This is a genomic window from Kitasatospora sp. NEAU-CNBT7 (genome assembly GCF_057220535.1).
Genome location: NZ_JBXQQB010000010.1, coordinates 55,739 through 110,695, shown reverse-complemented (window position 1 = coordinate 110,695; position 54,957 = coordinate 55,739). Strand labels below are relative to the sequence as shown.

Below are 54,957 nucleotides of genomic sequence, written 5' to 3'. Positions count from 1 at the left end.
CGGCCGCGGTGAAGTCCTTGAACACCACCGTGCCCAGCCGCTCGCGCCGCGCCAGGTCGAGGACGCCCGCCACCAGCAGCCGCCAGACCTCGGGCGGTTGACGGCCGTCCGCCAGGACGTGCCCCTGCCCGAGCAGGTTCCCGCAGAAGAGCATCGGCACCCGCAGCAGCCGCGGGAACAGGCGCCGGACCGGTGCGAGCAGCCGCCGCTCGCGCGGACCCACCACGTCGTCCAGCCGCACGTCCCGGAACAGGCACAGCGGCAGCACCGCGGCCACCCCGGCGTCCTCCCGCACGACCAGGTAGGCGTACGAGTCGGGCCCGATCCGGGAGCACTCCATCGCGGTGAACAGCGACCGGGACCACATCGGGTCGTCGCCGGGCGCCAGCCGCTCCCAGAGCCCCGGCGGCAGCGCATCGACACCGGACACCACCTCGACCCGGTACCCCGGACGGGGGACCTCCGGTGCTGCCGGTGCTGCCGGGGTTTCTCGCCGCACTGCGGTCACCTGCTCACGGTCGTCGGCGGCGGACTGCCCGCCACCCGGTACGGACGGCGTCACCCGATGCGCAGCGGACGGCCGTCGAGGAACTCGCGCAGCGGCCCCGCCATCCGGGCGCGGGACGGCGGGTGAAAGGCCAGTCCGCCGGCGGCCGCGGCGAGGTACGCGCCCTCCGGCGACCCGATGAACGCCATGCCGCCCAGCGCCGCCAGGCAGGCCGCCGTGGTGCGGGCGATCGCGTCCTGGGCCGCGTACCTGGCGTGCAGCGCCTGGACCAGCAGCGCGTCCGTCCACGGCTCGCTCTCCATCGCTCGCGCGACCGCCTCCACCGCGAGCATCGCGGCGCCGACGTCCACCGTGTACGCGGCGGGATCGTCCGGCCCGCCGCCGGGGCGGTCGAGCACCCGCTCGACCAGCCCGCCGGCCACGCCCAGGTACCCGGCCGTCAGCAGCAGCTCGAACCAGAGGAACCCGGCCACGTTCAGCGCGTCGGGCACGGCGTCGGCGGTGACATCCGTGAGCACCACCTGCTCCGGGTCCACCTCCACGTCGGTCAGCACCACCTGCTCGCTCTCCGCGCCGGCCAGCACCGGCGTACGCCAGAACGGCCGCACCTCGAGACCGGGCGAGGTGGCCGGGACGAGCGCGATGGCGAGCCGCTCGACCCCGTCCTCGTCCGCGAGCAGCACCGACGCGGTCAGCAGGTCCATCGAACGGGCCAGGCTGCACGGCATCTTGCGGCCGTTCAGCACGATCCGGCCGCCTCGCCGCCGCGCGGTGATGTGCGGGCGCAGGATGTTCTGCCCGGAGTTGCCCTCGGCGAAGGCGGAGGCCAGCAGCAGCCGCTCCCCGGCCACGGACTCCAGCAGCACGCCCTCGAGACCGGAGCCGTACTTGGCCGCCTCGGCGAGGCCGGCGACGGAGAAGTGGTGCATGGTGGTGGCCACCGCCAGCGACGGGCAGCGCGCCCCGATCGCCCGCTGCACCCGGACGGCCTGCAGCGCGCTCGCGCCGGCGCCGTTGTGCTGCGCGGGCACCAGCAGCGCCGGACCGCCGGCCTCCCGGAACGCGCGGACGGCCGGACTGGGGGCGCGTTCCAGCTCCGCCAGCGGGAGACGGGCGAGCTGCCCGTCCAGCCCCGGCATGAAGGTCTCCAGGGTGGCGCGTTCGAGCTGCAGGTAGTTCATCACGGACCTTCTCGGGAAGCGGCCGGGGACGGATGGACAGGACGGTGGTGGCGGCCCGGGGACGGGGTGGCAGGCCGGGGACGGGGTGGGTGGCGGTTCCGGGGAGCGGCCTCGCCGTCAGCCGGTGGTGGTCAGCGGGAGGTCGTCGAACGACCGGAGGGTGAGCGCGGACCGCCGCACGGGCGGGCCGGCCAGGGCGAGGTCCGGGAACCGGAGCAGCAGCCGGCCGAGCAGCGCCTCGGCCTCCGTCCGGGCGAGCGTCGCACCGGGGCAGTGGTGCCGGCCCGCGCTGAAACTGAGCGCCTTGCTGTCGGTCCGGCGGACGGAGAACCGGTCCGGCTCCGGGTGCCGGGCGGGGTCGCGGTTGGCGGCGGCGAGCACCGTGGTCACCGAACCGCCGCGGGGGACCGGCACCCCGGCCACCTCCACCGGCCGGGCGGCGATCCGCTCCGTCAGCAGCACCGGGGAGTCCCACCGCAGTGACTCCTCCACGGCGGCCGGGACCAGCGCGGGATCGTCCCGGACCAGGGCGGCCTCGCCGGGGTGGCTGAGCAGGGTGTGGACCATCGTGCCGAGCAGGGCTGTGGTGGTCTCGAAGCCGGCCACGAACAGCAGCACGAGCAGGTCGGCCAGTTCCCGGTCGGTCGGCGGCGGATCGACGGCGTGGCGCTGCTCGATCAGGGCCGAGGCGAAGTCCTCGGCCGGGCGGGTCCGGCGCTCGCGCAGCAGCGTGCCGAAGAACTCCCGCAGCTCCACCACGGCCCGGTCGGCGCGCGCCCAGTCCTCCGGGGTGCGCACCGGCTCCAGCAGCCGGCTCGCACCCCGGCCGAGGCGTTCGAACCGGCCCTGCTCCGCCCGGGGCACGCCGATCAGGGCGCCGATCAGGGTGACCGGCAGCGGACGGCCCACCAGTTCCTGGAAGTCGGCCGTGCCGCCCGAGGAGGTCGCGTCCGCGAAGGCGTCCAGCAGCTCCTCGGTGATCTTCTCGGCGGTCGCCCGCAGGACGGCGATCTGCCGGGCCCCGAGCGCGCCCGCGACCAGGCCGCGCAGCCGGCTGTGGTCGGGGCCGTTGGTACCCAGCAGCGAGGAGTAGAAGAACTCCGCGGCCGGCCGGTCCCGCTGGTCGGGAAACGCCTCCGCGCACCACTGCCGGTCGGGTACCAGGAATTCGGGCCCGGTGAGCACCTGCTGGCAGTCGGCGAAGCGGGTCAGGACGTGCGAGCCGAGCGTCTCGCTCAGGTGGACCGGACGGGTCCGGCGCAGTTCGGCCAGCGCGGGATAGGGGTCGTGGCTGCCTTCCGGCGTGAAAATCGACAGAAGGTTCGACTCTGCGTCCATCGATCTCCAGGTCGGCTCGGGTCAATTCGCACCAGGCAGGATGGAGAGTACACGAAATGCTCCGGTGGATCCGGATCTCAAAGTGCGTGTACGGTGCGGGAATTCACGCTATTCCATATGAAGATCTGAGAGATCCGACCATGTGATGCGGCGCGGGCGCGGGGCCGGTGCCAGGGACATTCCCGGAGCCCCCGGTGCGCCGACTTCGAGCCCGGCCGCGATAGGCAGGAACCCGACCAGGTCGGGACGCGCTTCGATCTCCGGCCCGCCGGGGAGACCGTCGCGGACGTCGGACTGCTGCTCCCGCCGGGTCGTGGCCGCCGCCCGGACTCTCAGCCGAGCCGGGTGGTGTCATGGGCGGCCAGGGCGGCGCGCAGGGTGAGCTGGTCGGCGCCGCGGGCGGCGTCCAGGCCGGTGAGGTCGGTGACCTTGCGCAGGCGGTAGTCGACGGTGTTGGGGTGCACCTGGAGCCGGGCGGCCGTACGGCGGCGGTCGAGACCGCAGGCGAGGAAGGCGCGCAGGGTGCCGAGCAGTTCGGCCCGCCCGGCCAGGGGTGCCAGCAGCGCCGCGAGGCTGTCCCTGGCCGGGCTCGGGCGGCTCAGCTGGTACTCCAGCAGCACGTCCTCGAGGAGGTACAGCCCCGGTCCGCGGCCGGAGGCCTGCGCCACCTCCCGTACCTCGCCCACCAGCCGGGCGGCGTCCGCGACGCCCTCGGGTGCGGCGGTGGCCGCCGCCACCACCAGTTCCGCGCCGCACACCCGGCCGAGGTGCTCCACCAGCGCGGCGAGCCGGTCCCGTTCCGGGCCGGCCAGGGCGGCGGTCGGCGACCCGGCGGTGGGCCGGTCGGCGTGCGGGGTGTCGCAGGGCAGCAGCACCAGCCCGCCGTTCCCGGACAGCGCGGACAGCGGGACGCCGGTGGTGCGGCGCTGCAGTTCGTTACGCAGCCGCCGTAGTTTGCGGCGGGCGGCGACGGCGTGGTTCACGCCGGGCAGCAGTTCGTCGGGGTGCGGTCCGAGGGTGATGGCCAGCACCAGGTAGCAGGCGGGCAGCGGGAGCCCGGCACGGTCGGCCACGGCCCGGGCGTCGCCGCCCTCCAGCAGCCGGGACAGCAGGGACTGCCGGGCGACCTGCTCGTCGCCCAGCGCCGCCTGGCGCTCCTGGACGTACCCCGCCGCGACCGCGCAGCTCACCAGCCGGAGGTAGTCGAGCAGCCGCTGCTGGACCAGCAGGACGTCCGGCAGGTCGCCGGGCCCGGCGGCCGCGAGGACCCGCTCCGCGCACTCCTGCGCGCCGAAGTGGTAGGCCCCGACCACGGCCTCCAGTGGCACGCCCTCGTCCGCGCGTCTGGCCGAGGACTCGCTGATCCGGGCCAGTTCGGCGTCCGCGGGCAGGTCGCCGGTGCGCAGCACGTCGGTGAAGGCGCGGATCCCGCGGTCCACCTCCCGGGTGATCTCGCCGCGCAGCTGCTCGGAGGGGAGCGCGCCGTAGGCGGGGAGCCGTTCGACGAGCCGGGCCATCACCGCGGGTGCCAGGGCCGGCGCGGCGGCGCGGAGCCGTTCGTGGACGGGGAGTCCGCCGATCCGCGGTGCCGGGTCGCGTCCCGCCGCGTTGGATGCGGTCACAATCCACCTCGCGAATCTCTGTTGTCCGGCCCGGGGACACGGCGCCGTAACGTCGTCATCATGTTCTCCAGGACGTTACTTACCAGTTGGTAACACGCCTGCCGGTTGGACCACCAGAGGTGCGCACACCCCGACCGCACCATCCACCGGCCCCCCACACCCCCACGTACCGGAGGACCGCCTTGCCCGCGCGAACAGCCGCCGCGCCCCCACCCCCACCCCACCGCCTCCGCCGGCCACGGCCCGCCCGGCACACCTGCCGCCCCGAGGCCGAAACGGCGTGACTCCCCGGCACTTCTGACGCCGTGATGCCCTGGCGCCCTGCAGTCCTGCCGCCGTGACGCTCTGACGTTCCGACGTCCCGGTGCCGTCGTCACCTGCCCGGGGCGCGTTCCCGTGCGGCGCTCTCCGCGCCCGCCACGTCACCCCTTCGTGCCTCCGTACGGCCGCGCCACCCGCGGCACCCCGCACCGCCACCAGATCCTGATGATCCCATCCCACGAACCGGGGGAGTCATGCGCAAGAACACGTCCCGGCTGCTGTCCGCGGCCGTCACCGCCGTCCTGGCCGCGACGGCCGTCGCCGCCACCGCAGGGCCGGCCGCAGCCGTCGCCGGATCCGCCGCACCGCGGGCCACGGCGGCGAGCGACCCGTTCTACACCTACGACGGCAGCACGCCGCTGGCGTCGCTCGAACCGGGCACCGTGCTCAAGACCCGGACCCTGCCGTACCACGTCCTGGGGCTGCCCACCCCGGTGCGGGCGATCCAACTGCTGTACCGCACCACCGACGCCCAGGGCCGCCCCGCCGCCAACGTGACCACCGTGGTGAGAAGCCTGACCGGGGACGGCAGCAAGGCCGTCTCGTACCAGTCGTTCTACGACTCCCTCGACCCGCAGGACAGCCCGTCCCGGGCCGTCGCCGGCGACCTCAGCCTCGGCGGCCTCATCCCGAACGCCGAGGCGCTCTTCCTGGTGCCGCTGCTCCTGCAGGGCTACAACCTCGTCATCCCGGACACCGAGGGGCAGTCGGCGGACTTCGCGGCCGGCCCGGAGTACGCGACCACCACCCTCGACTCGATCCGCGCCGCCACCAGGTCCGCGGCCACCGGTCTGGGCTCCGACACCGCCTTCGGCCTGATGGGCTACTCCGGCGGTGCGATCGCGACCGGCTGGGCGGCCGCACTCGCGCCCGCCTACGCCCCCGACGTCAACCGCAAGCTGGTCGGCTTCACCGAGGGCGGCCTGCTCGTGGACCCGGCCCACAACCTCAAGTACGTGGACGGCTCGCTGGCGTGGAGCGGTGTCATCCCGATGGCGGTCATCGGGGTCTCCCGCTCCTTCGGCATCGACCTCAAGCCGTACCTGAGCGACTACGGCCTGACGGTCTACCAGCAGCTGGAACACGGGTCGATCGTCGACGCCGTCGGCCACTACCCCGGGCTGACCTGGAAGAAGATGGCGAAGCCGCAGTACGCCGACCCGAACTCGGTGCCGGCCTTCCTCGACGCGGTCAACCGGATCAACCTCGGTTCCGCCGCCACCCCGACCGTCCCCGGCTACATCGCCCAGGGCAACGGCGGTGTCCTGGAAGGAACCCTCGGCAGCCCGGCGGGCATCGGCACCGGCGACGGCGTGATGGTCGCCGGCGACGTCCGGGCCCTCGCCCGGCAGTACTGCGCGACCGGCAACGGTGCGATCGAGTACCAGCAGTTCGACCTGCTCAGCCACGTCGGCGTGCCCGTCGTCTGGGCGCCCCTCGCCCTGGGCTGGCTGAACGACCGGTTCGCCGGCCGCACCGCCCCCTCCGACTGCGGCCACATCCCCGCGGGCAACTCCCTGGCCCCGGAACAGCCGGCACCCGCCTCCTGATCCCCGGCCGTGACGCCCGAGGCCCCGCCGCACCCTGACCCGCGCGGCGGGGCCGCACCACCACGTGCCTGGCCCGCATGGCCCGCATGTCCGTCGCGTTCAGGGAGCCGGTCGGACGTCGACCTGCGCGGGTCGGGCCGGTACGGGTCGGGCGCCCGCCTGGTCGGGATAGTTGCAGGTGAGCAACTCGGTGTCCCAGTCCAGGCCGGCAGGGCAGTCGAAGCGGTAGGCGGTGCCGTTGCTGCACTCCCAGAACTTCGTGGGATCGGGGTCCGGGTAGTACTGCTGGTCGCCGGGGCAGGGCTTGGTCTCGTACTTCGGCTGCCCACCGCCGGCGGCTGCCGCTACGCCCGACGGTACAGCCGACATCCCCATGGCCAGGCCACACAGGACCGCTGCCACCAGAGTGCGCCTGGCACTCAGTTTCGTCACGTCATGTCCTTCCGGCTGGGCCCGAGTCGGACGCCCTGGGCCAGGGTGCCTCTCCCGGCAAGATCGATCATTCGGTCCAACGATGCCCCGGCCGTCCGGACACGGCTCCGGCCGGCGGCCGGTGCCTGGTTCTCGGTGACGGAGTCCGCCCCGACCGGTTCCGGTTCCGCCTGGCCTGCGGCGACGCGTGGGCATGGCTTCGTGGTGGTGCCGCCTCTGCGGCTGCGGCGGCCTCGGATTGACACGAGATTAGTAAGTAGTTACTAATAACCCATGACCGAGAACAGAGGCGCCCGTGCCAGCGCCGCCGACCGGCGTGCGGAGATCGTGGACGCCGCGATCGAGGAGTTCGCCGCCTGGGGCCTGGCCGGAGCGTCGATCGAACGGGTCGCCGCCCGCGTCGGCATCTCCCAGCCGTACGTCTACCGGCTCTTCAGCAGCAAGAAGGAGCTATTCCTCGCCGCACTCGGCGAGATCACGGCGAGGATCTCGGCGGCCTTCGCCGACGCCGTCGGCACCCGCCCGGCCGATGAGGCGCTCGCCGCGATGGGCGAGGCCTACCTGGGGCTGCTGGCCGCCCGGTCCGAACCGCTGATGCTGCTCCAAGGGATCGCCACCGGAGCCGACGAGGAGATCCGCGGCCGAGCGCGGGACAACTTCCGGCTGCTGGTCGAGCAGGCCCGCGCCGCCTCCGGAGCGAGCCACGCCGAGGTCCAGCAGTTCTTCGCCTTCGGCATGCTCGCCACGGTCGCCGCGGCCATCGACATGCCGGAACTCACCGCCCCGGCGGAAGCGGCGCGTCCCGACACCGACTCCGACACCGACTCCGACCAGAGAGAGAACTGAACCGATGGAGCGCATCCTTGTCATCGGCGCCACCGGCCGCAGCGGGGGACCCGTCGCCCGCCACCTGCACCGCGACGGCGTCACCGTCCGCATCCTGGCCCGCGACCCCGAGCGCGCCCGGGCCCGGTTCGGCCCCGGCTACGAGATCGTGGCCGGCGATGTCGAGTCACCCGACAGCGTGCGCAGAGCGCTGCAGGACTGCACGGGGGTGCACGTCAGCATCGCAGGCGGCCCCCGGCCCCAGGACTTCGACCGGATCGAGCACCTGGGCACCGCCACCGTGGCCCGCCTGGCTGCGGAAGCGGGCGTTCGGCTGCTGACCTACGTCTCCGGGTCGACCGTCCGGCCCGAGAGGGCCGACTTCCCCGCCACTGCGGCCAAGCTCGCCGCCGAGCAGGCGATCCAGGCCGGGGGCGTCCCCTTCACCATCTTCCGGCCGAGCTGGTTCATGGAGTCGCTGCCGTCCTTCGTGCGCGGCGCCCGGGCCACCGTCCCGGGGCGCCAGCGGCTGCCCTTCCACTTCCTCGCCGCCGACGACTTCGCCCGGATGGTCGGCGCGGCCCACCGGACCGGCGCGGCCGTCGGCCGGACCCTCACGGTGTTCGGCCCCCACGCCGTGTCCATCCCCGAAGCGCTGGCTGAGTACTGTGCCATCGCCCACCCCGGCAGCAAGGTCGCCGCCGCTCCGCTCGGCCTGCTGCGCGTGATCGCCGCGCTGGGCCGCGACGCCGCCTTGGCCGGCGCGGTCGACAGCATGGCGTACTTCCGCAACGCCTCCGAGTCCGGTGACCCGGCCGAGGCGAACGACCTGTTCGGATCGCCCACCACCACCATCGCCGAGTGGAGCCGACGCGCCGACGGGCGGTCGGCTGCGCCGAAGGCGGCGTGACGGTCCGCCACCGAAACGGCCCGACCCCGGCCGCACAGGACCGCACCCGGCGGGGCGGCGGACGCCGGGCCCGGAACTCCGGCCGATCCCGCGGCGTGGCGGCCGGACGGCTGCGGGGCCGGTCCGGTCCGAGGGCGGGGGTGCGGCGGTGGGTCCTCGGAGGTGACTCCGGAGGACCCACCGTCACGCGGGTGTCAGCACCATGCGTCCTGGGACGCCCACAGCGTGCCGCCGTTGGCGTAGTCGTGCATCGTGCCGGTGGCCATGCAGCCGTTGACCGTTGCGTAGGTCCCCCACTGGTCCGGGGAGGCCGAGTGGATGTCCACGTACGCGTCCACGTTCTTGGAGGAGGTCGGGCCGCTCACGGTCACCCTGCCGTTGCCCCAGGGCCCTTCGAGGTCGACGTACACCAGTGTGGTGTGGGTCTGGCGGTACGTCTCGTCCCACTGGAAGTGGGCCTCGGCGGTGCCGCAGTTGTTGTAGAGCTGGACGACCTGGCCGACGTACTGGCCGCCGATGTGGATGCTCGCCCCGGTGCCGATGTAGATCCAGTTGCAGGAGCGGGTGTTGGCCGGTGCGGCCGGGGCCGCGGCAGCGGCGGTGGTGGTCATCGTGAGCGCCGAGGTCGCCGCGGCGACGAAGGCATGGCGAAGGCGCATGAGCGCTACCCCCCGTAGATGTTCCCGGCCGGGTGGCCGGGGCTCAGCAGGAGCGTAAGGAGCGGACACGGAGGACCGGCAGACGCGTTCAAGCCAACTCTCTTGTGATGCAAGGTGGTTGACCTGTAGCCAGGAAGCGGGTGCGTTCCGGTGATCGGTGGGCCGGAGGCCGGGGTGAGTGGACCGGGTCGGCGGCCACCCGGTGTTTCGGGTCGCCCGCGCGCCGGCTCCCCGCGTCGACCGGCGAGGAGTGCCACGGGTCACGCGTGGACGGGTCAGTGCCAGGGGTCTGCCGGACGGCTTCCTTGGGCTGCTGCGAGGCGCCCGGCGGCGGCTCGCATCCGGTTCTCCCAGGAGGCGAAGGCCGCAGGCCGGTGGACCCGGAGGCTGTCCAGGTGGTCCTCCTCGGTTGCGGTCCGGAGGAAGTGCAGCTCCGGCTCTGTCGCCGTGTCCGCCATGCCGTGCCAGAGCGTGCCGGCGACCGCTTCGGGGGTGATGTCGCCGCTGGTCAGGCGGGCCGCCAGGTGGTGCAGCAGGTAGCGCTCCGCCGTGTCGCTGTCGGGTGTCCGGACGCCGAGTTCCTTCATAGCTCGAGCGAGGACGCCTTCGAGTTCGGATGCGCGGTCCTTGCGGGATCGTCCGGCGAGATCCCGCAGAGCGGGCGAGTCGTACCCGCAGGCAAGGAGTCCGGCCGCGGCCATCGGAAGGTCCTCCGGGAGCACGAGTCCGACGGCGTGCTGCCAGGCCAGGGTGAAGGCGGTGTCCATGCTGCCATGGTGCCGGGCTGCGATGGGCGATGACCAGCAGTTTTCGGCTCAGCTCCGCTGTGCCTGCCTGTCCTTGACGGGCCGGGTCGAGCGGTGCCGCCCGGGTCGGTCGCGCCCCTCATCCGTGGTGCCGGTGCGGCGGGGTGCGCAGGTGGCTCGGTGAGTCGCGCCCGTCAGTCGTCTTCCTCTTCCCGCGCGGGACTTCGATGCGCCGGGCAGGTTCGACGGTGGGTTGTGAGTGCGCCGCCCGGCGGGGGCGCCTTGTTAAGTGGACTGGCGGTCCGTATGCTTCAGGTAATACGGACTGCCGGTCCGTTTGTGCGTCGGTATCCCGGCCGGACGGGCCGGGACCGCCGTGATGTCGAGCAGAACGGAACCCCTGACCATGACCATCCCCCTGACACCCGCGGAGCTCTACCGGCACGGCCTGCAGCTGCTGCTGGACAAGGACGTCCCCGCCTGGGTGGAGCTGTGGCACGAGGACGGCGTCCTCGAATTCCCCTTCGCGCCCCAGGGCTGGCCCCGGCGTCTCGAAGGGAAGGCCGCGGTCGGCGCCTACATGCGCGACTACCCCGACCACATCGACCTGCACGACTTCCCCGAGGTGACGATCCACCGGACCACGGCCGCCGGGACGATCGTGGTGGAGATGCGCGGGGTCGGCCGGCTGGTGAAGACCGACAGCCCGTTCGAGATGACCTACATCGCCGTCGTCACGGTCGAGGACGGCCTCATCACCTCCTGCCGCGACTACTGGAACCCCCTCGCCGTGTCCCTGCCCGGCGCCGACTTCGCAGGAACGAACCGATGACCACCACCCGCGCCGCCCTGGTCACCGGGGCCACCGGCACCACCGGCCGCCGCGTCACCGCCGCCCTGACCGCCGAGGGCCACCGCGTCCGCGCCACCAGCCGTACGGCCACCCCGGTCGAGGGGGCGCAGAGCGTCCGGTTCGACTGGAACGAGCCCGCGACCTGGGACGCGGCCCTCGACGGTATCGACCGCGCCTACCTCGTCCCGCCCGTCGGCTCCTCCGACCCGGCCGCCGTCATGGTGCCGTTCCTGCGCCGGGCCCGCGCGGCAGGGATACGCCGCGCGGTGCTGCTCAGCTCCTCCGCGATCCCCGCCGGCGGCCCGGCGGTCGGCCAGGTCCACCAGGTGCTGCCGGAGCTGTTCGAGGAGTGGGCGGTGCTGCGGCCCTCCTGGTTCATGCAGAACTTCACCGGTGACACCCCGCACGCCCGTTCCATCCGCGCGGACGGCGCCATCCTGACGGCCTGCGGGCAGGGGCGCGTCGGGTTCGTCGACGCCGCGGACATCGCCGCCGTCGCCGTCCGCGCCCTCACCGACCGGCAGGCGCCCAACACCGACCTGGTCCTCACCGGCCCGCAGGCGCTGAGCTACGACGAGGCCGCCGCGACCATCGCCGAGGTCACCGGCCGGCCCGTCGTGCACCGGCAGCTGACCTTCGAGCAGCTGCGCGACCGCTGGGCGGCCGAGATCCCGCTCGAGTTCGCCACCATGCTGGCCGGAATGGACCGGGCCATCGCCGACGGCGCCGAGGACCGCACCTCGGACACGGTCGAGCGCCTCACCGGCCGGCCCCCGGGGACGTTCCGGGACTTCGTCGCGCGGGAGGTCCGGTGAACGGCTGAGCGAGGGCGCCGCCGCCCCGGCGCGACCGTCACCCGCGCCGACCGGCGGCATATCATGCCCGGGGGCCGGGACGGCCCGACGACCTAGGAGGACCTGTGGCCCAGCGCACCGGCCGCACCAGCAGCACCGGCAGCACCGGCCGCACCAGCAGCACCAGCGCCACCGGCAGCGCCGAGCGCCCCGAGCGGGCGGACGCACTCCGCAACCGGGAGGCCGTCCTGGCCGCCGCCGACGCCCTGTTCGCCGCCAGCAGCAGCCCGCAGGCGGTGTCGATGGACGAGATCGCCGCGGCCGCGGGCGTGGGCAAGGGCACCCTGTTCCGCCGCTTCGGCGACCGCGCCGGCCTGATCGCCGCCGTGATCACCTCGCGCATGGAGCCCCTGCACCGGGCCGTTCAGCAGGCGCAGGAGAAGGCGCAGGAGCCGGACGCGGCCGGGGGCGGGCCGCGGCAGCAGGTGCTGGACCTCCTCGACGCCGCGCTCAGCTTCAAGATCGAGAACCGGAACCTGATGTCGGCCGCCGAGGACGCCGGGCTCAGCAGCCCGTACCGGGCGGAGCACTACGGCTGGTGGCACGGGACGCTGCGCGGGGCGCTGGAGCGGGTGCCCGGGGTCGGCAACCCGGACTTCACCGCCCACGCCCTGCTGGCCGCCGTCCGCGCCGACCTGGTGGCCCACCTGATCGACGATCAGAAGATGACGCCCGCGGACCTGCGGTCCTCGCTCGCCGCCCATGTGGAGAACGTCCTGGGCCGCCCCGGCCCCACCCCGTAGCGCACGGGATCCGGGCTCACAGCGGGGTGAGGACGTCCGGGTGGGTGCCGTCGAGGACGAAACCGTTGTCCCAGCGGACGCGGACCGTCGCCAGGTTCCCCCGTTCCCGGTGTGCGGCCCACTGCGGCTCCAGCGCGGCGATCTGTGCCTCCAGGCGGTCGCGGCTCGCCTCGGGCATGGTGTGGCCGTAGTCCGCGAACAGTGCGGTGAGCCGCTGGTACTCGCGGACGTCCTCGCTCTCGGGGAGCTCCCCGTCCACCCGCTCGACCGTGCCCTCCAGCCCGGCGCCCAGCGACAGGAAGCCGACGGCCGCGGCGGGCTCCCCGGCGACCGCCGCCTCACCGATGCCGAGGTCCTCCGCCAGCCTCACGCGCCGGCCTTCCTCCAGGGTCATCCGTCCTCCACCTCTCGCTCGATCGGGGCCGCGGGTGCAGCAGGGCCGGCCGGTGCCGGCTGGCGTCCCGTTCACCGGCCATTATCCGGCCGGGCGGGCCCCGCTACGGCCGCGGGTGGACGGTGCGGCGGCCGCCGCCGCGGGACGGTCCGAAGCCGGCCAGGATCCGGGCGGTCTGCTCCTCGTCGGCGCCCTCGACGTCGATGCTGCCGCGCACGTGCAGGGCGCAGTGCGCGAACCGCGGCGCCAGGGCCGCGAGGGCGGCCGACGGTTCGCCGTCGCAGTGGTGGCGGCGGATCCGCAGGTCCCCGATGGTCAGGGACTCGAGCTGGGGAAGGACGGGGGAGTCGGCGAGCGCGGAGAGTACCTCGAGCGGTTCCGCGTCGAACTCGGCGCTGCCGAGATCGAGTCGGCGCAGCGCCGGGTGGGAGGCGGGCGTGAGTTCGCCGAGCTGCTCGGCCGGGCAGGCGGCACCGAAGACATCGACGCCGATCTCCGCGGTCAGGGACGCCAGCGCGGGGGTCCGCCCGACCGCGAAGACCGAGCCGTCCGAGATGACCGGGCCGCGGACGCGAAGGCTGGTCAGGTGCTCGTGGTCCACGGAGTGGAACAGGAACGCGCCCTCGAGTTCCAGGGTGCGCAGGGCGGGCACGGCGTCCCAGACACCGGTCCGGACGAGACCCTCGCCGTGGAAGTCCAGGGGATCGATCCGGCGGCCGGCCGAGCTCACCCCGTCCTCGTACAGGTCCTCGAACTCGTACCCGAAGGAGAGCCGTTCCAGCCGGGGGCGCGGGTGGGCGGCGAGCGACGCGGCGGTCTGCTCGGCGGAGTGGTGGTAGTCGGTGAGGCGCAGGTCCAGCGCGCGCAGCCGGTGGGCGGCGGGGTGGGAGAGCAGCGCGTCGATCAGGGCGCCCTCCCACTGCTCGGGGTCGGCCGGGTCGACGGCGGCGGCGTGCGGCAGGCCCGCCCGAAGCCGCGCCACCAGGTCGTGGCGGCGCGCTCGGGGGTCCGCGGCCAGCCGGAAGCGGGCCTCGTCGATGAAGCCGAGGCGCCAGGTGAACACCCAGGAGCCGTCCGCGCGCAGCTCCTCCAGCCCCAGCTGCCGCTCCACGTCCCGATAGCGCGCGGCCAGGCCGGCCGGATCCGGGCCCGGCGCCCCGCCGTCGAGCTCCAGCCGGATCGCCGCTCCCCGCAGGTCACCCGCCCCGGTCAGCAGATCCGCGTGAGCGAGCCAGGCGTGGGGGTCCTCCGTCTGCGGGGCGGCGAGCGCCGCGCCGGGGTTGTGCATGCCGTCGTCTCCACGGGTCTCGGGGCCGCGCCCGGACGCGGCGGGCTGTGCGCGGACGAGTCCGGCCGCGCCCGGACGCGGCGGGCTGTCACCGAACGATAGGGCCCGGTACCGACAGTTCCAGCGCCGGGCCGGGCGGCGGGTTCCGTCCCCGCGCCGGGCGGGGCAAGTCGGCTGCAAGTGCGCTGCAACAGCGCCGCGAAGACTGGGTGTCATGACTTCGAACAACCCTTCCGACCCCACCGTCCACCCCTACACCCGCGAGATGGCGATGATCCACCAGGTGTTCCGCCGTGAGACGCGCCTGCTGGCCGAACTCGTCCAGGACGTCCGTCCCGACGACACCGTACGGGCCGGGGTCCTGGCCGAGCACTGGCGGCAGTACGCGGTCGGCCTGCACGCCCACCACACCGGCGAGGACGAGATGCTCTGGCCGGTACTGCTGCCGCACCTCGACCTCGACGCCGAGCAGGTCCTCGCGATGGAGGCGCAGCACCGCGGCCTCGACGACGGGATCACCGAGGTCCACGTACTGGTGGAGCGGTGGCAGGCGGGTGCCCGGGCGGAGGACCGGGACGAACTCGCCGAGGCGCTGCGCAGGCACCACCGGCAGCTGTGCGCCCACCTGGACGAGGAGGAACGGCAGGTGATGCCGCTGGTCGCGCTGCACGTCAACGAGGAGCAGTGGCGTGCGGTGGGGGAGCGGGGGCTCGCCGAGACACCCCGCAACCGGCTGATGATCGCCTTGGGCGCGATCCTGGAGGACACCTCGCCCGAGGAGCGCCGCGAGTTCATGGCCAGGCTGCCCGCCCCGGCCCGGGTGCTGTGGAGGTTCGTCGGGCAGCGGCAGTACCGCCGGGAGACCGACCGGATCCGGGGGCGGGCCCGCGGCCGCCGTACCACCGCCTGACGCACCGTCGCCGGAGCCGCCAGTCCTGGAGCCTCCGGCCCCGGAGCCGCCAGTCCCGAAGCCCGCCGCCCGGTGCCCGCCGGGCACCCCGACCGACCGAGGAACCCCCACCGATGCGCATCGGATTCTCCGTCCCCCAGTTCGGCCCGTTCGCCGACCCCGACCGCAGCGCCGCGATGTGCGCGGTGCTCGAGGCGATGGGCTGCCACAGCCTCTGGGTGGCCGACCGCCTGCTCGCCCCGCTCACCTCCCCCGACGGCTACCCGGGCGGGAAGGAGATGCCCCACCGGTACGCCACCCACCTCGACCCGCTGCTCGCGCTGGGGGCGGCGGCCGCGGCGACCGAACGGGTCCGGCTGGGCAGCAGCACCCTCAACGCCCTCTGGCAGCCGCCGCTCGTCCTGGCCCGGGCGCTGACCACCCTCGACCTGATCAGCCACGGACGCCTGGACGTGGGGATCGGGCTGGGCTGGATGCGTGAGGAGTACCAGGCCGCCGGGGTGCCCTGGCAGGGCCGTGGCGCACGGCTGGAGGAGACCCTCGACGTCCTGGACGCCGTCTGGCGTTCGGACCAGGTCGTCCACACCGGCCCGCTGTGGACGGTCCCGGCCTCGACCGTCCTGCCCAAACCCTGCCAGCGGCCCGGACCGCCGGTCCTGCTGGGCGGGTTCTCCGCGCCCGCACTGGAGCGGGTGGGCCGGCGGGCGGACGGCTGGCTCGCGGCCTCGATGCCGCTGCCGTTCCTCCACGGCCTGTGGGCGGTGGCCGTCGAGGCCGCCGAGAAGGCGGGCCGGGACCCGGCGGGGCTGCGGCGGGTGTTCCGGGTGAACCCCGAGGTCGGCAATGTCGAGGCCGCCCCCGAGGAGACCCACTTCCGCGGCACCGTCCGGCAGATCTGCGACCACCTGCGGGTGATGTGCCAGGCGGAGACCGACGAGGTGCTGGTGGACCTCCAGCTGACCACGGACTCGCCGCAGGAGTTCCTCGACCTGGCCGCCGCGTTCCTGGCCGAACTGGCCGGGCCCGCCCTCCCCGCCGGGAGGCGCTGATCAGGCGTTAGGCCGGCGCGGGCGGCAGGGCGGCCAGCGCGGTGCGGGCGGCGTCCGCCCAGTGCGGGGAGTCCCAGGCGGACGCCACCCGCTCGGCCTCCAGGTAGTGCAGCCGGGCCTGGTGCGGCCGGTCCAGGAACCCCGCCAGGTCGCCCAGGGTCTGCGCGACGGGCCGGAAGACGATGCTGAGACTGCCGGCGCCGCCCGCCAGCCCCTGAAGGGGCAGCAGGTCCCGGTAGACCTCGTCGGCCGCCGCCCGGTCGCCGAAGGCGACGGCGGCCGCGCCGCGCAGCCCGGCCAGCACGGAGAAGGCGAAGTCACGCCGCAGCGGCCGGCGCCGCCCGAACACCTCCCGGGCCGCCGCCGGCCGGCCCGCGGCCAGCAGCGCCAGAGCGGTGAGCGACTCGTTGTGCGGCTGGTACTGCTCCCACACCGCGAGCAGCACCGGCAGCACCTCGGCGAGCCGCCCCTGCTGCAGCCGGATGCACCCGACCGCCAGCCCCGCCAGCCCGCTCAGGTCGACGGCGCCGCGGGCCCGCAGCTCCGCCACCGCCGCGCCCAGGTCCTGCTCCGCCTCGTCGAAACGCCCCCGGGCGGCGGCCACCATGGGGTGCCGCAGCCTGGCCACCGCGTACGCGCCCTGGAGTTCGTAGGTACGGGCGATCCCGTCGGCGCGCACCAGGCAGCGCTCCAGCTCCGCCGGGTCGTTGCGGGCGGCGGCGATCCGGGCCGCGGTGTAGGCGCTCATCCAGGAGTACTCGGGGCTGTCCTGGGCGGCGGCCACCGCGGCGAGCTCCCCCTGGAGCTCCCGGTAGGTGTCCGGCTCGAGTTCGCAGTCGACCCGGCGCAGCAGCGAGGTCAGCGTCAGACCCAGCAGCCGCGGCTCGTCCAGGGTGCGGGCCAGCTCCACCGCCCGGCGCGCCACCTCCGCCGCGCGCGGATCGGTGTCGTCGAGCGCGTCGGCGAGCTGGTCGAGGAGCAGGCACCGCCGCCGGCCGGTCAGGTCCGTTCCCGCCAGCAGCCCGTCGAGTTCCGCGACGGCCTCCGGGTCGGAGTCCGCGTACGGGCGCACCCGCCACGGCGTCGGCTCGGTCCAGGTCGTGTACGCGGCGGCCAGCAGATCGGCCCGGCCCTGCGCACGGGCCACCAGGACGGCCTGCTGCTGCGCCTCGCGGGCGGGCACCACGGCCCCCATCCGGATCCGGCAGTCCACCAGCTGACCCAGCAGCGACACCCGTAGCAGGGCGGCGTCCTGGCCCGCGAACGCGGCCGGATGGTCGGCGAGGAGGGCGAGCGCCGCGTTCAGCAGGGCCTCGGCGTTCTGCGGGGCGTAGCGGCGCACCGCCTGCTCGCACGCCAGCCGGACGTGCTGGACCGCCGGAGCGGCGTCGGCGGTCACCACCGGCGCCGCCCGCAGGAGGTGATGGGCCGTGGCGGCGACGTCGTCCGAACCGAGCGCGATCAGGCTCCTGCCCAGCCGAGAGTGCATCCGGGCCAGCCGCAGCCGCGTCAGGTCGGCCTCCAGGGCGTCGCGGACGAGGGCGTGACTGAAGCGGACCGTCCCCGGACGCGGCTCGCCGAGCAGACCGGCGGTCACCCCCGCGTCCAGGGCGTCCAGCAGCTGTTCCGCGTCGCCGTCGACGGCGTGCAGCAGCAGGGCCACCGGCGCCTCGCGCCCGGCGACGGCCGCCAGCCGCAGCCCGGCCGTGACGGCCGGCGGGAGCAGTGCCAGCCGCCGCCGCAGCACGTCCTGCACCCCCTGCGGGACCCGGGCCAGCGCCTGCTCCTCGCCCTCACCGGCGAGCAGCAGCGAACTCTCCCGCAGGTGGAAGGGGTTGCCCCCGGCCCGTTCGGCCAGCGCCACCGCGGCCCGCTCGCTCATCCCGGCCGCGGTGCGCCGCAGCAACTGCTTCGCCTGGTCGTCCGACAGCCCGCCGAGCGCCATCCGGACGGGCGAGCACGCGGCCAGCCGCGCCAGCGCCCCGGTCAGGTCGCCCTCACCGGTCCGGTACGAGCCGACCAGCAGCAGCGGGACGTCACGCAACTGCTCGGCGCAGAGCAGGAAGAGCTCGACGCTCTCCTGGTCACCGCGGTGCAGGTCGTCCAGCACGATCAGCAGCGGGCGCCGGCCGGCCGTCTCGCGCAGCCAGCCGAGCAGCGCCCGGTGCAGGCGGAAACGCCCGGCGGGGCTGCCGTCCGGCTGCCCGGAGCCGTCCGCCGAACCCGGGGCCAGCAGCGGGGCGAGCTCGTCGGCGTACCGGCCCGGCGGCGCGGTCCGCGCCAGCGCGGGCAGCATGTCGAACCAGGCCCGGCCGGGCGGCGCGCCCTCGGTCTCGGGGCACTGCCCGTACCCCGTCAGCCAGCCCTGCCCCGGCAGTTGGCGCACCGCCGCGTCCAGCAGGCTGGACTTGCCGATGCCCGCCTCCCCGGAGACCAGGACCAGCTGCGCCCGGCCGGCCCGGGCCCGGTCCGCGGCGGCGGCGAGGGCGGCCAGCTCCTCGTCACGGCCCAGGAGCTGGTGCGCCGTCAGGGCGGTCGGTGTGCCGACCGGCTCCCCTACGGCGGGCACGGGAGCGGAGGCCGGGACCGCCGGGACCGCCGACGCCCCGGGACGCACGACGGTGGCGGCGGGCGACCCCGTCGCGCGGTGCAGCAGGTCGAGGCGCTGGTGCAGCAGGGCCTGCTCGAGCTCCAGCAGAGCGGGCCCGGGGTCGACGCCCAGCTCCTCACCGAGGGTGCGCCGGGCCTGCCGTAGGGCGGCCAGGGCGTCCCCGCGGCGGTCGCGGGCCCACAGCGCCAGGGCCAGCAGCCGCCAGCCCTCCTCGTGCAACGGCTGCTCCCGGGTCAGCGCGCCCGCGTCCTCCAGCGCCTGCGCGGAGCGTCCGCTGCCCAGCCGCGCCGCGGCGAGCCGCTCGCGGGCGGTGCGGTGCACCTCCTCCAGGCGGGCCCGTTCACCCGCGGTCCACGGCTCGTCCGAGAACTCCGCGTACGGCTGACCGCCCCACCAGGTGAGCGCCTCGGCCAGGCCCTCGGCGGCGGGCCCGGCAGGCAGCTGCTCCCGGGAGCCGGCCGCCACCCGCTGCTCGAACACCCAGGCGTCCACGGCGTCCTGCCCCACCGCGAGGGCGTAGCCGTACGGTGCGCTGACCAGCAGCCGGGCCGGGGACCGCGGCGCCCGGTCCGGTTCGAGGACGCGCCGCAGCCGAGCGATGTAGGCGTGCAGCGACGCCTGCGAACTCGACGGGACGCGGGTCGGCCACAACCGCTCGATGATCTGCTCGGTGGGCACGACCGCCCCGCGGGCGAGCAGCAGCTGGACCAGCACCATCCGCGCCAGCCGGCCGCCCGCATCGACCGGGCGGCCGCCGACCTCGACCCGGAACGGGCCGAGCACCTTCAATGTGATCATGACGGGAGAATCGTAGAACGGCGGCCCGGGGCCCGCCCGGCCGGGCCCTCCTTGCAGGACCCGGCCCGATCTGTCAGGCCGTGGTGAGCTTGGCCTTGAACTGCGAGTAGTCGATCACGTTGTCGGCCGGCGGGGCCTGGACGGTGATGGGCTTGTCGAAGTCGCTGAAGGTCATGTCGCCGGGCTCCGCGCCGTCGTGGACGACCTTGAGCACGTAGGGCTTGCCCTCGGTGGCGATGTACACGGTGGTCTTCGAGCCGTCGTCATCGGTGACGACCGCGGTGAAGGCCTTGGTGCCGTCGACCGTGGTGGCGGAGCCCTTGACCGCGTCGTCGTCGGTGCCGTCGTTCTCGGCCATCGACTTGACGAGGTCGCACATGTCGGCCAGCCCGGCGAGCTCCGGGTCGTCCTTGGCGCCGGTCAGGTAGCGGCCCTTGAACAGTTCGGCGGCCATCGCCCCGGCCTGCGGGTTGCCCTGACCGCCGGCGATGCTCTTCCAGAACGCGGCGTCCGGCTTCAGGAAGCTGGTGCCGCCGGTGTGGATGATCTCGATCTGGCCCAGGTCGGCGACGGCGATCGTGCCCTGGCAGTTGCCCTTGGTGTCGGACGCCAGGTCGAGCTTCATCTTCTGGCCCTCCGTCACCAGGTTCCCGGAGACCTTCACCGAGGACAGCGACGCCATGGCGTCGTGGGACTGCTTCTCGATCTCGGCGAGGGTCAGCTTGTCGGTGTCCAGGTGCCCGCCGGCACCCTTGGAGGCCGCCGCGGACTCGGCGGAGACGGCCGGGGCCTTGTCCGGGCCGCACCCGCTCGCCCCCAGGACCAGGGCGGAGCAGACGACGGCAGTAGCGGCAAGACGCTTCGAGAGCATGGACTTCCTTCTCACGGACTGACACGGGCAGCGGCCAGTATGGGGCCCGCCGGGCCGTGCCTGCCAACCGTTTCCCGAGGGACCCGACGGGACCGCGGTGACCAGGGACGGGTGCCGCGCATCCGGGGCTGGTACTCGCCCACCTCGTAGGTCGCGTTGCGTTCGGGGAGGTCCTGCGGGCCGTGGACCACCACACCGCCGGGGAACCGGAGCCCGGGCGTGCAGCGCCACAGCCAGGTCAGGACGGGAACGGGGCCTTCGGGGGTCGGTGCCACGGCCGGGCGTCTGCCACCGGCCGCCGACAGCGGGACGGCCCGGCGGGGCCACCCCACGGCCGGCCGGTGTCCGGCTCGCCCGGCGCCGCCCGGAGTCGTGCGGACGGCCGCCCTCGCCGGACCTCACCGGCCGGGGTGGCCCGCAGGGCTCGCGGACACGGGGAGCGGGGCAGCAGCGAGGAGGCTGATGTCGTCGCGCGTCCAGTCGATGCCGAACCGGTCGGCCGCCTCGTACAGGGCGGTGACGGCGCTCTGCGGGACGGGGGAGGGGAGGGCGGCGAGGAAGTCGGTGACGCGCCGGTCCCCGAACTCCTCCCCGGCGCGGTCACGGCCTTCGGTGAGTCCGTCGGTGGACAGCACGAGCAGATCCCCCCGGTGGAGGCCGGTGGTGCGGGCCTGCCAGCTGCCCGGTGGGGCGCCCAGCAGCGGGTGGACGATGGGGCCGGTGGCCGGCAGGCGTTCGACGGCGCCGTCGGCGTGGCGCAGGAACGGCTCCTCGTGGCCGGCGTTCGCCCACGTCAAGGTCGAGTGCTGCGGGTCCAGCACGGCGATGGCCAGGGTGGTGAAGCGCTCCTCCTCACCGGCCAGGGCCTGCCACACGGCATGGAGAACGGTGTCCAGATCGCGCCCGAGCCGCAGGCCCACCTGCACCACGGTCTTCAGACGAGCCGCCAGCAGACCCGCATCGACCCCGTGCCCGCAGACATCGCCGAGGAAGACGGCCGTCGCCCCGCCCGGCAGCACCACGGTACCGAGGTAGTCGCCCGCGATCAGGCCCTCGGCCGCCCGGACGTCACCGGCCACCGCGACCCCGCGGCCCGGGGCGTCACGGGCGGTCAGAACCTCGCGCAGACCCCGCACGGCAGGACCGATCTGGACCAGGGCCTCCTGATCCCGCCGGGACTGGCGCTGCGACAGATCCAGCCGCCGCCGCACCCCCTCCGCCTCCTGCGCCAGCCGGCCGAGCCAGCCCCGGCCGCTCCCGGGCGCGGGCGAGGCATCGGTGATCCCGCCGGCCGTGCGCCGCAGGTTCTCGGCCAGCACGGCGGCGGGGGACAGGTAGCGCCGCTGCAGCACCACCGCGGCCACCACCGCCGCCAGCAACAGCGCGCCGGACAGCGCCAGGATGTAGAGCATCACCGCCGCCATGTGCCACGCCGTACCCTCCACCTCCCGGCGCCTGCGCTCCTCCAGCAGCGCGGCCAGGCGGACCGTCCGGGCGTCGAGGGCCGCGTACGTGCCCATGGCCGGGCCGGCATCCGCGCTCACCGCGGAGGCGGGGACCGCGCACAGCGGCATCACGTCCACGGCCGGGCCGGGGCCGGTGTCCGCGAGCCACCGGCTCCCCGCCAGCCGGACGGCGGCGACCTCGGTCTCCACCTCGTCGTCCGCACCGGCCGAAACGCGGCCCAGCGCCGCCAGGTGGTCCTCCAGCCGGCCGCTCGCCCCCTGGCGCAACGGCGGCCCGGCCGGTCCGGCCAGGCACGCGGCCCGGACGTCGCCCGCCGCGGCGCGCAGGTCGCCGAGCTCGGTCGCCGCCGGGCGCCAGCGGGTCTCGATCCGCTGCGCGGCCTCTTCGTGGTGGCGGTTCAGCACCACCCCGACCACGGCAACGCCCGCCGCCAGGAGGGCCGCCGAGGTCACCAGGGCGGCCAGCAGCACTCTCGATCCGGTCAGGCGACGCAGTGACGGCACATCCGCCGACGCTACCGACCGGCGCGGCGCCTGTCCGCGCCACCACGCCGAGCCCCCGACCCGCGCCGAGCCCCCGACCCGCAGGGACGTAGTCCCGGCGCGCCGCATCCGGGCCGCGCCGGCCGGACGCCGGCGGCGCGTCGCGCGTCGGTTGCACGTCGGCGTCGGGTCAGCGGCCGGTCAGCGGCCGGTCAGCTCCGGGTCAGCGCGTCGGGGCATCCTGAGGACACGTCAGGGCCCGCGGAACAGGCTCCTGACCGGGAGAGGTGCCCGGAGCGGTTCATCGGGTGCCTGGCCAGCGATGGCCGAGCAGGGTCCTCCGGGGCCCGCGCAGGTTCGAATCCTGCCCTCTCCGCCGACTACGGCACCACCCTCCCGACCCGGTGCGAGGCCGCCGTTGCCCTCGGGGGACGCGGAACGGGCCGGTCAGCGCGCCCGCAGCCCGTCCAGGACCACCGCGAAGATCCGCTCCCGCGCCGACCCGTCGTCCCCGAGCTGCTCCATCGCCGTGGTCGTACCGACCACCAGGGCGACGAGGTCCGGCAGGCCCACCTCCGGGCGGACCGCCCCCACGCGCTGCGCCCCGGCCAGCAGCTCGGCGAGCCGTTCGCGGATCGCCTCGGTGGACTCCCGCAGCGCCGCGTGCGCGTCCACGCCGGCCGCCGCGAGCGCCTGGGCGAACTCCTTCTTGCCCGCAGACTGCTCGACCACCAGGCGGAAACAGTCGAAGAACGCCTCGGCGGGCGCGGATCCGGCGGGCAGCTGCGCCGCCCGGGCCGCGATCGACTCGAGCCTGCGCACCATGACGGCCTCGAGCAGTGCCTCCTTGGTCGGGAAATGCCGGAAGAGCGTGCCGACGCCGACCCCGGCGGCCCGGGCGATCTCCTCGGTCGGCACACCGACGCCGCGGGTGGTGAACACCTCGGTGGCGGTGTCCAACAGCCTGGCCCGGTTGCGGGCCGCATCCGCCCGCAGCGGGCGTTCCTGAGCGCCGCTCATCTCTTCCAGCCTCTCCTGTCCGGTGGTGCAGCGACACTGGACAAGCGGAGTCGCTAGTCCGTATCGTCATAAGCGGATTCGCCAGTCCGATTCTGGCGACACCTACCGCTGGGGGTCGAGCATGTCCGAAACGCTGTCGCCTCGTGAAGTCTTCACCAAGCTGCTCGAGGGTATCGGTGCGGGGCGGTTCGCCGACCTCGCGGACCTCTACGCCGAGGATGCGGTGGTGGAGATCGCGTTCGCGCCCGGCGGTCCGCTCCGGTTCGAGGGCCGGACGGTGATCGGGGAACGGTTCAAGGAGCTCGGCGCGGGCCTTCCCTTCGACCTGACCCCGGTGAACGTGGTGGTCCGGGAGACCGAGGACCCGGAGGTGATCGTCGGCGAATGGGACCACCAGGTGCGGAACCGCACGACCGGGCGGACCGTCACCGCCGCCAACATCCAGGTGCTGCGCGTCCGCGACGGTCTGATCGTCCGCAGCCGGGACTTCCACGACCACCTCGCCCTCGCCGTGGCCGGCGACGGCCTGCCGCAGCTGGTGGAGGCGCTGGGCGGCGCCTGACGGTCACCGGTCCGCGAGGACCGCCCGCACCCAGGTGCCGTCCGCCGTGAGGTGCGCGTCCACCGCCAGACCCACCTCCGCCGGCGCCGCCGCGAACTGCTCCTCCGTCAGGGGCCGGGACAGGAAACGCTGGGTCCAGGTGGCATCGGGGAACTCGTACTCCGCATGGACCGCGTTCACGCCCTCGCCGGCGGGCTCCGCCGAGAGGATCCGCACGGTGTGGCCGCCGGGGTCGACGCGCTCGCGCGGCAGGTTCGTGTGCCAGTCCGCGCCCTCGCGCTGGATCAGCACGCAGCCGGACCCCGCGAGGTGCCGGACACAGGTGCGCAGCAACGCCCGCCGGACCTCCACGTCAGCAGCGTGGACGAGGAACGAGGCCAGCATCACCACGGCGAAGGTCTCGCCCAGGTCGAGGTGCTCGATCGGGCTGCGGACGGTGCGTGCCCCGCGGATGCGGTCGAGCATCTCCCGGGACTCGTCCACGGCGGTGACCCGGAACCCGCGCGCCAGGAGCGGGTGGGTCACCCGCCCCGCCCCGCAGCCCAGTTCCAGGATGTGAGCGCCCGCCGGTACGGCCGCGGCGACGGCGTCTGGCTCGGCGCCGGCCGGCAGCCGCGCGTACAGCTCGACCGCGCAGCCGTCCGGGGTGATCACGCCGGGCCCGGTGCCCCGGTGTCCAGGTCGCCAGTTCGGTTCCACGCCGGTCCAACGGGCGAGGGCCACCCGGTGGTTCCTGCGCGGACCGCCACACCGATGCGGTCGGTGCAGCGGTCCGCGCAGCCGTATGCGCAGCCGCAGGCCGCAGGCGCTAGCCGAGCTGGGCGGTGGCCGGCCGGGCCCGGGTGGTCAGGCCGAAGCCGTAGGGGAACAGCGGGTCGTACTGCGGGTCGCCGATGTTGATCGGTTCCTGGGCCTCGCTGCGCGGCCAGGTGACCGGGAGCCTGCCGGAGAAGGGGCGCTTGCCGAACAGGACGTCGGCGACCCCGTCGCCCTCGCTGCCCGGGAGCCAGGACATCACGAAGGCGTCCGCCGCGGGCAGTTGGCCGGTGACGATCTGGGGGCGGCCGGCGACGTCGAGGACGATGCAGGTGCTGATGGCGGAGCAGACGTGGTCGATGTTCGCCCGGTCGGTCGCGGAGAGCTCCAGCGTGTGGCCGCCGACCCCGACGTCGCCGAGCCCCTCCGCGTAGGGGGTCTCGCCGATGACCACGATGCCCACGTCGTAGCCGGTGGTGGGGGCCGTGGCCGCGGCGCTGTAGGTGACGTTCGGGGCCGCGTTCCGGATGCCCTGAAGGATGGTGGTGCCCGGGAACGCGGTGTTGCCGGACTGTCCCTGCCAGGTCAGGGTCCACCCGCCGGCCTGGTTGCCGAGGTCGTCGGCGTTGACCCCGGCGACGTAGATCCGCTGGGAGGGCGCGAGCGGCAGAGCGTGGTGGTCGTTCTTCAGGAGCACCTGGGACTCGGCGACCGCCCGGCGGGCCACCGCCCGGTGGGCGGCCGAGCCGACGCTGTCGATGTTGGTGCGGTCCGTGTAGGGGTGCTCGAACAGGCCGAGGTCGAACTTGGCCCGCAGGATGCGGGACACGGCGTCGTCGATGCGTGACATCGGTACCCGGCCGGCCTGGACCTCGGCCGAGAGGGTCTGTTCGAACTGCGGCGCGTCGTAGGGCTGCATGAACATGTCCATACCGGCGTTGACGGAGGTGCGGACCTGGGTCGCGAAGTCACCCGGGAGCTCGGTGATGGCGTCCCAGTCGCTGATCAGGAACCCGTCGAAGCCGATCTTCCGCTTCAGCACGTCGGTGAGCAGCTCCTTGCTGGCGCTCATCCTGACCGGGGCGCTGCCCGGTACGTCCGTCCACTGCACGGACGAGTACGACGGCATGATGCTGCCGACGTGGTGCACCTGGACGGCCGTGACGTACGGGGCGAGGTCGACGGCGTCGAAGCGCCGGTGGCTGGTGACGGTGACACCGCGGTCGATCCGGTAGTCGCCCGTGGTGGAAGTGCCGTAGGTTGTGTCGCCGTCGCCCGCGAAGTGCTTGACGGTGGCCAGCACCCGGTCGGGCCGGGCCAGGTCCGACCGGCGGGTGCCCTGGAAGCCGTCGACGGCGGTCGTCATCCGCTGGACCAGCGCGGGGTCCTCGCCGAAACTCTCGTACGCCCGGCCCCACCGCTCGTCCCTGGTCACGCACACGCACGGGGCGAACACCCACTGCGGGCCGGTGGCCCGGGTCTCGGTGGCCGTGATGTGCTCCTCCTCGGCCACCAGCGCGGGATCGCGGGTGGCGCCCATGCCGATGTTGTGCGGGAAGACCGTCGCACCGGCGAGGTTGCCGTGACCGTGCACCGAGTCGACCCCGTACAGCAGCGGGATGTGCAGACGGGTCGTCAGGGCCTGGCGCTGGTAGCCGTCGACCATGTCCGCCCAAGCCGCGGGCGTGTTGGGGTCGGCGTGGAGCCGCCGCCGGACAGCAAAGAGCCGAGGTTCAGGGCGGCGATCCGGGTGGGGTCGGCGTCGACCGAACCGCGTTCGGCCTGCGTCATCTGCCCGATCTTCTCCTCCCGCGTCATCCGGCCCAGCAGGTCGCGGACCCGCTCCGCGGTGGGGAGGCGGGGGTCGAGGTAGCGCGGGGTGCGGCCGGCGGAGGCGGCCGCGGCACCGGGTCCGGTGGCGGGCTCGGCCCTCGCCGTGGACGCCGGGAGCGCGGCGGCGAGCAGGGTCGCCGCGGCCAGCAGGACTCCGGCGGCGCGCCGGCCGGTGCCCGAGCCTGGGCGGGGGAGGGGCTGGTACCTCATGTCATTGCTCCTCGGGAGTGGGGAGTGGGGAACGGGCAGTGGGGTGCGGCGGGCGTCCGGACCGGAGCTAGTTCAGGGCCCAGACCTGGTTGGCCTGGGTACCGCCGCCGCCGTAGCAGTCCCAGATCTGCAGCAGGGCGCCGTCGGCGGAGCCGCCCGCGTCCAGGCACTTGCCGGAGGCCGGGTTGACCACGGTGCCGTTGGCGTTGAACTGCCACTGCTGGGCCCCGGTGCCGTTGCACGACCAGAGCTGCACCTTGGCGCCGTTGGCCGTGGAGCCGCCCGCGACGTCGAGGCACTTGCCGGACTGCGGGTTGACGAGCGCGCCGCCGGTCCGCGCCCATTTCTGGTTCCAGCCGGTCCCGCAGTCCCACAGCTGGACCGGGGTGCCGTCGGCGGTGCCCCAGTCCTTGAGATCCAGGCAGCGTCCGCTCTGCCGGCCGGTGACCGTGCCCGAGGTTCCGCCGCCGGAGCCGTTGGCCTCGTAGGAGAAGGAGTTCACCGCCAGGCCGGGGCCGCCGACCCACGGCTCGAAGCCGAACTGCACGCTGGTCATGTACCAGGACGGCGAAAGGTAGCCGCGGCCGATCGAGTCGTCGGTGAAGTCCTTGATGCTCACCGTCAGCGCATTGACGGGCTGCTGGCGGACGTAGGACACGGTGTTCCAGGCGACCCCGTTGTTCTGGCGGCCGTACCAGACGTCCCAGTCGGCACCCTCGATCCTGACCGTGGCGACCTTGGACCCGAACGGCGAGGGCGGCCCGGCGTGGTTGGCCCAGATCATCATCTCCTCGCCGTTGTTCTGGCCCGACGGGTTGGCGCCGGTGTCGAACCAGATGTCGTACGAGGCGTCCCACTGCCCGTCGGCGGTCGAGAAGTCGACACTGGACTGCGGATTGCCGAAGGCCGACACCTGGAGCGGCAGGCCGTTGCCGCTGGAGCAGTTGCCGTAGTGGCAGCCGGCGTAGATCGACGGGTAGGCAGCGGGCGCGCCGCCGGTGGAGACGTTGTGCCAGCCCTTGGTGACCTTGAAGCCGTTGTCGCCCACGTCGATGCACTGCTCGATCGAGTCGCCCCACTCGTTGTTCTGGACGACGTACTTCCCGCCCGAGACCTTCATGCTGTCGGTCCGGCCGCAGAGGGCGGTGCCTGCCGACGCCGGGGCGGCGCCGACCAGGGAGGAGAGGGCGGCGACGAGCACCGCGGCCACGACGGCCGCGAGCGCGGCGACGCTGCGGCGGGGCCTGGGACTGGATCCGGGCATGGGGGTCCTTTCGGTTCGCCGGGCGGGTCGGTGACACACCCGGGGTGGTGAGACGCGTGTCGAGCGACGGCGTGGGAGCGCTCCCGCAACTGGTGGCGCGGACGCCCGTTCTTCCCGGAAGCGGCGTACGGGGATGCGGGGCGCGCGGACAGAACCGCTCCGTCGGGGCGGCTCGGACGGTGGAACCGGTGGGCGGCAGGCGAGCCGTGCGGCTCACTCGCACTGCGACTCATGAAGCCAGCGGGGCTGATGGACTGTCAAGCGGTCTGCTTGCCTTCAAGTTGTGAAGTCAAGGCGGCATGTCCCTGACGAGGGGGGATCGATATCGGTGTGCCGAATTGAAGGTTGGCGGGAGTGTCGCGATCGAGGTCGGATGATCTTCGATCGGGGGGTGGGGGCGGGTTTGGCCAGTTGGACGATGCCGGTCGGGGCTTGTGTGGTCGGGTGCCGGTCGCGTGCGGGCCGATCGGCGTCCGGGGGTGAGTGGCGAGATCTCTCCGGGAAGGGTGTACCTGTCAATTCATCAGTCAACGAGACGGTCGTTCCGGTTCCCGCCCGGTCCCCGCCCGGTCCCGCCCGGCCGGGGTGCCGGGCGGTGCCTGCGGGTGCGTCAGGGCGTCGGGCACGTCAGCGCGTCGGGGCGGCGGAGGCCGCGTGCTGGTCCGTGTACGGCGCGATCGCGGTGGCCGCTCGCGAGGCCTCGCTGCCGTCGATCCGGGCGGTCCAGCCAGGGTCCCGCACGACGGCCTCCAACTGCTGCAGACTGAGCGGAGGTTGCTCGGTCAGGACGGTCTCGCGCCGGGCATCCATGAGGCTGGTGGTGCTGGCGGTGACCCGGACGCCGTCCGCGCGCAGCAGGTCGGCGCCGCGCTGGATCTGGGAGAACACCTTCCCCTCCCACACCAGCAGCCGGCCGCCGTCCGGCAGAACGGTGGTCCGGCAGTAGGACATCGGCCCGCGGGAGGCGCAGGCGAAGAAGTCCTCGACGCCGGTGGGGTGGTTCGGGTCCGGGCTCCAGTCCGGTTCGACCGTCACCCCGATCGCGGCGGACCCGTGGCCGCCGTCGTACACGACCTCGCCCCGCACCTCCGGGCGGCTCCGGCCGGGCAGGGTCTCGCTCCCGCTGAACCCGCCGATCGGAGAGCCGGGCGGGAGCAGCGCGATCAGCTTCCCGACCGCGGCCTGCCCGGTCAGCGGCACCGTACCGACCGTGGTGGTCCCGGTGGCCGGGACGGGCGGCCGCGGGGCCGCGGTCGTCGCGGGCGGGGCTGCCGGGTGCGCGTGCGGCAGCACCAGCAGGCCGCCTACGGCCAGCGCGCCGACCGCCGTGACCGCAGCCGCCGTCGCGGCCCGCCGCCGCAGGCGGATCGTCCTTCCTTCGGCGGCCGCGCCGGCGACCAGCGTCGCCAGGTCCGGTGCCGCCCCGCCGACCGCCCGCCCGAGCGCCTCGCGCAGCGCCTGCCCATCGCGGTCGGATCCGTGCATCGCGTCCATGCCGTGCTCCTGTCCTGTCCTTCACGTCGAGTCGTCGTTCACGTGGTCCGCGTCGTTCGCGTCGTTCTTGTGGTTCCGGTCGTTCTTGCCGTGCGCGCCCGGGAGGTTGGTCCGGCCGCGGGCGGCGGCTACGAGCTGCCGAGACCGGTCAGCTGTTCGCCGAGCTGCGCCCGCAGCCGGTTGAGGGCGCGCAGGCTGCGGGTCCGCACCGCGCCGACGTTCAGGCCGAGTTCGGCGGCGGTCTCCTCGACGCTGCGGTCCTCCCAGTAGCGCAGCACCAGGACCGCGCGGTCGCGGGGCGGGAGCAGGGCCAGGGCCGACAGCAGGGTGATCCGGAGGCTGGGGTCCTCGGCGGCGGTCTCCCGTTCGGGCAGTTCGCCGATGGCGGGCCGTTCCGCCGTGCGCCGCAGGCGCCGGTGCGAGAGGTAGGTGCGGAGGAGGATTCTGCGTGCGTACGCCTCCGGGCTGTCGGCCCGCCGCACCCGTCCCCAGGACGCGTAGATCCGGGCGAGGGCGCTCTGGGTGAGGTCCTCGGCCAGGTGCCAGTCCCCGCACAGCAGGAGCGCCGTCCGGAACAGCGCCGTGCCCCTCGTGCAGGCGAACTCCTCGAACTCCCGTTGGCTCTGCGCCCCTGACCTGCTGCCGATCACGTTTCGTTCCCTCCCGTGCTGTCTTCCGGCAGGTAGACGCCTGAGGTCCGGAACCGCGTTACGGGGCCAGGGGAGAAAGTTCGTGCGGTGTCGGGCAGGGCTCCTGGGCCGTGAGGGGTGCCCGGGTCGCGCAGGCGCGGAAAAAATACCCCCGGGGGTACCCGTGCTACGCTCGGTCTATACCCCGGGGGGTACATTTCGGCCGAAAGGAGCAGCCGCGTGTTCTTCATCGACACCATCGACACCGAGGGCCTCGGAAACCGGAGCTACCTGGCGGGTGGCGCCGCCACCGCCGTGGTGATCGACCCGCCCCGCGACATCGACCGGGTCCTGGCGGCGGCCGCCGTCCGCGGGGTGCGGATCTCCCACGTGGTGGAGACCCACCTCCACAACGACTACGTCACCGGCGGCCTGGACCTGGCCCGCCTGACCGGCGCCGCCTACCTCGTGCCGGCCGCCGCCCACGTCTCCTTCGCCCGCACCCCGGTGGCCGACGGCGACACCGCCGACATCGACGAAGGCCTCGCACTGCGCGCTCTGGCCACCCCCGGCCACACCCCCCACCACACCTCCTACGTCCTGGAGGAGGGCGGGCGGGTGGCGGCGGTCTTCACCGGCGGATCGCTGCTGATCGGCTCGGTGGGCCGCCCCGACCTGGTCGAGCCCCGCCTGACCGAGCACCTGGCCCGCGCCCAGCACGCCTCCGCCCACCGTCTGGCGGCCGAGCTCCCCGACGAGACGCCGGTCCTGCCGACCCACGAGTTCGGCAGTTTCTGCTCCTCCTCGCAGTCCGAGGGCGACGCCACCACCATCGGCAAGGAGAAGACCGTCAACGACGCCCTGGTCAAGGACGTCGAATCCTTCGTGGCCGGCCTGCTGGCCGGCCTGGAGGACGTACCCGCCTACTACGCCCACATGGGCCCGGCCAACGCCGCCGGCCCCGCCCCGGTCGACCTCGGCGCGCCGCCCCTGACCGACGCGGCCGACATCGCCGCCCGGCTGGCCGCGGGGGAGTGGGTGGTCGACCTGCGCAGCCGGATCGCGTTCGCCGACGGGCACGTGGCGGGGTCCTTCAACTTCGAGGCCGAGGGAAAGCCGGCCACCTACCTGGCCTGGATGATCCCCTGGGGCAAGCCCGTCACCCTGCTCGCCGACTCACCCGCCCAACTCGCCGCCGCCCAACGCGAACTGGTCCGCGTCGGCCTCGACCGCCCCGCCGCCGCGGCCACCGGCACCCCCCGGGACTGGACACCCGACGGCGACACCCCGCGCTCCTTCCCGCGCGCCACCTTCGCCGGCCTCGCCGCACAGGCGCCCGGACCCGACACGGTGGTCCTGGACGTACGCCGCACCTCCGAACGCGCCAAGGGCTTCATCACCGGATCCGTCCACATCCCCGTCCACGACCTGCACCGGCGGCTGGCCGACGTCCCGCCCGGAACGGTGTGGGTGCACTGCGCGGGCGGGATGCGCGCGGCCATCGCCGCCTCCCTCCTCGACGCGGCCGGCCGCGACGTCGTCGCCGTCGACGACTCCTTCGACGCCGCCGCCCGGGCCGGACTGCCCCTGACCGACGGCAGCTGAACCACCGTCCCCCGACGTACCGGCATCCCCCCGACGTACCGGCATCCCCCGAAGTGCTGGTATCCCCCGACGTACCGGCACCCCCGAACTGCCGGCATCCCCCGAAGTACTGGAAGGACGACGGATGTTCCTCTTCCGCCGCACCGCGCGCATCACCCCCGACCAGGCCCGCCGGCGCACCGCCGATGGCGCTGCCGTCCTTCTGGACGTGCGCGAACAGGCCGAATGGACCGCCGGACACGCCCCCGGCGCCATCCACGCCCCGCTCTCCCACCTCCTGGCCGGCGGCGCCCTGCCCCCGGCCGCGCAGGACCGTCCGCTGGTGGTGATCTGTCGCTCCGGGCACCGCTCCCAGCAGGCGGCCAAGCTCCTGACCGGCCGCGGGGCCGAGGCCGTCGACGTGGCGGGCGGCATGAACGCCTGGGCCGCGGCCGGGCTCCCGGTCGTCGACGACCGCGGAAGCCGCGGCCGGACCGCGTGAGCACGCTCCTCCTCGCCCTCACCGCCGGGGCCGTCATCGGGCTGGCCCTCGGGGCGCTCGGCGGTGGCGGCAGCGTCCTCGCCGTCCCCGCCCTGATCTACCTCCTGGGCTTCACCCCGGCCGCCGCGACCACCGCCTCGCTGATCATCGTCACCGCGACCTCCGCCACCGCGCTGCTCACCCACGCCACCGGCGGCACCGTCCGCTGGAGGACCGGCGTACCGTTCGCCGCCGCCGGCATCCCACCCGCCATCGCCGCCGCCACCCTCTCCGCCCGGGTGCCCGAGGCGGCGCTCACCGCCGGGTTCGCCGTCATCGCGGCGCTCGCCGCACTGGCCATGTTCAGGCCCCGGCCCGCCGAGCGGCAGCCCCGGGCCGTCCGGCCCGCACGGGCGGCCGCAGCGGGCGCCGGACTCGGCGCGGTCACCGGCTTCCTGGGCGTCGGCGGCGGATTCCTGGCCGTCCCCGCCCTCGTCTCCGTCCTGGGCCTGCGCATGCGAACCGCGGTCGGCACCAGCCTCTTGGTGATCGCCGTCAACTCCGTCGCCGCGCTCGGCGCCCGCGCAGGGACCCACACCCCCCTGAACTGGACGGTCATTGCCCCCTTCACCGGCGCGGCGATCCTGGGGGCCTGGGACGGCAGACGCCTCGCCGCCCGGATCTCCGGCCCCGCCCTCCAGCGGACCTTCGCAACCGCCCTGCTGGCCGTCGCCGCCCTCATGCTCGCCGACGCCCTCCGCTGACCGGGCGACCGACCCACCCCTCCTCGACCCCACCCCACCCCCACACATCCCCCTACGCTCCTGCGGAGGGGGTCACCCACCGACAAGGACGGAACACGGCACCATGTCCCAGCCCCGCCCCCACGCCCTCGACGCCCAGCAGGCCCACCGCCGCCTGCACGAACTGACCGTCCTGGACGTCCGCACCCCCGGCGAATACGCCACCGGACACCTCCCCGGCGCCCTCAACATCCCCCTCGACCACCTCACCCGCGCCCTGCCCGACATCCGCGAGGCCGCCGACCGCGGCGACATCCTCGTCGTCTGCGCCTCCGGCGCCCGCTCCGGGAACGCCCGCACGATCCTCGCCGACGCCGGCATCACCACCGCGACCCTCACCGGCGGCACCGCAGCCTGGACCGCCGGCGGCCACCCCCTCCACCACCCCGAAGGCGGCGCCCGCACCACCTGGAGCATGGAACGCCAGGTCCGCCTGACCGCCGGGACCGTTGTGCTGACCGGCCTCGCCCTCGGCCGCGTGCGCCCCGTGTTCCGTCTCGCCTCCGCGGGCATCGCCGGCGGCCTGGTCCTCTCCGCCCTCGCCGACACCTGCGGCATGGCCGCCCTGCTCGCCAAGCTCCCCCACAACCGCCCCGACCGGGGTGACCTCGAAGCCGCGCTCGCCGGTCTCCGCGCCCACTGACACCCGCCGACCACATACCCCCTCGGGTACCATGGGGGCATCGAGCACAAGGCCAGGAGGCACCGGTGAAGGTCGACGACGACGCAGTCAACGCAGTCCTCAACCGTCTGCGCCGCGCCCAGGGCCAGCTCGCGGGCGTCATCGCGATGATCGAAGCCGGCCGCGACTGCAAGGACGTCGTCACCCAACTCGCCGCCGTCTCCAAAGCCCTCGACCGCGCCGGCTTCAAGATCGTGGCCAGTGGCATGCGCCAGTGCATGACCAACGTCGACGAGAGCCAGGCCCCCATGACCGAGGAAGAACTCGAGAAGCTCTTCCTCACCCTCGCCTGACCGGCACGCACCCGCGCCCACCTCCGCAGGCCCGACGGCGGACCCGGCAGACACGGTGGTCCTGCCGAGCGGCGTGGCTCCCGCCTCGATCCTGCGCCGGATCCGGCTTCGAAGGCGCGGCCCGGGGCGGGTACGCCACATGACCACCCAACCCCTCACCTCGGCCCGCCACGGGAGCGCGGCCGGACCGGCTCCGGAGTACCGCCCGTGACGGATCATCAGAGCGAGACCAGGGCGGCCTACGACGGCGTCGTCGAGCTGTACGCCTCGCTGTTCGCGGATCGGCTGGAGGGGCAGCCGTTCGCCCGGGCCATGATCGGCACCTTCGCCGAACTGGTCCGGGCGACGGGCAACCCGCGGGTGGCGGACGTCGGGTGCGGGCCCGGACACCTGACCGCCATGCTGCACGAACTGGGCCTGGACGCCTTCGGGCTCGACCTCTCCCCGGGCATGGTCGACCACGCCCGGCGGGCCCGACCGGCGCTGCGCTTCGAGGAGGCGCGCATGGAGTCCCTGCCGGTCGGGGACGGCGCCCTCGGCGGCGTACTGGCCCACTACTCGATGATCCACACCCCGCCGGAGGAACTGCCGGAACTGCTCGCCGAGCAGGTACGCGTCCTGGCACCCGGCGGGCTGCTCCTGGTCTCCTTCTTCGGGACCGACGGACCGGAGCCGGTCCGGTTCGACCACAAGGTGACGCCCGCCTACAGCTGGCCGGTGGACCGCCTCGCCGGCCTGCTGGCCGACGCCGGTCTCGTCCCCTTCGCCCGGCTGCTGCACGACCCGGCTTCCGAGCGGGGCTTCCTCGACGCCCACCTGCTGGCCCGCCGGCCGTAGGTCCCGTTCGACTCGACCCGCGACCTTGTGCGACGCGGCTCCGGCCCGGCGCGGCACCACCGCGGTGCGCCGCGATGTCGGCCGGGCCGGGCGGGGACGGCCTCAGGGGTTGGTGCCCGGGCGGTGGACGGTGAGGTCGCCGTAGGCCGACAGCGCGCCGGCCGGGTCGGCGGGCCCGTCCCGCAGAACGGCGTCGAGGAAGGCGAGGGTGGCCCCGGCGACGACGCGGGGGCTCCTGGTGCGCCCGAGGGAACCGACTATCGAGGGCACGGGCGGCAGGTACAGGGGCCCGTCCATGAAGGTGAGGTGCCCGGCGCCGGGGATGGTGAGCCGGTAGCCGGCCGCGGTGCTGTGGTCGAGCGCCTCGGTGAGGCGGGGGAGGTAGCGCGGGTCGGTGGCCGGGGTGATGGCCTGGGTGAGTGCGAGCACCGGCCGGTCGAGGGCGGGGGAGGCGGGGCCGTGGGGGTAGCCGTCGAGGTCGACGACGGCGGCGAAGCGGTGGTCCTGGCGGGCCGCCTGCAGGGCGGCCGCGCCGCCCATGGAGTGGCCGGTCACCGCGGCCCGGCCGGTGTCCAGGCGTCCGGTCAGCGGGTCCGCCGGCGCACCCCGGTCCAGCGATTCCAGCTGGGTGAGGACGAAGCCGAGGTCGGCGGCCCGGATCGCCGTCCAGCCGGCCGCCAGCTTCTCGTCCTGGTCCGGGTCGCCGCTGGAACGGGTCTCGGTGGTGATCGTCCGTCCGTCGGCGAGGACCACGGCCGCGGAGTCGTACGGGTGGTCGAGGGCGGCGACCACGTAGCCGTGGCTGGCCAACTCCTCCGCCCAGGCCGTGTTCTGGGTGCGCACCCCGCCCGAACCGGGCGAGAACAGCACGACGGGGAACCGCCCCCCGCCGGTCGCCACCGGCGCGTCGAACACCGAACGGGAACGGGCCCGCGCAGGACCGTCGACGAGGAACCCGGGCAGGCCGACCCCACCGGCGAGGGCAGCGGAGACGGTGCGCGCCTCCCGTGCCGTACGTCCGAGGTACTGGGCCCGCTGCGTGCCCGCGGGGCTCTCCTGCGCGGGGTACCAGAGCTGCACCACGACGGTCCGCAGGTCGTCCGGATCGGCGGTGAAGGTCTCGGGCCGGTGGGGGTCGGTCCACTGCACCACGCGGGTGCCGACCGCGAAGCTGCCCGTCGGTACGGGGAACACGGGAACGGGGAAGGCCCAGGCGGCCGCCGGACCGGTGGCGATCAGGCCGACGCAGGCCAGCGATCCCGGCAGCGCCAGCCACCAGCGCGCCCGCCACGCCGGCCGGCCGGCCCGGCGCCGCAGCAGGGGAAGCAGGGCGAACGGCAACGCGAAGGCAGCGCCGGCCAGGACCGGCAGCAGCTGCCAGCGGATCCCGACGACGCCCAGCAGGATCACGGACAGCAGCAGAACCGCGCCCGCCACGATCGTGACGCGCGGGCGGGCCGCGGGGGGAAGCCAGCGCGCCAGCACCAGGGCGAGGGCGCCCAGCAGGGCAAGGATTTCCAGGGGGGACATGGACAGTCCCGGGATGATCTCGGTCACCCGCCCATCGTCGGCGCCGGGTGTGCGCCGCCACATCGATCCCGGGTCGCCGGTGCGGGCGACCGGGGTCGCAATCCGCGCCGGTCCCGGTGCAACCGGAGTGGCAATCGGGCACGCCGGACCGGCGGCCGCCTTGCGACCACGGTTGGTACCCCTTCTCCTCCTGCGGTCGTATCCCGGCACGGTTTCATCCGACGGTGGACTCATGCGCCGCATGGGGCCCGTGGCCTAGCGTGACAGGGCCGCGGGTGCGTGCCGGCGGGGGTGGCCCCGGGCCCGGGACCACCGTGACACCGGAGCGACGGGGACGTGTGATGACCGAGGCGGCCGCAGGACCCGCCCGTACCCACCGGGTGCGCCGACCGGGCCGGCTGAAGGACCGGACACAGGGTCAGATGCCATGGGCGGACGCGGTGTCGGCGCTGCGGCCGGCGGCCCCGTCGGCGTCGGCGACCGCAGCCGGGCGCCGGAGCCCCCGGCTGCCGCCCGTGGTGGTCGACGCGCTGCTCCCGGCGCTGCTGCTCCTCAACGTCCTGACCACCCACCCGCTCCACGAGCTGCCCGTGGCCGCCGCCCTGACCGCCGCCCTCGCGCTGCCGCTGCTGTGGCGCCGCCGGGCGCCGCTCGTGGTGTTCGCGGCCGTGGCGGCCGCCGCCTTCGTCCAGTGGCTGGCGGACGTCCAACTCCCGGCGGACATCGCGGTGCTGGTGGCGCTCTACACGGCGGCCGCGCACGCGGGCCGGCGGGCCACGTTCGTCGCCGGCTGCGTCGTGGAGGCGGGGGTGTTGCTGGCCTGCCTGCGCTGGGCGCCGGACGGCGCGTTCCTGACACCGTTCGTCGCGGTCACCGCGATGGCGGTCGCCGCCGCCGTCCTCGGCGTGAACGTGCGGACCACGCGCGCCTACCTAGCGGCCATGGAGGAACGGGCCGCACGCCTGGAGCAGGAACGCGAACAGCGGGCACGGCTGGCCGTCGCCGAGGAACGGACCCGCATCACCCGTGAGATGCACGACATCGTCACCCACAACCTGTCCGTCATGGTCGCCCTCACCGACGCCGCCCTCTACGCGCAGCACCGCGCGCCCGACCGGACCACCACCGCGATGCGTCAGGCCGCCGAGACGGGCAGGCAGGCCCTGACCGACATGCGGCGCTCGCTCGGCGTCCTGCGGACCGACGAACCCGACGCACAGCGCCACCCGCTCCCCGGCATCCCCCAACTGCGCACCCTCGCCGACCAGATGTGCGCGGCCGGGCTGCCGACCCGCCTCGAGGTCGACGGCGGCCACGCCCACGTTCCCGCCACCGCACAACTCACCGTCTACCGCCTGGTACAGGAAGCCTTGACCAACACCCTCAAGCACACACCCGCCGGCACCCGCGCCGACGTCCGGATCCGGTGTGCGGCCGGGACCGTCACCGTCGACGTCACCGACAGCGGCCCCTGCCCGCCGCCTCGCGCCGCCGCGCCCACCGGCCACGGCATCCCCGGCATGCGCGAACGCGCGGCCGCCTACGGGGGGACCCTGCAGGCCGGACCGCTCCCGGGCGGCGGCTGGGCCGTCCGCACCCGCCTGCGCCTGCACCCGGGCAGCGGCGAGGCGGCGTCCGCATGACGATCCGGATCCTGATCGCCGACGACGAAGCACTGCTCCGGATGGCCTTCGGCACCGTCCTGGAGGCCCAGCCCGACATGGCGTCGGTCGGCGAGGCCGCGGACGGCCTCGAAGCCGTCCGCCTCGCCCGCGAACTGCGCCCCGACGTCGTCCTGATGGACGTCCGGATGCCCGGGACCGACGGGATCGAGGCGACCCGGCAGGTCGTCGAGGTCTCCCCGCAGAGCCGCGTGCTGATCCTCACCACCTTCGACCTGGACGAGTACGCCTTCGCCGGACTCAACGCCGGAGCCTCCGGCTTCCTCCTCAAGAACACCAGGCCCGAGGAGCTCCTCACCGCGATCCGCAACGTCGCCGCGGGCGACGCGGTCCTCTCCCCGCGGATCACCCGGCGCCTGCTGGAGAACCTCCGCCCGCACATCCCCGCAGGCCACACCCCCGCCCGCGACGAACGGCTGGCCCGGCTCAGCGCCCGCGAACACGAGGTCCTCGTCCAGGTGGGCCGCGGCCTGTCCAACACCGAGATCGCGGCCACGCTGTACCTCGCCGAGGCGACCGTCAAGTCCCACCTGGGACGCATCCTGCACAAGCTCGAACTCCGCGACCGGATCCAGGCCGTGGTCTTCGCCTACGAGAGCCGCCTCATCCACCCGGCCTGACGCCCGCCGCCCCCGCGCAGCCGGCCCGCGACCCCGGGGGGCCGCGGGCGGCTAGGATGCCGCGCATGCACGCGGTGGAGCGGTTCCGGTCCCTGGTCAGGTCGCTGTCCTGGACCGGGATCGAGTTCGCGCGCCCCGAGGTCCGCCCCGGGCACCTGGACGCCCTCGAGCAGTTCTACTGGACCCTGGACGACTGGCCGCAGCGGATCGCCCTGGTGCAGCTGCTCCAGGACCAGGACCACCCGGCGCTGAGGCCGGTCATGCTCGACGTCCTGCGCGCCCCGCTCGGCGCGGACCAGGAGAACGTGGAGCTGACCAAGGCCGCCGCGCTGCGCCTGATCGACCCCCGCTACGACACCTTCATGACGTTCTACCAGGACCGGGACGCCCTGCACGCGGCCGTGCGCGAGGTGCTGGCGGCGCAAGGACCCGCCGCGGAGTGACGGCCGTTCGGCCCGCCGCGCGGGCCGGACCCCGTCACGGTGTCGTGCCGCGGTGGCGTCCGCCGCGGGACCTACCATGGCCGCATGATCACTGGTGGGCACGTCGTCATCCACAGCCGTGACGCCGAGGCGGACCGGGCCTTCTTCCGGGACGTGCTGGAGTATCCGCACGTCGACGCGGGTGGCGGCTGGCTGATCTTCAAGCTCCCGCCGACCGAGGTCGCCGTCCACCCGACGGACGGCCCGGAGTCGCACGAGCTCTACCTGATGTGTGACGACGTGGAGGCGACCGTGGCCGACCTGACGGCCAGGGGAGTGGAGTTCACCCGGCCCGTCACCGATCTGCGCTGGGGACGGCTGACCGGCATCCGCCTGCCGGGCGGCGGCTCGGTGGGGCTGTACGAGCCCAGGCACGAGCGGGCCACCGACCTGTGAACTCCGGCCCGGGAGCGGGTCGGACCGACAGCGTCGGATCGGGAGGGTCGGAGCGGGAGCGTCAGCCCGGCGCCGACGGTGGAGCCTCCGCCGTCCGCCGCTCCCGCCGGTAGGCCCCCGGCGGCGCGCCGAAGTGCCGCTTGAACGCCTTCGCGAAGGCGAATTCCGAGGTGTAGCCGGCGTTCCCGGCCACGGCACCCAGCGAGTCGGCCGTCTCGCGCAGCATCCGCGCCGCGACGGCCATCCGCCACATCGTCAGGTAGCCGAGCGGCGGCTCGCCGACCACCGTGGTGAACCGCCGGGCGAACGCGGCGCGCGACAGCCCGGCCCGGCGCCCCAGCGACTCGACGGTCCACGGATGCGCCGGGTCGTCGTGGATCGCCCTCAGCGCCGGGGCGATCAGCGGGTCGTTCAGCGCCGAGGCCCAGCCCTGGGTCCGCTCCCCGGGCAACTCGGCGTACCAGGACCGCAGGATGTACAGGAGCAGCAGATCGACGAGCGCGGTGACCACCGAGTCCGAACCCGGCCGGGGCCGGTGGATCTCGGCGCAGAGCTGGTCGACCGCCGAGCGCAGCGCCGGAGGGCGGCCGGGGCCGGCCGGGAGGTGGATGACCTCCGGGAGGTCGCCGAGCAGCGGGTGCGGCCGGTCGATGTCGAGGTGGTACGCCCCGCACACCAGCACGCTGCGGGCGCCGTCGCCCTCGATGGTGAAACGCCCGATCGGCGAAGAGGTGTTGACGCGGTCGGGTTCGAAGGGGACCGGTTCGCTGGTGAGCGCGTCGCAGATGGCGTGGTCGGTGCCGCGCCGCAGGAACACGACGTCGCCGGGCCCCAGCGCCAACGGGTCGCCGCCGACCGGCAGGAGGAAGCAGTTCCCCTCGACGACGACGTGGAACCCCGCCCCGGCGATGGGCTGGAAGCGCACACCCCACGGCGCCCGCGCGTCGGTACGGACCACGGACGGACGCCCGGTGCGCAGGGCCGCGAGCGTATCGCTGAGGATGTCCACCCCCGCACCCTAGCGTGACGGGAGGTCAAGACGATCGGACAGGGAATCAAGAGTTCAAGCCATTCAGCGTCTCGCTCGCCCCACGTAGCGTCCTCGCCATGACCAACATCAACAACACAGCGGACACCCGGCGTGTCGTCGTCATCGGCGGTACCTCCGGCGTCGGATTCGCCGTCGCGCAGGCCGCGGCGGCCCAGGGCTCGAACGTCGTCGTCGCCTCCAGCAGCGAGGGCCGGGTCGACCTGGCGGTGAAGAGGCTCGGCGGCGGCAGGGTCGAAGGCCTCGTACTGGACGTCGCCGACGAGGCCGCGCTCGCCGCGTTCTTCGACCGGACCGGCCAGTTCGACCACCTCGTCTACACGGCGGGCGAACCCCTGCTGCTGAAGCCCCTCGCCGACCTCACCGCCGAGGAGTCCCGGACGTTCTTCGAGCGCCGCTTCTGGGGCGCCCTGCTCGCCGCGAAGTACGCGACGCCGAAGCTCCGTCCCGGCGGCTCGATCACCTTCACCTCCGGCGCCTTCGCCACCCGGCCCGTCCCCGGAGCCTCGCTCGGCGCGAGCATCACCGCGGCCGTCGAAGGGCTGACGCGGGCCCTGGCCCTGGAACTCGCCCCCCTGCGGGTCAACGCGGTCCGCCTCGGCGCGATCCGCACCGAGCTCTGGGAGAGCAGCGTGCCCGAGCCGGAGGCGTTCCTGCGCGCGCAGGGCAGCGGCCTTCCCGTGCAGCGCGTCGGCAGCCCCGAGGAGGCCGCGGCGGCCTACCTCCACCTCCTGGGCAACGGCTATGCGACCGGCACCGTGCTCACCCTCGACGGCGGAGCCGCACTGGCCTGACGCCGGACCCTGCCGGACCGGACCCGACCGACGGGCCCGGTCCGGCGGGCCCGGACCTACAGGCCCCACAGGCCCAGGCCAGGCCCGACAGTGGGCAGCCCAGCTGTACAGCAAAACTGGACAGTTCAGCCTGATGGATCTAGCGTGGGAAGCATGGAACAGCCCACCGCCCTCGTCACCGACTCCGCCGTCCGCGCGGCGCAGGAGCTGCGCGTGGTCTTCAGCCGGCTGCGCCGCCGCCTCAGGCAGACGTACGACACCGACGGGCTCACCCCCACCCAGACCTCCGTGCTCAGCCGGCTGAGCAAGGACGGCCCGGCCTCCGCCAGCGACCTGGCCGCCGCCGAACGGGTCCGGCCGCAGTCGATGGCCGCCACGCTCGCCGTCCTCGACGAGCGCGGCCTCGTCCTGCGCCGCCCCGACCCCGGCGACGGCCGCCGGCACCTGGTCTCGCTCAGCGACACCGGCCTGGCCTTCCTGGCGGACTGCCGGCGCGCCGGCGAGGAGTGGCTGGCCCGCTCCCTGCAGGCCCACTTCACCGAGCAGGAACGGCAGACCGTCGTCAAGGCACTGGCCCTGCTGGACAGGCTGTCCGACGCATGAACCTGCGCACCCTCCACTCCGCCCCCCGCCCCGGCCGGACCGGCGCACCGAAGGACGCCTTCGACCGCCGGCTGCTCGCCCCGATGATGCTCGGCGCGATCCTCAACCCGGTGAACTCGGCGATCCTCGCCGTCTCCCTGGTACCGATCGGCGCCGCCTTCGGCGCCGCGCCCGCCGCCACCGCCTGGCTGGTCTCCGAGCTCTACCTGGCCACCGCGATCGGCCAGCCCGTCGTCGGCCGGCTCATCGACCTGCACGGGCCGCGCCGGCTGTTCCTGGCCGGCACCGCGCTGACCGGCGTCGCCGGCGTGGTCGGCATGTTCGCCCCGAACCTCGGCGTGCTGATCGCCGCCCGCGTCCTGCTCGGCTTCGGCACCTGCGCCGGCTACCCCGCCGCCATGTACCTGGTACGCAGCGAGGCCGACCGCACCGGCCGCGACAGCCCCGCCGCCGTACTGACCGCGCTCGCCGTCACCACCCAGACCGTCGCCGTGATCGGCCCTTCGCTCGGCGGCCTGCTGATCGGCCTCGGCGGCTGGCGCACCACCCTCGCCGTCAACATCCCGCTCGCCCTCGCCGGGCTGTACCTCGGCGCCCGCCGGCTCCCGCGCACCGCCCCGGCGCGCCGCACCCACGGCAGCCTCGCCGCCACCCTCGACCTCGCCGGGATGGCCCTGTTCGCCACGGCACTCGTCCCGCTGCTGCTGTTCCTGATGCACCCCGCGGCCGCGGACTGGTACCTGCCCGCCGTCACCGTCCTCGCGGCCGCGTGCTTCGCCCGCCGCGAGCACCGCGCCGCCAACCCGTTCATCGACCTGCGGGTACTCGGCGGCAACCTGCCGCTGCTCGCCACCTACGCACGCGCCCTGCTCGCCTACACCGTCGCCTACGCCTTCCTCTACGGCTGCACCCAGTGGATGCAGGAGGGCCGCGGCCTGACCGCCCCGCAGGCCGGCCTGGTCCAACTCCCGCTCTTCGCCACGGCGATCGTCGTCTCCGCGGTCGCCGGCCGCCGCCGCCGGATCCGCGGCAAACTCCTCGCCGGCGCGCTCGGCCAGATCGCCGCCTGCACACTCGTCCTGCTGCTCGGCCCGCACGCCCCGGTCTGGCTGCTGCTGGTGGTGGCGCTCGCCTTCGGCATCCCGCAGGGCCTCAACGGGCTCGCCCTGCAGAGCGCCGTCTACCACCAGGCGGACCCCGTGCGGATCGGCTCCTCGGCCGGCCTGCTGCGCACCTTCGGCTACCTCGGAGCGATCGTCGCCGCCGCAGCCACCGGGGCCTTCCTCGGGAACGGCGCCGACACCGTGGGCCTGCACCAGCTGGCCTGGTTCATGCTCGCCGCCGCCGTCCTGTACCTGCTGGTCACCGTCGCCGACCGCTCGCTGCGGCAGGTCGGCGCCCCGCCGCCGGACACCGCCGCACCGCCCGCACCGGCCGGGCCGGCTGCGGCGGGAGACGCCCCGAGCCGCGGCCGGTAGCGCTCCCCAGCACCCGTTCCACACCGCGCCCCGCCACGCCTTGCCCCGCATCGCATCGAATCGAAGGAGACACCGCCGTGAACGGCACCGCCCTGCTCGTGATGGACATCCAGGTCGGCATCGTGAGCCGCATCGACCAGCCCGACTACCTGCCCCGGCTCGCCCGCGCCGTCGAAGCCGCCCGGGCCGCGGACATCCCGGTCGTGTACGTCGTCCTCGGCTTCCGGCCCGGCCACCCCGAGATCGCCGCGCGCAACAAGAGCTTCGGCGCCCTGCCGCCGGGCGCCTTCACCCCCGCCGACCCCGGCGCCGCCGTCCACCCCGAGCTGACCCCCCGGCAGGGCGACACCGTGGTCACCAAGAAGCGGATCAGCGCCTTCGCGGGCAGCGACCTCGACCTCGTGCTGCGCGGCGCCGGGATCGAGCACCTCGTCCTCACCGGTATCGCGACCAGTGGCGTCGTGCTGTCCACCGTCCGCCAGGCCGCCGACCTCGACTACCGCCTCACTGTTCTCTCCGACGGCTGCGCCGACGCCGATCCGGAGGTCCACCGCGTCCTGACCGGCAAGGTCTTCCCCCGCCAGGCCGAGGTCACCACCGTCGAGGAGTGGCTCACCACGCTGAAGTGACGGCGGGTCGGCCGCCCGCCGGTGCCGGTGGGATGCCAGCGGGGGGACAGCGGCGGGACAGCGTCGTGTCGGCGGGATGTGAGGGGCGCCTGGGAGCGTGGGACCCGGGCGCGGCCGACCCCTCGGACGTCCGTCCGCCCGCCCGCTGCCAGAGCACTCCGAGCCACCGGGAGCCCGTCATGCCCGCAGGGCGCGGCGACCGGATGAGGCCGGACCCGCTCCGCCGTCCGCCGTCCGTCTGCTGTTGCCGGTCGGTGCCGGTCGGTGCCGGTCGGTGCCGGACCGGGCGGTGGCGTCCGGCAGCGGGTACGCCGGCGGAGCGCTCGTCGCCGGGCGCGCGGCCCTGGGGCGGCGTCGGCGGCGCTAGGTGAACCCCGACAGGTCGGCCAGGACCACGGCGACGAGCTCGCGGCGGCTGCGGACACCGAACTTGTCGAACACGGCGCTCAGGTGTTCCTGCACGGTGTTGGCCGAGATGTGCAGTTCGTCGACCAGCTGGCGGGTGGAGTGGCCCCGGATGACCAGGGCCGCGACCCGGGTCTGGGCCTCGGTGAGACCGTGGGCGCTGAGCAGGACCGCTCCCAGCTCGGCCGGCCGGGCCGGTTCCACCACCACGCCGATCTGCGGACCCAGGCGGCTGGTGTGCAGGGCGAGCCACCGGCCCGAGCGCCCGCGGACGCGGACCGTCGACGGCACCGGTCCGGCGGCGGCCGCGAGCACGCTGACCGGCAGCCGGCCCGCCTCCTGCCGGTCGCCGTCCGGGAAGTCGCCCAGCCACTGCTCGGCCTCCGGGCTCATGGACACGGTCCTGAGCGCGGAGTCGAGCAGGATCAGACCCACCCCGTCCGCACCGACTGCGGCGGGTGAGGTCGGCGCGGCGGTCACCGCCGTCCGCAGACCGGCCGCCAGCACCGGGGCGATCCGCCGGACCAGGGCGATCTCCTCGGCGGTGAAGCCCGGGGAGGAGGCCTCCCGGTGCAGGCACAGCACACCCCAGCAGCGGTGCCCGGTGACCAGCGCGGCGCGCAGTTCGTCGCCGAGCCCGAGCGGGGCCATGATCTCCCGGTAGCGGGCGCTGTCCGTCCGGCTGCCGCCGGTGGCCCGGTCCAGCGAGCCGACCGGATCCGCCGCCCGGGCGAGGCCCGCGAACTTGTTGACGTCCGGACCGCCGAACTCGTTGTCGAGGAACATCGCCGTCGCGGGACCGAGCGGATCCTCGGCGGTCGCCGAGGTGAACAGCAGGGTCACCGGATCGACGGTCGCGGAGAAGGCCGCCTCCGCCGGTACCACCCGGCGCAGACGGCCGACGATCTCCGTGCCCAGCGTGCCGGTGTCCACCCCGCCGCGGCACCGTCGTTCGATGTCGGCGAGCCGGCGTTCCACGGCCGCACCTGCCACGGACACGAGCTTACTCCCGATCATCCCCGACCACCCCGGGCTGTCCCGGGCCCTCGGCGAGCCCGAGCTGGCGCAGCAGCCCCAGCTCGTCGAGTCGGCCCCAGCGCTCGACGATGCGGCCGTCCCGGAGCCGGAAGATGTTGATGCCACGGAGCGTGACGGTGCGGCCGGTGGCCGGCGCGCCGAAGATCTCGCCGCGCTGGGTGCCGCCGGCGCTGAACTGCTCCACGACCAGGTCGCCCTCGGCGACCATGAGATCCGGAGCGGCGTGCCAGTCCGGGAACGCCCCGCGGAACAGGGCGGCGGCCGCGCGCATGCCTTCCCGGCCGGTGTCGGGGCCGACGGGAGGGTCGTGGTCGAGGAAGTCCTCGGCGAGGTAGGTGTCGACGGCCGTGAGGTCACCCTTGGTGAACAGTGCGTCGATGAAGGCACGCACGGTCTCCCGGTTGTCCGCGGCCCGGTTGCCGGCGGTCCGGTCGTTCGAGGTCCGGTCGTCCGAGGTTCGGTTGTCTGCGATGCGGGTCTGCTCGATGGTGTCCATACCGACAGTCTTCGACGCCGCCCGGGCCCCGGGTACCCCAGAAACCTGGGGTTTCTGCGCCGACCGCCCTCCCCGGCCCGCCCTACCGCGTGCCCCGAACCCTCTGGCACCGGCCGGGCCCCGGCTGACACGGTGAGCACCGTGCACGAAACACACGACCGGACCGGGGATCTGACGGTTCGGCAGCTCATCCTCGACAGTGTTCACCCGCTCCGACCGCACCACGGCCGACTGGCCGGACGCCTACAACTCCGCGTCCCCGGCCTGACGCGACCACGCCGGCCCGGCCGCGGCAAGTGGTGGCGGCCGTGGCGGGCGCCGGAAATGCGGTGGACCCGGGCGGGACGTGGTACGTCCACCGCCCGGGTCCACCGGTTCGGGGGCCGGGATCAGCCGGCGGTCACCGAGGTGTCGTCGATCAGGAAGCTGGTCTGGAGGGAGGAGTCCTCCGTACCGGTGAACTTGATCGTGACGGTCTTGCCCTTGAACGCCGACAGGTCGAGCGTGCGCTGGACGTAGCCGGAGGTGGCGTCGGCGTTCGAGTAGGTCGCCAGGGTGGTCGTCGTGGTGCCGCTGACGACCTGGACCTTCAGGGTGTCGTACGCCGTGCTGCCGGTCTCCGCGGTGGTGATCCGGTTCCAGAACGTCAGCTTCGGCGCGGTGGCGGTCGCCGGGACGCTCACCGACTGGGAGAGCGTGTCGCTGTGCGCGGAGCCGTAGCCGTCCAGCCAGGCGTAGTACGAGCCGGTGCGGGGGGCCGCGCCCGCGTCGTTGGTGATGACGCCGGAGGTGCCGGTCCACGGGGTCGTACCGGACTCGAAGCCCGGGTTGAGCAGCAGGTTGCCGGTGGACGGCGGCGGGGTGGTGCCGCCGCCGCAGGTGGTGGCGGTCGGGGCGACGGAGACCGCGCTCCACGCCTTCTCCACCGCGGCGCACTGGGTGCTGCCGGCGCCGTACAGGTCCTTGGCGGCCTTGACGGTGGCGGTGCGGGCGCCCGGGTAGTCGGTGTTGGAGGTCATGTAGGTCGACAGCGCGCGGTACCAGATCTTGGTGGACGCGTCGTTGCCGATGCCGGCGACCGAGGAGCCGTCGCAGGTCGGGCTGTTGCCCCACTGGGACTGGCCGGAGCCGACGGCGAGCAGGTAGAAGAAGTGGTTCCCGACGCCCGAGGAGTAGTGCGGGTTGAGCGTCTTGGTGCTGCTGGACCAGCACTTGACGGACTTCCCGTCCTTGCTCGGGTCGTCCATCCAGCGCAGCGGGGTGCCGTTGCCGTTCATGTCGATCTTCTCGCCGATGAGGTAGTCCGGCGTGTCGGCCGGGCTGTTGGCGTTGAACTCGACCATGGTGCCCATGATGTCGGAGGTGGCCTCGTTGAGGCCGCCCGCGTCACCGCTGTAGATCAGACCGGCGGTGGCGGCGGTGACGCCGTGGCTCATCTCGTGACCGGCGACGTCGATCTCGGTGAACGGCTTGGAGCCGACCGCGCCGTCGCCGTAGATCATCGAGAAGCTCGCGTCGTCCCAGCCGGCGTTGTCGTAGTTGGTGCCGTAGTGGACGAAGGAGCGGGCGCCGACACCGTCGTTCTTGATGCCGTTGCGGCCGAGGACGCTCTTGTAGAAGTCCCAGGTGGCCTGGATGCCGTAGTGGGCGTCGACGGCGACCGTGGCGCGGTCGGTCAGGGCGTTGTTGCCCCAGACGTTGTCGGCGTCGTTGAAGGCGACGCCCCAGCCGGCCGGCGGGGAGTCGTCGGTGGTGGTCTGGTTCTGCGCGTCGCGGGTCTCGCCGTTGCCGCGGACCGGGTCCTTGAGGGTGTAGCTGGTGGCCGAGTTCTGCGTGGTGCTGACGCTGACGTTGCCGACCTGGTAGCCCTTGCCGGTGCCGGTGGAGGCCGCGGCGGCCAGGGCGGCGGCGGGGGCGGCCGCGGCGGCGGGCGCCGACGCGGCGGTGGGGGCCGCCTTGGTCGCGGCGCGCTTGGTGCCGTCGGGCAGGAACGCGGAGAAGCCGTCCCAGCTCTCGCCGGTGGCGCCGGTGCGGGCGTCGACCAGGACGTGGAGGTGGGTGGGGGAGCCGTCCTCGCCGGTGCCGTTGAGCACGACCTCCCAGACCAGCTTCGGCGAGGCGCCGGTGACGTCGACGGTCAGGACGGCGGTGCTGCTGCCGCGGGTGCCGTGGAACAGCCCGGCGGCCTTGGCGATCGCCTGCTGATCGGTGACTGAGGGGGTCACCGAGAGCGAGAGCGGCGCGGCCTGGGTCAGGCTGGCGGAGTCGAGGGTGCCGTTGGGGGCGGAGTGGACGATGACGTCGCCGCCGCGGACGGGGAGGCCGCGGTAGGTCCGGTTGAAGTGGACGTGGCGGGTGCCGTCCGGGTCGACCTGCACGTTGGCGGGGACGAAGCGGTCGTCCGCGCCGGCCTTCACGGCGTCAGGGTGAGCGGCGACCTGGGCGTTGGCGTCCTGGACGGCCTTGCTCTGGGGCGCCTGGGGCTGCGGGGCGGGGGCGGCGGCCACGGCGGGGACTCCGGCGCCGGCTATGACGAGGGTGCTGGCTGCGAGGATGAGCGAGCTGCTCAGAAGTGATCTCTTCATGCCGCCGAAGCGTGCTGGTTCATATGAATACCAGTCAACGCATGACAATTCTGCAAAAATTAACAGACTTCAAGTTGACGGTTGATGTGAACAGTTCGAAGCTGAACGTTTCCTGTGAGAATCCGCCACAACCTGGGAGTTCTTGATCGCGAACAGTCGAACGGGAGGCCGGCGGCTGTCCTGTCGCTGTGATCCATCTCACGCCGCCGCGACGATCGGTGAGGGACCGTCGGTAAGCCTCAACCTGCCTGTTCAGGGCTGATCATCGGCCGCTGGGCTCGCCGCGTTCGGACGGTGTCGGTGGACCGGACGTCAGACCGTGGACGAGCGCCTGCACCACCAGGGCAGCACCATCGCGGTGGCAGCACTGGCGCTGCCGTTCCTACTCCGGATCGCCGCCACCGGGTCCCCCGGACTCCGCGCCGCCCTCGCCTGGCTGTGCCTGGTCGTCGACCCCGTTCCCGACGACCTCCGCACCCTCCTCGCCGACCCCGGCACCGACCGGCTCGGCGGACTGTTCCAGCAGGTGCCGTGGATCCCCCCTGGTCGACCGCCGCGACGGGCTGCGCCGCTGCCTCCACGAGATGCTCACGCCGGACACCCCCTGGACCAGGGGGCGATGAGCCCCCGCCGGGAAGGCGGAGCGCGCTGGCCGTGTACGGGCGGCCGGCCGTGGACAGGCTGCCGGACATGAAGATTCTCGTGCTGGGCGGCTCGAAGTTCCTCGGGCGCGCCTATGTGGCAGACGCGCTCTCGCGCGGCCATCAGGTCACCACCTTCAACCGCGGGGTCAGCGGCGCCGACCTCGACCGCGTGGAGGCGGTACGCGGCGACCGGACCCGGCCCGAGGACCTGGAGCGCCTGGTCGACGGACGCCGCTGGGACGCGGTCGTCGACACCTCTGGACAGCAGCCGCACGACGTCGCACGGACCGCCCGGCTGCTGCGCGGCCGCGCCGGCCACTACAGCTTCGTCTCCTCCGTCCACGCCTTCGCCGACTGGCCCGCCAGGCCCGTCGACGAATCCTCCCCGACGCTGGACTGCCCGGCGGACACGCCACCGGACCAGCCGTTCGCCACCGCCCTGAAGGCGGGCTGCGAGCGCGCCCTGCTGGAACAGTTCGGCGAGCACTCGTCCATCCTCAACTGCGGCCTGCTCCACGGCCCGTACGAACCGATCGGGCGACTGCCCTGGTGGCTGGAGCGGATCGCCCGGGGCGGCCGGGTCCTCGCCCCCGGCGATCCGGCCGGGCCGGTCCAGCTGATCGACGCCAGGGACTTCGCCGCCTTCGGGCTCGACCTGATCGACCAGGGCCTGACCGGACGCTTCGTCACCACCGCGCCGCTCGGCCGGACCACGTACGGCGACTTCCTGGACGCCTGCGTCCGGGCCACCGGATCGGACGCCGAGCTGGTCTGGACGGACGACGCCACCCTGCTCGCCGCCCGGGTCGAACCCTGGAGCGAGCTGCCCCTGTGGGCCCCGGACACCCCCGACTGGCAGGGGGCCTGGCGCGCCGACAGCTCAAAGGCGGAGGCCGCGGGACTGCGCTGCCGGCCGGTCATCGAGACCGCCCGCGACACCTGGGCCTGGCTGCGCAACGGCGGTTCGGCCAAGGTCACCTACACCCAGGGGCTGACCGGACTGCCGATCGGCATCGACGCCGAGAAGGAGCGACGCATCCTGGCCGGCTGAGGCCGCCGGGTGCCCACGTGAGCGCATCCCGTCCGGGGATCCCGGCCCTGCGCCCGGCGGCTCCGCCCGCGGCGGTGATCGGCCGCCGCGGCGCGCCGCCCGCGGTCACGGCCCCGGGGTGGCGACCGCCACCGCGGCACTCCTGCACCGCCGTCGACGGGGGCTCCGGCCGCCGAATCCCGTGGACGACCCTCTGGCCGGGCGTCATAGTGTCCGCCATGGCTTCTCTCATACACCACGTGACCATCGACTGTGCCGACACCTACCGGCTCGGGTCCTTCTGGGCCGCGGTCCTCGAGACCGAGCTCGCCGACGACGACAAGCCCGGTGACCCCGAGGCACTGATCGTGGGGGAGCGGGTGGACCTGCTCTTCGTCGCCGTCCCCGACGACAAGGCGGGCAAGAACCGCCTGCACTTCGACCTCCAGCCCACCGACCGCACCCGCGACGAGGAGGTGGCGCGGCTGCTCGACCTCGGCGCCACCGTGGTCGCCGACCGCCGCCGCCCCGACGGCAGCGGCTGGGTCACCATGGCCGACATCGAGGGCAACGAGTTCTGCGTCGAGCGCAGCGCCGCCGAGCGCGCCGCCGTCACGACGGCCTGACCGCCCCCGGTCGGAGCGGCGGCGCCGCTCCGGCCGGCCCGCCCCCGCTCCCTGCTGCGGCCCGGTCCGCCCGCCGGTCGGGACCGGCGGGCGGGCGGTGCCGGTGCACCGTGCCGGTGCGCCGGGTCTCAGCGGAACGCGGCGAGGTTGCGGGCGACCCAGCCGTGGAAGGGGTGCGGGGCCCGGCCGATGACCTGTTCCACGTCCGGGCTGATCCGCAGCTCGGCCGCGTTCGGCGCGGAGAGGATGTCCAGGGTGTCGTCGGCGAGCTCCGCCGGTACGAAGCGGGTCATCGCGGCCCTGGCCTCGTCGCGGGTGAGGCCGTGGAACCGTACGGGCGTGCCGAGCGCGGCCGCGATCACCTCCGTCTGCTGACGCGGCGTGATGACCTGAGGCCCGGTCAGCTCGTACACCCGGCCGGCGTGCCGGTCGTCCAGCAGGCAGGCCGCAGCCACCTCGGCGATGTCCGCCGGGTCGACGACCGGCACCCCGACGTCGCCGAACGGCGCGGCGACCGTCCCCCGTGTGCGGACCGACTCCGCCCAGGCCAGGGCGTTGGACGCGAAACCGCCCGGGCGCAGGACGGCCCAGTCCAGGCCGGACCCGCGCAAGGCGTCCTCCACCGCGCGCATCGCAACCCGTGACGGCCCGAGCGGCCTGGTCGACACGCCCTGCGAGGACAGCAGGACCACCCGGCGGACCCCGCTGGCCGCGGCCAGCGCGATGATGTCGGCCGGCCTGGCGCCGGGGGCGTGCAGGTCGCCGGGGAGCAGCAGGAACAGCGCTTTCGCCCCGGTCAACGCGGTTGTGAGGCCGGCTGGTTCGGCCAGGTCGGCCGCCACGTGCCGGACGCCGTCCGGTACCGCACCCGGGTGCCGCGACACCGCCGTCACCTGCTCGCCCGCCGCGGCCAGGGCCTGGGTCAGGGGCCGGCCCACATTTCCGGTGGCCCCGGTCACTACGATCATGTTCAGCTCCTCGTCGGTCGTGCACTGAGGTGACCGACGCTAGGAGGCGAGCTTACTTTTCGTAAGAACATACCTAAAGGTAAGCTCCGGATATGAAGGAAGGCGCGCAGCTGAAGCAGGCCGAGGCAGGACACCGGTATGACGTGTTTCACACCGACTGCCCCGCACGCGACGTGGTCGACCACGTGACCAGCAGGTGGGGCGTCTGGGTGCTGATCGCCCTGCGGCGCAACGACCTTCGGTTCTACGAACTGCGCGACAGCATCCGGGGCGTCAGCGAGAAGATGCTCACCCAGACCCTGCGCGCCCTGGTCCAGGACGGCCTGGTCCGGCGGGAGGTGGAGCCCACGACACCGCCCCAGGTCACCTACGGGCTGACCGAGTTCGGGCAGGCCGTCAGTGAGCCGCTGGCCGATCTGTTCGACCGGATCACGGCGGGGCTGCCGCCGCGCAGCGCGGGATAGCGGCCGGCCCCCCGGGCGGCCCCGGGCGGCGACCCGCCGGAGCCCCGCCTCACGGGGTCCAGTACTGGGCGAGGGCCCCCTCCCGGTAGGGGGAAGGGCTGACGCTGAGGTCACCGGAGAACGGGCGGTCCAGGACGAAGACCAGCAACAGGCTGAAGCCGACGAGTCCGGCGACCGAGCCCACGAACAGCACCTGGGCCCGCAGCTTGCGCAGCCCGTAGAGGAACGTCAGCGGGATCAGGACCAGGGCACCGCCGAACGCCAACGCCTGGAGCAGCGGCGGCAGTTCCTGGCGCGCCATGGTGATGCGGGCACGGCGCTGGGAGGCGACGTCGTTGAGCCGGTCGACGGTCTGCTCGTAGAAGACCTGCTCCGCCTGGCCCTGCGGCTCGTACGTCTGCAACACCTGGAACGCGTCCTGCAGATGGGCCTCGGTGGCCCCGTAGCTCGGGTCCCCCGCGCGCATCCGGGGCCACTGGTCCTCGACGACGGCATGGACGTAGCCGCTGACGGCCGCATCGAGCCGGACGCGCACCGGATCCGGGAACGCCGCGGCATCACGGGTGATGAGCGCGGCATCGGTGGCCTCGGAAGCGACGATGGTCTGGGTGTCCTCCAACTGCGTCCACAGCGTGACGATCACGAACGCGAGGATGATCCCGTAGATCGCGCCGAACATCCCCAGCGTCACACCGACCATGTCGTTGTGCTCTCCACGGGCCAGCGACGGATACCTGCGGCGCATCAGCACGCTGCCGGCGACGGCGAGCAGAACGGTCCCGCCCACGGCGACGAAGGCGAGCGTGGTGGTGCTGAAGTGATTGAGCAGCCATAGCGACATGGGCGTGGAGTCTAGGCCGGGCGGAACGGCCCGAAAGCCGCGGAATCAAGAACCCCCGTGGGTAGCGGAGACGACATTCACCTCATCGTGTGAAGGCCCGACCCGCCGGACCGGATGTGCCCCCGCCCCGGCCCCGCCGTGCTATTCCTCGGGCGGGACCTCGTCCACCAGCGGGACGCCGTGCTGCAGCATCCTCTGCGTCAGCGCACGCCACTCATCGGTGTCCTCCACCACGAGGAGCATGCGAGTGACGCGGTTGAAGATTGTCGGGACGTCAAATCCTGTGTCGCGCCACAGCACCCAGCCGGGTTCGGACCCGTCCCAGAGGTAGGCGTACTCGTCCATCATGTTGCCCGTGACCCCGTCAGTCGTCGTCGCCGCGCACGAATGCGCCGAGGGCTGCCGCGAGTGCCTCAGCGGCCTCCTCGGTCTTGTCGCTGTAGTACCCCTTGATGTCGACCTTGCCGTGCCTCCATGAGAACACCGCAGTTTCGCCGGGAACCGAGTAGCCCTTCTGGATGCCGATGTCGAGCCACTCCCGTGGCGGGCCCTCCTCGATGAGCGGGCTGGCATCCGCGAGTGCCTCCCATTCACCCGCTTCGATCGGGTTCGACGGACTCTGGGTCCAGTCCTGTGCGCGGGTGATGTGGAAGTCGTAGCTCACGTCCTCGTCTGCCTTCCTGTCCGGATCGAACCGCCGCCGACGACACCTGCGCCGTGCCGCCTTGCCCGGCGGGTCGGTCACCGTGGTGAGTGGCCAGGTGCTGTGGTAGCCGATCGCCGTGGCCCGCCCGCGCAGGTCCTCACGCTCGTCAGGTGGCCGCCGCTGCGCCCGTGGACGAGGGTGCGTGCGCCGGGGTCGGGAAGGGTCTCCCGGGTTCGGGTACCCGGGCCGGCTCAGGAGCGGTGGCCCGGCGCGCGGCGGCGCCTCAGTCGCGGGCCGTAGCGGACGGCGGCTGCCGTGAGGGCCGTGGCCGCGGCGAGGATTCCCGCCAGGACGAGGGCCACGTGGCCGGTGCCCTGCCCGGCGGCCGTGGCGCCGGCCGGCGCTGCGGCGTTGACCGTGGACCCCGTCGGGCCCGGCGCCGCGGTACCGGTGGGCACGGCCGTCGCGCCGGCGGAGCCGTCCGAGGCGGGTGGGCCGGCGGAGCCGGTGGGGCTCTGGGCGGCCGCCGCGGTGCCGGAGCCGTCGGACGGATCGGGCAGCGGTGAACCGGCCGGGCCGGTGGCCGTGGCGGTCACCGGGGCTGCCGACGGCCTGCCGGCCGTGCCCGAGGTGCCCGGGGTACCGGGCGTTCCCGGGGTGGGCGGGCCGGGTGTCGTCCTCGGCGCCGTGATCTCGACCGTCGCCACGACGTTGTCCTGGCCGCCGTTCAGGGTGCACGGCACGTCGGTCCTGCCCGGGCCGGTGACCTTGCCGTTCGCGTCCTCCGGTACGAGGTGCAGGGTGAAGTTGCCGGCCGTGATCCTCGCGCTGCCCGGTTCGGTGAAGGTGAGCGTGGGCGCGGTGCCGGTCGCCGGGATGTCGAAGGAACCGGAGGACGGGATGTCGGCCTTGGTGATGGTGAGGTGCACGGGGGCACCGATCGCGCCCTGGGGCGCGGTGACCGTGGTCTGCGCGTCCAGGGAGCCCTCGATGATCCTCACCCCGAGGATGTAGCGGAGCCCGAAGGTGAAGGCCGCGTCCACCGTGGCCGCCGCCGTGATGGCGAACGGCGGACTGGCCTCGCCGACCGCG

The 54,957-nt window shown here is 74.1% G+C and carries 54 protein-coding genes and 2 pseudogenes (2 of these 56 only partly in view); 28 read left to right on the top strand and 28 right to left on the bottom strand.

What is annotated here, in order from left to right:
* The 4 genes from AC2TEW_RS15985 to AC2TEW_RS15970 form a co-directional block, all read right to left on the bottom strand.
* Positions 1-430, bottom strand: partial view of a GNAT family N-acetyltransferase gene (locus tag AC2TEW_RS15985; protein ID WP_484624000.1) — the beginning only. The gene continues 737 nt to the left of window position 1, outside the view; 430 of the gene's 1,167 nt are visible here — the first part of the coding sequence; the start codon lies at positions 428-430; its stop codon lies beyond the left edge, outside the window.
* A gap of 128 nt (positions 431-558) precedes the next feature.
* Positions 559-1,689, bottom strand: coding sequence for an acyl-CoA dehydrogenase family protein (locus tag AC2TEW_RS15980; RefSeq protein ID WP_484623999.1), 1,131 nt, complete (start codon positions 1,687-1,689; stop codon positions 559-561).
* Between the two features lie 117 nt (positions 1,690-1,806).
* Entirely contained in the window at positions 1,807-3,027 is a 1,221-nt protein-coding gene (locus AC2TEW_RS15975) for a cytochrome P450 (protein WP_484623998.1), read from the bottom strand.
* A gap of 332 nt (positions 3,028-3,359) precedes the next feature.
* Positions 3,360-4,649 carry a PucR family transcriptional regulator gene (locus AC2TEW_RS15970; RefSeq protein ID WP_484623997.1) on the bottom strand — a complete coding sequence of 430 codons (1,290 nt, stop codon included), beginning with the start codon at positions 4,647-4,649 and terminating at the stop codon, positions 3,360-3,362.
* A gap of 515 nt (positions 4,650-5,164) precedes the next feature.
* Here AC2TEW_RS15970 and AC2TEW_RS15965 point away from each other — a divergent pair.
* On the top strand, positions 5,165-6,520 hold the full coding sequence (locus AC2TEW_RS15965) for a lipase family protein (RefSeq protein ID WP_484623996.1): 1,356 nt from the start codon (positions 5,165-5,167) through the stop codon (positions 6,518-6,520).
* Positions 6,521-6,619: 99 nt separating this feature from the next.
* On the opposite strand, the gene AC2TEW_RS15960 is transcribed toward AC2TEW_RS15965, so the two are convergent.
* Positions 6,620-6,889 carry a carbohydrate-binding module family 14 protein gene (locus AC2TEW_RS15960; RefSeq protein WP_484623995.1) on the bottom strand — a complete coding sequence of 90 codons (270 nt, stop codon included), beginning with the start codon at positions 6,887-6,889 and terminating at the stop codon, positions 6,620-6,622.
* A gap of 336 nt (positions 6,890-7,225) precedes the next feature.
* On the opposite strand from AC2TEW_RS15960, the gene AC2TEW_RS15955 reads away from it, so the two are divergent.
* Both AC2TEW_RS15955 and AC2TEW_RS15950 read left to right on the top strand, forming a co-directional pair.
* Positions 7,226-7,798, top strand: a complete 573-nt coding sequence (locus AC2TEW_RS15955) for a TetR/AcrR family transcriptional regulator (protein ID WP_484623994.1) — start codon at positions 7,226-7,228, stop codon at positions 7,796-7,798.
* A gap of 4 nt (positions 7,799-7,802) precedes the next feature.
* Complete coding sequence (locus tag AC2TEW_RS15950; RefSeq protein WP_484623993.1) at positions 7,803-8,687, top strand: SDR family oxidoreductase; 885 nt, start codon at positions 7,803-7,805, stop codon at positions 8,685-8,687.
* A 194-nt stretch (positions 8,688-8,881) separates the two neighbouring features.
* Here AC2TEW_RS15950 and AC2TEW_RS15945 read toward each other — a convergent pair whose 3' ends face one another.
* Together AC2TEW_RS15945 and AC2TEW_RS15940 are read right to left on the bottom strand one after the other, a co-directional pair.
* Positions 8,882-9,346, bottom strand: coding sequence for a hypothetical protein (locus tag AC2TEW_RS15945; RefSeq protein WP_484623992.1), 465 nt, complete (start codon positions 9,344-9,346; stop codon positions 8,882-8,884).
* A gap of 275 nt (positions 9,347-9,621) precedes the next feature.
* The gene (locus AC2TEW_RS15940; RefSeq protein ID WP_484623991.1) at positions 9,622-10,113 is read right to left on the bottom strand and encodes a hypothetical protein; all 492 of its coding nucleotides are present in this window, start codon (positions 10,111-10,113) and stop codon (positions 9,622-9,624) included.
* Positions 10,114-10,498: 385 nt separating this feature from the next.
* On the opposite strand from AC2TEW_RS15940, the gene AC2TEW_RS15935 reads away from it, so the two are divergent.
* From AC2TEW_RS15935 to AC2TEW_RS15925, 3 genes are all read left to right on the top strand, one after another.
* On the top strand, positions 10,499-10,924 hold the full coding sequence (locus AC2TEW_RS15935) for a nuclear transport factor 2 family protein (RefSeq protein WP_484623990.1): 426 nt from the start codon (positions 10,499-10,501) through the stop codon (positions 10,922-10,924).
* On the top strand, positions 10,921-11,760 hold the full coding sequence (locus AC2TEW_RS15930; protein ID WP_484623989.1) for an NmrA family NAD(P)-binding protein: 840 nt from the start codon (positions 10,921-10,923) through the stop codon (positions 11,758-11,760). Before AC2TEW_RS15935 ends, AC2TEW_RS15930 begins: the two co-directional genes overlap by 4 nt.
* A gap of 104 nt (positions 11,761-11,864) precedes the next feature.
* Positions 11,865-12,542 carry a TetR/AcrR family transcriptional regulator gene (locus AC2TEW_RS15925; protein WP_484623988.1) on the top strand — a complete coding sequence of 226 codons (678 nt, stop codon included), beginning with the start codon at positions 11,865-11,867 and terminating at the stop codon, positions 12,540-12,542.
* A gap of 16 nt (positions 12,543-12,558) precedes the next feature.
* On the opposite strand, the gene AC2TEW_RS15920 is transcribed toward AC2TEW_RS15925, so the two are convergent.
* The gene (locus AC2TEW_RS15920) at positions 12,559-12,936 is read right to left on the bottom strand and encodes a hypothetical protein (protein WP_484623987.1); all 378 of its coding nucleotides are present in this window, start codon (positions 12,934-12,936) and stop codon (positions 12,559-12,561) included.
* A gap of 103 nt (positions 12,937-13,039) precedes the next feature.
* Entirely contained in the window at positions 13,040-14,224 is a 1,185-nt protein-coding gene (locus AC2TEW_RS15915; protein ID WP_484623986.1) for a hypothetical protein, read from the bottom strand.
* Positions 14,225-14,438: 214 nt separating this feature from the next.
* Here AC2TEW_RS15915 and AC2TEW_RS15910 point away from each other — a divergent pair, with 214 nt between their 5' ends.
* A complete protein-coding gene (locus tag AC2TEW_RS15910; protein ID WP_484623985.1) occupies positions 14,439-15,134 on the top strand; it encodes a hemerythrin domain-containing protein in 696 nt (231 codons plus the stop codon).
* Positions 15,135-15,247: 113 nt separating this feature from the next.
* On the top strand, positions 15,248-16,183 hold the full coding sequence (locus AC2TEW_RS15905) for a TIGR03619 family F420-dependent LLM class oxidoreductase (protein WP_484623984.1): 936 nt from the start codon (positions 15,248-15,250) through the stop codon (positions 16,181-16,183).
* A gap of 7 nt (positions 16,184-16,190) precedes the next feature.
* On the opposite strand, the gene AC2TEW_RS15900 is transcribed toward AC2TEW_RS15905, so the two are convergent.
* From AC2TEW_RS15900 to AC2TEW_RS15890, 3 genes are all read right to left on the bottom strand, one after another.
* Entirely contained in the window at positions 16,191-19,592 is a 3,402-nt protein-coding gene (locus AC2TEW_RS15900) for an ATP-binding protein (protein WP_484623983.1), read from the bottom strand.
* 73 nt (positions 19,593-19,665) lie between these two features.
* Positions 19,666-20,463: a hypothetical protein gene (locus AC2TEW_RS15895; RefSeq protein ID WP_484623982.1), complete on the bottom strand. Its 798-nt coding sequence runs from the start codon at positions 20,461-20,463 to the stop codon at positions 19,666-19,668.
* Positions 20,464-20,861: 398 nt separating this feature from the next.
* Entirely contained in the window at positions 20,862-22,433 is a 1,572-nt protein-coding gene (locus tag AC2TEW_RS15890; RefSeq protein WP_484623981.1) for a PP2C family protein-serine/threonine phosphatase, read from the bottom strand.
* Between the two features lie 260 nt (positions 22,434-22,693).
* Between AC2TEW_RS15890 and AC2TEW_RS15885 the strand changes: the two are divergent.
* Positions 22,694-22,788: pseudogene (locus AC2TEW_RS15885) on the top strand.
* A 71-nt stretch (positions 22,789-22,859) separates the two neighbouring features.
* Here the strand turns inward: AC2TEW_RS15885 and AC2TEW_RS15880 are convergent.
* Positions 22,860-23,432, bottom strand: coding sequence for a TetR/AcrR family transcriptional regulator (locus tag AC2TEW_RS15880; protein WP_484623980.1), 573 nt, complete (start codon positions 23,430-23,432; stop codon positions 22,860-22,862).
* Positions 23,433-23,553: 121 nt separating this feature from the next.
* Here AC2TEW_RS15880 and AC2TEW_RS15875 point away from each other — a divergent pair, with 121 nt between their 5' ends.
* A complete protein-coding gene (locus AC2TEW_RS15875) occupies positions 23,554-23,994 on the top strand; it encodes a nuclear transport factor 2 family protein (RefSeq protein ID WP_484623979.1) in 441 nt (146 codons plus the stop codon).
* A 3-nt stretch (positions 23,995-23,997) separates the two neighbouring features.
* Here AC2TEW_RS15875 and AC2TEW_RS15870 read toward each other — a convergent pair whose 3' ends face one another.
* From AC2TEW_RS15870 to AC2TEW_RS15850, 5 genes and pseudogenes are all read right to left on the bottom strand, one after another.
* Positions 23,998-24,717: a class I SAM-dependent methyltransferase gene (locus tag AC2TEW_RS15870; protein WP_484623978.1), complete on the bottom strand. Its 720-nt coding sequence runs from the start codon at positions 24,715-24,717 to the stop codon at positions 23,998-24,000.
* Positions 24,718-24,802: 85 nt separating this feature from the next.
* Positions 24,803-26,793: pseudogene (locus tag AC2TEW_RS15865) on the bottom strand (glycoside hydrolase family 3 protein).
* Positions 26,794-26,860: 67 nt separating this feature from the next.
* Positions 26,861-28,057 (bottom strand): GH12 family glycosyl hydrolase domain-containing protein, encoded by a 1,197-nt coding sequence (locus AC2TEW_RS15860; RefSeq protein ID WP_484623977.1) that lies wholly within the window; start codon positions 28,055-28,057, stop codon positions 26,861-26,863.
* Positions 28,058-28,684: 627 nt separating this feature from the next.
* Positions 28,685-29,551, bottom strand: a complete 867-nt coding sequence (locus AC2TEW_RS15855; protein ID WP_484623976.1) for a hypothetical protein — start codon at positions 29,549-29,551, stop codon at positions 28,685-28,687.
* Between the two features lie 128 nt (positions 29,552-29,679).
* Positions 29,680-30,201 (bottom strand): SigE family RNA polymerase sigma factor, encoded by a 522-nt coding sequence (locus tag AC2TEW_RS15850; protein WP_484623975.1) that lies wholly within the window; start codon positions 30,199-30,201, stop codon positions 29,680-29,682.
* 219 nt (positions 30,202-30,420) lie between these two features.
* Between AC2TEW_RS15850 and AC2TEW_RS15845 the strand changes: the two genes are divergently transcribed.
* The 6 genes from AC2TEW_RS15845 to AC2TEW_RS15820 all read left to right on the top strand — a co-directional run bounded on the left by AC2TEW_RS15845 (position 30,421) and on the right by AC2TEW_RS15820 (position 34,860).
* Positions 30,421-31,785: an MBL fold metallo-hydrolase gene (locus AC2TEW_RS15845; protein ID WP_484623974.1), complete on the top strand. Its 1,365-nt coding sequence runs from the start codon at positions 30,421-30,423 to the stop codon at positions 31,783-31,785.
* 124 nt (positions 31,786-31,909) lie between these two features.
* Positions 31,910-32,266, top strand: coding sequence for a rhodanese-like domain-containing protein (locus AC2TEW_RS15840; RefSeq protein WP_484623973.1), 357 nt, complete (start codon positions 31,910-31,912; stop codon positions 32,264-32,266).
* The gene (locus AC2TEW_RS15835; RefSeq protein WP_484623972.1) at positions 32,263-33,009 is read left to right on the top strand and encodes a sulfite exporter TauE/SafE family protein; all 747 of its coding nucleotides are present in this window, start codon (positions 32,263-32,265) and stop codon (positions 33,007-33,009) included. The genes AC2TEW_RS15840 and AC2TEW_RS15835 overlap by 4 nt, the downstream gene beginning before the upstream one ends.
* Before the next feature lie 103 nt (positions 33,010-33,112).
* The gene (locus tag AC2TEW_RS15830) at positions 33,113-33,691 is read left to right on the top strand and encodes a rhodanese-like domain-containing protein (protein WP_484623971.1); all 579 of its coding nucleotides are present in this window, start codon (positions 33,113-33,115) and stop codon (positions 33,689-33,691) included.
* A gap of 65 nt (positions 33,692-33,756) precedes the next feature.
* On the top strand, positions 33,757-34,023 hold the full coding sequence (locus AC2TEW_RS15825) for a metal-sensitive transcriptional regulator (protein ID WP_484623970.1): 267 nt from the start codon (positions 33,757-33,759) through the stop codon (positions 34,021-34,023).
* A 207-nt stretch (positions 34,024-34,230) separates the two neighbouring features.
* Positions 34,231-34,860, top strand: a complete 630-nt coding sequence (locus AC2TEW_RS15820; protein WP_484623969.1) for a class I SAM-dependent methyltransferase — start codon at positions 34,231-34,233, stop codon at positions 34,858-34,860.
* Between the two features lie 102 nt (positions 34,861-34,962).
* Here AC2TEW_RS15820 and AC2TEW_RS15815 read toward each other — a convergent pair whose 3' ends face one another.
* Positions 34,963-36,453 carry an alpha/beta hydrolase family protein gene (locus tag AC2TEW_RS15815; RefSeq protein WP_484623968.1) on the bottom strand — a complete coding sequence of 497 codons (1,491 nt, stop codon included), beginning with the start codon at positions 36,451-36,453 and terminating at the stop codon, positions 34,963-34,965.
* A gap of 359 nt (positions 36,454-36,812) precedes the next feature.
* Between AC2TEW_RS15815 and AC2TEW_RS15810 the strand changes: the two genes are divergently transcribed.
* The 4 genes from AC2TEW_RS15810 (at position 36,813) to AC2TEW_RS15795 (ending at position 39,570) form a co-directional block, all read left to right on the top strand.
* Entirely contained in the window at positions 36,813-38,033 is a 1,221-nt protein-coding gene (locus AC2TEW_RS15810; protein WP_484623967.1) for a sensor histidine kinase, read from the top strand.
* The gene (locus AC2TEW_RS15805) at positions 38,030-38,692 is read left to right on the top strand and encodes a response regulator (RefSeq protein ID WP_484623966.1); all 663 of its coding nucleotides are present in this window, start codon (positions 38,030-38,032) and stop codon (positions 38,690-38,692) included. Before AC2TEW_RS15810 ends, AC2TEW_RS15805 begins: the two co-directional genes overlap by 4 nt.
* Before the next feature lie 65 nt (positions 38,693-38,757).
* Positions 38,758-39,135 carry a hypothetical protein gene (locus AC2TEW_RS15800; RefSeq protein WP_484623965.1) on the top strand — a complete coding sequence of 126 codons (378 nt, stop codon included), beginning with the start codon at positions 38,758-38,760 and terminating at the stop codon, positions 39,133-39,135.
* 84 nt (positions 39,136-39,219) lie between these two features.
* Complete coding sequence (locus AC2TEW_RS15795; RefSeq protein WP_484623964.1) at positions 39,220-39,570, top strand: VOC family protein; 351 nt, start codon at positions 39,220-39,222, stop codon at positions 39,568-39,570.
* 61 nt (positions 39,571-39,631) lie between these two features.
* On the opposite strand, the gene AC2TEW_RS15790 is transcribed toward AC2TEW_RS15795, so the two are convergent.
* Complete coding sequence (locus AC2TEW_RS15790) at positions 39,632-40,579, bottom strand: AraC family transcriptional regulator (RefSeq protein ID WP_484623963.1); 948 nt, start codon at positions 40,577-40,579, stop codon at positions 39,632-39,634.
* A 98-nt stretch (positions 40,580-40,677) separates the two neighbouring features.
* Between AC2TEW_RS15790 and AC2TEW_RS15785 the strand changes: the two genes are divergently transcribed.
* The 4 genes from AC2TEW_RS15785 to AC2TEW_RS15770 all read left to right on the top strand — a co-directional run bounded on the left by AC2TEW_RS15785 (position 40,678) and on the right by AC2TEW_RS15770 (position 44,122).
* Complete coding sequence (locus tag AC2TEW_RS15785) at positions 40,678-41,412, top strand: SDR family oxidoreductase (protein ID WP_484623962.1); 735 nt, start codon at positions 40,678-40,680, stop codon at positions 41,410-41,412.
* A gap of 153 nt (positions 41,413-41,565) precedes the next feature.
* Positions 41,566-42,015 carry a MarR family winged helix-turn-helix transcriptional regulator gene (locus tag AC2TEW_RS15780; protein ID WP_484623961.1) on the top strand — a complete coding sequence of 150 codons (450 nt, stop codon included), beginning with the start codon at positions 41,566-41,568 and terminating at the stop codon, positions 42,013-42,015.
* Positions 42,012-43,493 (top strand): MFS transporter, encoded by a 1,482-nt coding sequence (locus AC2TEW_RS15775; RefSeq protein WP_484623960.1) that lies wholly within the window; start codon positions 42,012-42,014, stop codon positions 43,491-43,493. The genes AC2TEW_RS15780 and AC2TEW_RS15775 overlap by 4 nt, the downstream gene beginning before the upstream one ends.
* Positions 43,494-43,570: 77 nt before the next feature.
* Positions 43,571-44,122: a cysteine hydrolase family protein gene (locus tag AC2TEW_RS15770; RefSeq protein WP_484623959.1), complete on the top strand. Its 552-nt coding sequence runs from the start codon at positions 43,571-43,573 to the stop codon at positions 44,120-44,122.
* A 363-nt stretch (positions 44,123-44,485) separates the two neighbouring features.
* On the opposite strand, the gene AC2TEW_RS15765 is transcribed toward AC2TEW_RS15770, so the two are convergent.
* From AC2TEW_RS15765 to AC2TEW_RS15755, 3 genes are all read right to left on the bottom strand, one after another.
* Entirely contained in the window at positions 44,486-45,520 is a 1,035-nt protein-coding gene (locus AC2TEW_RS15765) for a helix-turn-helix transcriptional regulator (RefSeq protein WP_484623958.1), read from the bottom strand.
* A 10-nt stretch (positions 45,521-45,530) separates the two neighbouring features.
* Positions 45,531-46,061: an ester cyclase gene (locus AC2TEW_RS15760; protein WP_484623957.1), complete on the bottom strand. Its 531-nt coding sequence runs from the start codon at positions 46,059-46,061 to the stop codon at positions 45,531-45,533.
* A gap of 389 nt (positions 46,062-46,450) precedes the next feature.
* Positions 46,451-48,646: a M4 family metallopeptidase gene (locus AC2TEW_RS15755; protein ID WP_484623956.1), complete on the bottom strand. Its 2,196-nt coding sequence runs from the start codon at positions 48,644-48,646 to the stop codon at positions 46,451-46,453.
* A 319-nt stretch (positions 48,647-48,965) separates the two neighbouring features.
* Here AC2TEW_RS15755 and AC2TEW_RS15750 point away from each other — a divergent pair, with 319 nt between their 5' ends.
* From AC2TEW_RS15750 to AC2TEW_RS15740, 3 genes are all read left to right on the top strand, one after another.
* The gene (locus tag AC2TEW_RS15750) at positions 48,966-49,340 is read left to right on the top strand and encodes a hypothetical protein (protein WP_484623955.1); all 375 of its coding nucleotides are present in this window, start codon (positions 48,966-48,968) and stop codon (positions 49,338-49,340) included.
* Complete coding sequence (locus AC2TEW_RS15745; RefSeq protein ID WP_484623954.1) at positions 49,337-50,341, top strand: NAD-dependent epimerase/dehydratase family protein; 1,005 nt, start codon at positions 49,337-49,339, stop codon at positions 50,339-50,341. The genes AC2TEW_RS15750 and AC2TEW_RS15745 overlap by 4 nt, the downstream gene beginning before the upstream one ends.
* A 218-nt stretch (positions 50,342-50,559) precedes the next feature.
* Complete coding sequence (locus tag AC2TEW_RS15740) at positions 50,560-50,946, top strand: VOC family protein (RefSeq protein ID WP_484623953.1); 387 nt, start codon at positions 50,560-50,562, stop codon at positions 50,944-50,946.
* Between the two features lie 128 nt (positions 50,947-51,074).
* On the opposite strand, the gene AC2TEW_RS15735 is transcribed toward AC2TEW_RS15740, so the two are convergent.
* A complete protein-coding gene (locus AC2TEW_RS15735) occupies positions 51,075-51,914 on the bottom strand; it encodes an SDR family oxidoreductase (protein ID WP_484623952.1) in 840 nt (279 codons plus the stop codon).
* A gap of 92 nt (positions 51,915-52,006) precedes the next feature.
* Between AC2TEW_RS15735 and AC2TEW_RS15730 the strand changes: the two genes are divergently transcribed.
* Entirely contained in the window at positions 52,007-52,378 is a 372-nt protein-coding gene (locus tag AC2TEW_RS15730; RefSeq protein WP_484623951.1) for a winged helix-turn-helix transcriptional regulator, read from the top strand.
* A 49-nt stretch (positions 52,379-52,427) separates the two neighbouring features.
* Here the strand turns inward: AC2TEW_RS15730 and AC2TEW_RS15725 are convergent, their stop codons facing one another.
* The 4 genes from AC2TEW_RS15725 to AC2TEW_RS15710 form a co-directional block, all read right to left on the bottom strand.
* A complete protein-coding gene (locus tag AC2TEW_RS15725; protein WP_484623950.1) occupies positions 52,428-53,219 on the bottom strand; it encodes a bestrophin-like domain in 792 nt (263 codons plus the stop codon).
* A 141-nt stretch (positions 53,220-53,360) separates the two neighbouring features.
* Positions 53,361-53,567: a hypothetical protein gene (locus AC2TEW_RS15720; protein WP_484623949.1), complete on the bottom strand. Its 207-nt coding sequence runs from the start codon at positions 53,565-53,567 to the stop codon at positions 53,361-53,363.
* Positions 53,568-53,583: 16 nt separating this feature from the next.
* Positions 53,584-53,964, bottom strand: coding sequence for a hypothetical protein (locus AC2TEW_RS15715; RefSeq protein ID WP_484623948.1), 381 nt, complete (start codon positions 53,962-53,964; stop codon positions 53,584-53,586).
* 152 nt (positions 53,965-54,116) lie between these two features.
* Positions 54,117-54,957, bottom strand: partial view of a DUF6801 domain-containing protein gene (locus tag AC2TEW_RS15710; RefSeq protein ID WP_484624115.1) — the 3' portion only. Its footprint extends 215 nt past the window's final position; 841 of the gene's 1,056 nt are visible here — the last part of the coding sequence; its start codon lies beyond the right edge, outside the window; it ends in the stop codon at positions 54,117-54,119.

What these genes read in the sequence shown, in the direction of transcription:
- AC2TEW_RS15805 (WP_484623966.1), top strand. Translation starts at nt 38,030, where the DNA reads ATGACGATCCGGATCCTGATCGCCGACGACGAAGCACTGCTCCGGATG.
- AC2TEW_RS15755 (WP_484623956.1), bottom strand. Translation starts at nt 48,646, where the DNA reads ATGAAGAGATCACTTCTGAGCAGCTCGCTCATCCTCGCAGCCAGCACC.
- AC2TEW_RS15915 (WP_484623986.1), bottom strand. Translation starts at nt 14,224, where the DNA reads ATGCACAACCCCGGCGCGGCGCTCGCCGCCCCGCAGACGGAGGACCCC.
- AC2TEW_RS15975 (WP_484623998.1), bottom strand. Translation starts at nt 3,027, where the DNA reads ATGGACGCAGAGTCGAACCTTCTGTCGATTTTCACGCCGGAAGGCAGC.
- AC2TEW_RS15730 (WP_484623951.1), top strand. Translation starts at nt 52,007, where the DNA reads ATGAAGGAAGGCGCGCAGCTGAAGCAGGCCGAGGCAGGACACCGGTAT.
- AC2TEW_RS15830 (WP_484623971.1), top strand. Translation starts at nt 33,113, where the DNA reads ATGTCCCAGCCCCGCCCCCACGCCCTCGACGCCCAGCAGGCCCACCGC.
- AC2TEW_RS15745 (WP_484623954.1), top strand. Translation starts at nt 49,337, where the DNA reads ATGAAGATTCTCGTGCTGGGCGGCTCGAAGTTCCTCGGGCGCGCCTAT.
- AC2TEW_RS15940 (WP_484623991.1), bottom strand. Translation starts at nt 10,113, where the DNA reads ATGGACACCGCCTTCACCCTGGCCTGGCAGCACGCCGTCGGACTCGTG.
- AC2TEW_RS15945 (WP_484623992.1), bottom strand. Translation starts at nt 9,346, where the DNA reads ATGCGCCTTCGCCATGCCTTCGTCGCCGCGGCGACCTCGGCGCTCACG.
- AC2TEW_RS15950 (WP_484623993.1), top strand. Translation starts at nt 7,803, where the DNA reads ATGGAGCGCATCCTTGTCATCGGCGCCACCGGCCGCAGCGGGGGACCC.
- AC2TEW_RS15930 (WP_484623989.1), top strand. Translation starts at nt 10,921, where the DNA reads ATGACCACCACCCGCGCCGCCCTGGTCACCGGGGCCACCGGCACCACC.
- AC2TEW_RS15935 (WP_484623990.1), top strand. Translation starts at nt 10,499, where the DNA reads ATGACCATCCCCCTGACACCCGCGGAGCTCTACCGGCACGGCCTGCAG.
- AC2TEW_RS15840 (WP_484623973.1), top strand. Translation starts at nt 31,910, where the DNA reads ATGTTCCTCTTCCGCCGCACCGCGCGCATCACCCCCGACCAGGCCCGC.
- AC2TEW_RS15855 (WP_484623976.1), bottom strand. Translation starts at nt 29,551, where the DNA reads ATGGACGCGATGCACGGATCCGACCGCGATGGGCAGGCGCTGCGCGAG.
- AC2TEW_RS15810 (WP_484623967.1), top strand. Translation starts at nt 36,813, where the DNA reads ATGCCATGGGCGGACGCGGTGTCGGCGCTGCGGCCGGCGGCCCCGTCG.
- AC2TEW_RS15735 (WP_484623952.1), bottom strand. Translation starts at nt 51,914, where the DNA reads ATGATCGTAGTGACCGGGGCCACCGGAAATGTGGGCCGGCCCCTGACC.
- AC2TEW_RS15780 (WP_484623961.1), top strand. Translation starts at nt 41,566, where the DNA reads ATGGAACAGCCCACCGCCCTCGTCACCGACTCCGCCGTCCGCGCGGCG.
- AC2TEW_RS15905 (WP_484623984.1), top strand. Translation starts at nt 15,248, where the DNA reads ATGCGCATCGGATTCTCCGTCCCCCAGTTCGGCCCGTTCGCCGACCCC.
- AC2TEW_RS15720 (WP_484623949.1), bottom strand. Translation starts at nt 53,567, where the DNA reads ATGATGGACGAGTACGCCTACCTCTGGGACGGGTCCGAACCCGGCTGG.
- AC2TEW_RS15760 (WP_484623957.1), bottom strand. Translation starts at nt 46,061, where the DNA reads ATGGACACCATCGAGCAGACCCGCATCGCAGACAACCGAACCTCGGAC.
- AC2TEW_RS15980 (WP_484623999.1), bottom strand. Translation starts at nt 1,689, where the DNA reads ATGAACTACCTGCAGCTCGAACGCGCCACCCTGGAGACCTTCATGCCG.
- AC2TEW_RS15875 (WP_484623979.1), top strand. Translation starts at nt 23,554, where the DNA reads ATGTCCGAAACGCTGTCGCCTCGTGAAGTCTTCACCAAGCTGCTCGAG.
- AC2TEW_RS15900 (WP_484623983.1), bottom strand. Translation starts at nt 19,592, where the DNA reads ATGATCACATTGAAGGTGCTCGGCCCGTTCCGGGTCGAGGTCGGCGGC.
- AC2TEW_RS15880 (WP_484623980.1), bottom strand. Translation starts at nt 23,432, where the DNA reads ATGAGCGGCGCTCAGGAACGCCCGCTGCGGGCGGATGCGGCCCGCAAC.
- AC2TEW_RS15960 (WP_484623995.1), bottom strand. Translation starts at nt 6,889, where the DNA reads ATGTCGGCTGTACCGTCGGGCGTAGCGGCAGCCGCCGGCGGTGGGCAG.
- AC2TEW_RS15920 (WP_484623987.1), bottom strand. Translation starts at nt 12,936, where the DNA reads ATGACCCTGGAGGAAGGCCGGCGCGTGAGGCTGGCGGAGGACCTCGGC.
- AC2TEW_RS15800 (WP_484623965.1), top strand. Translation starts at nt 38,758, where the DNA reads ATGCACGCGGTGGAGCGGTTCCGGTCCCTGGTCAGGTCGCTGTCCTGG.
- AC2TEW_RS15895 (WP_484623982.1), bottom strand. Translation starts at nt 20,463, where the DNA reads ATGCTCTCGAAGCGTCTTGCCGCTACTGCCGTCGTCTGCTCCGCCCTG.
- AC2TEW_RS15785 (WP_484623962.1), top strand. Translation starts at nt 40,678, where the DNA reads ATGACCAACATCAACAACACAGCGGACACCCGGCGTGTCGTCGTCATC.
- AC2TEW_RS15775 (WP_484623960.1), top strand. Translation starts at nt 42,012, where the DNA reads ATGAACCTGCGCACCCTCCACTCCGCCCCCCGCCCCGGCCGGACCGGC.
- AC2TEW_RS15965 (WP_484623996.1), top strand. Translation starts at nt 5,165, where the DNA reads ATGCGCAAGAACACGTCCCGGCTGCTGTCCGCGGCCGTCACCGCCGTC.
- AC2TEW_RS15795 (WP_484623964.1), top strand. Translation starts at nt 39,220, where the DNA reads ATGATCACTGGTGGGCACGTCGTCATCCACAGCCGTGACGCCGAGGCG.
- AC2TEW_RS15955 (WP_484623994.1), top strand. Translation starts at nt 7,226, where the DNA reads ATGACCGAGAACAGAGGCGCCCGTGCCAGCGCCGCCGACCGGCGTGCG.
- AC2TEW_RS15910 (WP_484623985.1), top strand. Translation starts at nt 14,439, where the DNA reads ATGACTTCGAACAACCCTTCCGACCCCACCGTCCACCCCTACACCCGC.
- AC2TEW_RS15860 (WP_484623977.1), bottom strand. Translation starts at nt 28,057, where the DNA reads ATGCCCGGATCCAGTCCCAGGCCCCGCCGCAGCGTCGCCGCGCTCGCG.
- AC2TEW_RS15815 (WP_484623968.1), bottom strand. Translation starts at nt 36,453, where the DNA reads ATGTGGCGGCGCACACCCGGCGCCGACGATGGGCGGGTGACCGAGATC.
- AC2TEW_RS15740 (WP_484623953.1), top strand. Translation starts at nt 50,560, where the DNA reads ATGGCTTCTCTCATACACCACGTGACCATCGACTGTGCCGACACCTAC.
- AC2TEW_RS15725 (WP_484623950.1), bottom strand. Translation starts at nt 53,219, where the DNA reads ATGTCGCTATGGCTGCTCAATCACTTCAGCACCACCACGCTCGCCTTC.